The organism is Halolactibacillus halophilus (genome assembly GCF_900115605.1).
GTDB classification, from domain to species: Bacteria; Bacillota; Bacilli; order Bacillales; family Amphibacillaceae; genus Halolactibacillus; species Halolactibacillus halophilus.
In genome coordinates this window covers 57,672-115,342 of the sequence record NZ_FOXC01000002.1, presented here as the reverse complement: position 1 = coordinate 115,342, position 57,671 = coordinate 57,672, and the positions used below count along the sequence as shown (strand labels likewise).

The 57,671-nt window shown below is 38.9% G+C and carries 57 protein-coding genes and 2 pseudogenes (2 of these 59 cut by a window edge); all 59 read left to right on the top strand.

What is annotated here, in order from left to right; all coding sequences use genetic code 11:
• Positions 1–147, top strand: partial view of a flagellar protein export ATPase FliI gene (fliI, locus tag BM098_RS01720; protein ID WP_089829745.1) — the 3' end only. 1,161 nt of this gene lie to the left of the window's left edge; the window shows 147 of its 1,308 coding nt (coding positions 1,162–1,308); its start codon lies off the left edge, out of view; its stop codon occupies positions 145–147.
• A gap of 6 nt (positions 148–153) precedes the next feature.
• Entirely contained in the window at positions 154–600 is a 447-nt protein-coding gene (gene fliJ, locus BM098_RS01715) for a flagellar export protein FliJ (RefSeq protein ID WP_089829743.1), read from the top strand.
• Positions 557–1,180, top strand: a complete 624-nt coding sequence (locus BM098_RS01710) for a MotE family protein (RefSeq protein WP_143423362.1) — start codon at positions 557–559, stop codon at positions 1,178–1,180. Before fliJ ends, BM098_RS01710 begins: the two co-directional genes overlap by 44 nt.
• 42 nt (positions 1,181–1,222) lie before the next feature.
• Positions 1,223–2,479 (top strand): flagellar hook-length control protein FliK, encoded by a 1,257-nt coding sequence (locus tag BM098_RS01705; RefSeq protein WP_089829739.1) that lies wholly within the window; start codon positions 1,223–1,225, stop codon positions 2,477–2,479.
• Positions 2,479–2,928: a flagellar hook assembly protein FlgD gene (gene flgD / locus BM098_RS01700; RefSeq protein ID WP_373863168.1), complete on the top strand. Its 450-nt coding sequence runs from the start codon at positions 2,479–2,481 to the stop codon at positions 2,926–2,928. Before BM098_RS01705 ends, flgD begins: the two co-directional genes overlap by 1 nt.
• A 9-nt stretch (positions 2,929–2,937) precedes the next feature.
• Positions 2,938–3,303 carry a TIGR02530 family flagellar biosynthesis protein gene (locus tag BM098_RS01695; protein ID WP_089829735.1) on the top strand — a complete coding sequence of 122 codons (366 nt, stop codon included), beginning with the start codon at positions 2,938–2,940 and terminating at the stop codon, positions 3,301–3,303.
• A gap of 72 nt (positions 3,304–3,375) precedes the next feature.
• Positions 3,376–4,257, top strand: coding sequence for a flagellar basal body rod protein FlgG (gene flgG, locus BM098_RS01690; RefSeq protein ID WP_089829733.1), 882 nt, complete (start codon positions 3,376–3,378; stop codon positions 4,255–4,257).
• 40 nt (positions 4,258–4,297) lie between these two features.
• Positions 4,298–4,519 (top strand): flagellar FlbD family protein, encoded by a 222-nt coding sequence (locus tag BM098_RS01685; protein WP_089829731.1) that lies wholly within the window; start codon positions 4,298–4,300, stop codon positions 4,517–4,519.
• Positions 4,509–4,925, top strand: coding sequence for a flagellar basal body-associated FliL family protein (gene fliL, locus BM098_RS01680; RefSeq protein ID WP_089829728.1), 417 nt, complete (start codon positions 4,509–4,511; stop codon positions 4,923–4,925). The genes BM098_RS01685 and fliL overlap by 11 nt, the downstream gene beginning before the upstream one ends.
• Positions 4,926–4,952: 27 nt before the next feature.
• Positions 4,953–5,954 carry a flagellar motor switch protein FliM gene (gene fliM, locus BM098_RS01675; RefSeq protein ID WP_089829726.1) on the top strand — a complete coding sequence of 334 codons (1,002 nt, stop codon included), beginning with the start codon at positions 4,953–4,955 and terminating at the stop codon, positions 5,952–5,954.
• On the top strand, positions 5,944–7,128 hold the full coding sequence (fliY, locus tag BM098_RS01670; RefSeq protein ID WP_089829724.1) for a flagellar motor switch phosphatase FliY: 1,185 nt from the start codon (positions 5,944–5,946) through the stop codon (positions 7,126–7,128). The genes fliM and fliY overlap by 11 nt, the downstream gene beginning before the upstream one ends.
• Positions 7,129–7,157: 29 nt before the next feature.
• Entirely contained in the window at positions 7,158–7,520 is a 363-nt protein-coding gene (locus tag BM098_RS01665; RefSeq protein WP_089829722.1) for a response regulator, read from the top strand.
• A 4-nt stretch (positions 7,521–7,524) separates the two neighbouring features.
• Complete coding sequence (locus BM098_RS01660; protein WP_159430081.1) at positions 7,525–8,217, top strand: flagellar biosynthetic protein FliO; 693 nt, start codon at positions 7,525–7,527, stop codon at positions 8,215–8,217.
• A complete protein-coding gene (gene fliP / locus BM098_RS01655; RefSeq protein WP_089829717.1) occupies positions 8,210–8,878 on the top strand; it encodes a flagellar type III secretion system pore protein FliP in 669 nt (222 codons plus the stop codon). The genes BM098_RS01660 and fliP overlap by 8 nt, the downstream gene beginning before the upstream one ends.
• A gap of 14 nt (positions 8,879–8,892) precedes the next feature.
• The gene (gene fliQ / locus BM098_RS01650; RefSeq protein WP_089829716.1) at positions 8,893–9,162 is read left to right on the top strand and encodes a flagellar biosynthesis protein FliQ; all 270 of its coding nucleotides are present in this window, start codon (positions 8,893–8,895) and stop codon (positions 9,160–9,162) included.
• A gap of 2 nt (positions 9,163–9,164) precedes the next feature.
• The gene (fliR, locus tag BM098_RS01645) at positions 9,165–9,941 is read left to right on the top strand and encodes a flagellar biosynthetic protein FliR (RefSeq protein WP_089829714.1); all 777 of its coding nucleotides are present in this window, start codon (positions 9,165–9,167) and stop codon (positions 9,939–9,941) included.
• 5 nt (positions 9,942–9,946) lie between these two features.
• Complete coding sequence (flhB, locus tag BM098_RS01640; protein ID WP_089829928.1) at positions 9,947–11,035, top strand: flagellar biosynthesis protein FlhB; 1,089 nt, start codon at positions 9,947–9,949, stop codon at positions 11,033–11,035.
• Between the two features lie 30 nt (positions 11,036–11,065).
• Positions 11,066–13,099, top strand: a complete 2,034-nt coding sequence (gene flhA / locus BM098_RS01635) for a flagellar biosynthesis protein FlhA (protein WP_089829712.1) — start codon at positions 11,066–11,068, stop codon at positions 13,097–13,099.
• On the top strand, positions 13,096–14,274 hold the full coding sequence (gene flhF / locus BM098_RS01630) for a flagellar biosynthesis GTPase FlhF (protein WP_089829710.1): 1,179 nt from the start codon (positions 13,096–13,098) through the stop codon (positions 14,272–14,274). Before flhA ends, flhF begins: the two co-directional genes overlap by 4 nt.
• Positions 14,267–15,124 carry a MinD/ParA family protein gene (locus tag BM098_RS01625; protein WP_089829708.1) on the top strand — a complete coding sequence of 286 codons (858 nt, stop codon included), beginning with the start codon at positions 14,267–14,269 and terminating at the stop codon, positions 15,122–15,124. The genes flhF and BM098_RS01625 overlap by 8 nt, the downstream gene beginning before the upstream one ends.
• 6 nt (positions 15,125–15,130) lie before the next feature.
• Positions 15,131–16,216 (top strand): protein-glutamate methylesterase/protein-glutamine glutaminase, encoded by a 1,086-nt coding sequence (locus BM098_RS01620; RefSeq protein WP_089829926.1) that lies wholly within the window; start codon positions 15,131–15,133, stop codon positions 16,214–16,216.
• Between the two features lie 16 nt (positions 16,217–16,232).
• The gene (locus BM098_RS01615) at positions 16,233–18,260 is read left to right on the top strand and encodes a chemotaxis protein CheA (RefSeq protein ID WP_089829706.1); all 2,028 of its coding nucleotides are present in this window, start codon (positions 16,233–16,235) and stop codon (positions 18,258–18,260) included.
• Between the two features lie 14 nt (positions 18,261–18,274).
• Positions 18,275–18,733 carry a chemotaxis protein CheW gene (locus tag BM098_RS01610; RefSeq protein WP_089829704.1) on the top strand — a complete coding sequence of 153 codons (459 nt, stop codon included), beginning with the start codon at positions 18,275–18,277 and terminating at the stop codon, positions 18,731–18,733.
• 8 nt (positions 18,734–18,741) lie between these two features.
• Positions 18,742–19,374 carry a chemotaxis protein CheC gene (locus BM098_RS01605; RefSeq protein WP_089829702.1) on the top strand — a complete coding sequence of 211 codons (633 nt, stop codon included), beginning with the start codon at positions 18,742–18,744 and terminating at the stop codon, positions 19,372–19,374.
• On the top strand, positions 19,374–19,874 hold the full coding sequence (locus tag BM098_RS01600; protein WP_089829700.1) for a chemotaxis protein CheD: 501 nt from the start codon (positions 19,374–19,376) through the stop codon (positions 19,872–19,874). The genes BM098_RS01605 and BM098_RS01600 overlap by 1 nt, the downstream gene beginning before the upstream one ends.
• Before the next feature lie 18 nt (positions 19,875–19,892).
• Complete coding sequence (locus BM098_RS01595) at positions 19,893–20,645, top strand: FliA/WhiG family RNA polymerase sigma factor (protein WP_089829698.1); 753 nt, start codon at positions 19,893–19,895, stop codon at positions 20,643–20,645.
• A gap of 32 nt (positions 20,646–20,677) precedes the next feature.
• The gene (locus BM098_RS01590; RefSeq protein ID WP_089829696.1) at positions 20,678–22,060 is read left to right on the top strand and encodes a DUF342 domain-containing protein; all 1,383 of its coding nucleotides are present in this window, start codon (positions 20,678–20,680) and stop codon (positions 22,058–22,060) included.
• A 52-nt stretch (positions 22,061–22,112) separates the two neighbouring features.
• Positions 22,113–22,577, top strand: a complete 465-nt coding sequence (locus BM098_RS01585; RefSeq protein ID WP_234987378.1) for a hypothetical protein — start codon at positions 22,113–22,115, stop codon at positions 22,575–22,577.
• Between the two features lie 162 nt (positions 22,578–22,739).
• Positions 22,740–23,474, top strand: a complete 735-nt coding sequence (rpsB, locus tag BM098_RS01580; protein WP_089829692.1) for a 30S ribosomal protein S2 — start codon at positions 22,740–22,742, stop codon at positions 23,472–23,474.
• A gap of 88 nt (positions 23,475–23,562) precedes the next feature.
• On the top strand, positions 23,563–24,447 hold the full coding sequence (gene tsf / locus BM098_RS01575; protein WP_089829689.1) for a translation elongation factor Ts: 885 nt from the start codon (positions 23,563–23,565) through the stop codon (positions 24,445–24,447).
• 131 nt (positions 24,448–24,578) lie between these two features.
• Positions 24,579–25,301, top strand: coding sequence for a UMP kinase (gene pyrH / locus BM098_RS01570; protein ID WP_089829687.1), 723 nt, complete (start codon positions 24,579–24,581; stop codon positions 25,299–25,301).
• 3 nt (positions 25,302–25,304) lie between these two features.
• The gene (gene frr, locus BM098_RS01565; protein WP_089829685.1) at positions 25,305–25,862 is read left to right on the top strand and encodes a ribosome recycling factor; all 558 of its coding nucleotides are present in this window, start codon (positions 25,305–25,307) and stop codon (positions 25,860–25,862) included.
• A gap of 236 nt (positions 25,863–26,098) precedes the next feature.
• A complete protein-coding gene (locus BM098_RS01560; RefSeq protein WP_089829683.1) occupies positions 26,099–26,908 on the top strand; it encodes an isoprenyl transferase in 810 nt (269 codons plus the stop codon).
• 1 nt (position 26,909) lies between these two features.
• Complete coding sequence (locus tag BM098_RS01555) at positions 26,910–27,695, top strand: phosphatidate cytidylyltransferase (RefSeq protein ID WP_089829681.1); 786 nt, start codon at positions 26,910–26,912, stop codon at positions 27,693–27,695.
• Positions 27,696–27,742: 47 nt separating this feature from the next.
• Positions 27,743–28,999 carry an RIP metalloprotease RseP gene (gene rseP / locus BM098_RS01550; protein WP_089829679.1) on the top strand — a complete coding sequence of 419 codons (1,257 nt, stop codon included), beginning with the start codon at positions 27,743–27,745 and terminating at the stop codon, positions 28,997–28,999.
• Between the two features lie 28 nt (positions 29,000–29,027).
• Positions 29,028–30,722 (top strand): proline--tRNA ligase, encoded by a 1,695-nt coding sequence (locus BM098_RS01545; RefSeq protein ID WP_089829677.1) that lies wholly within the window; start codon positions 29,028–29,030, stop codon positions 30,720–30,722.
• 62 nt (positions 30,723–30,784) lie between these two features.
• The gene (locus tag BM098_RS01540; RefSeq protein ID WP_089829675.1) at positions 30,785–35,080 is read left to right on the top strand and encodes a PolC-type DNA polymerase III; all 4,296 of its coding nucleotides are present in this window, start codon (positions 30,785–30,787) and stop codon (positions 35,078–35,080) included.
• 228 nt (positions 35,081–35,308) lie between these two features.
• Positions 35,309–35,779, top strand: coding sequence for a ribosome maturation factor RimP (gene rimP / locus BM098_RS01535; RefSeq protein ID WP_089829674.1), 471 nt, complete (start codon positions 35,309–35,311; stop codon positions 35,777–35,779).
• A gap of 13 nt (positions 35,780–35,792) precedes the next feature.
• Complete coding sequence (gene nusA / locus BM098_RS01530; RefSeq protein WP_089829672.1) at positions 35,793–36,920, top strand: transcription termination factor NusA; 1,128 nt, start codon at positions 35,793–35,795, stop codon at positions 36,918–36,920.
• A gap of 13 nt (positions 36,921–36,933) precedes the next feature.
• Positions 36,934–37,218 carry an RNase P modulator RnpM gene (gene rnpM / locus BM098_RS01525; RefSeq protein ID WP_089829670.1) on the top strand — a complete coding sequence of 95 codons (285 nt, stop codon included), beginning with the start codon at positions 36,934–36,936 and terminating at the stop codon, positions 37,216–37,218.
• Entirely contained in the window at positions 37,208–37,513 is a 306-nt protein-coding gene (locus BM098_RS01520; protein WP_089829668.1) for a L7Ae/L30e/S12e/Gadd45 family ribosomal protein, read from the top strand. Before rnpM ends, BM098_RS01520 begins: the two co-directional genes overlap by 11 nt.
• Before the next feature lie 19 nt (positions 37,514–37,532).
• A pseudogene (locus tag BM098_RS13950) lies at positions 37,533–37,673 on the top strand (translation initiation factor IF-2 N-terminal domain-containing protein); the annotation flags it as partial.
• Positions 37,674–37,736: 63 nt separating this feature from the next.
• Positions 37,737–39,473: pseudogene (infB, locus tag BM098_RS01515) on the top strand (translation initiation factor IF-2); the annotation flags it as partial.
• Entirely contained in the window at positions 39,473–39,751 is a 279-nt protein-coding gene (locus tag BM098_RS01510; RefSeq protein WP_089829664.1) for a DUF503 domain-containing protein, read from the top strand. The pseudogene infB and the gene BM098_RS01510, both read left to right, overlap by 1 nt.
• Positions 39,752–39,786: 35 nt before the next feature.
• A complete protein-coding gene (rbfA, locus tag BM098_RS01505; protein ID WP_089829663.1) occupies positions 39,787–40,137 on the top strand; it encodes a 30S ribosome-binding factor RbfA in 351 nt (116 codons plus the stop codon).
• Positions 40,138–40,214: 77 nt separating this feature from the next.
• Positions 40,215–41,123 carry a tRNA pseudouridine(55) synthase TruB gene (truB, locus tag BM098_RS01500; RefSeq protein WP_089829661.1) on the top strand — a complete coding sequence of 303 codons (909 nt, stop codon included), beginning with the start codon at positions 40,215–40,217 and terminating at the stop codon, positions 41,121–41,123.
• A gap of 13 nt (positions 41,124–41,136) precedes the next feature.
• Complete coding sequence (locus BM098_RS01495; protein WP_089829659.1) at positions 41,137–42,078, top strand: bifunctional riboflavin kinase/FAD synthetase; 942 nt, start codon at positions 41,137–41,139, stop codon at positions 42,076–42,078.
• 126 nt (positions 42,079–42,204) lie between these two features.
• The gene (rpsO, locus tag BM098_RS01490; RefSeq protein ID WP_089829657.1) at positions 42,205–42,474 is read left to right on the top strand and encodes a 30S ribosomal protein S15; all 270 of its coding nucleotides are present in this window, start codon (positions 42,205–42,207) and stop codon (positions 42,472–42,474) included.
• 217 nt (positions 42,475–42,691) lie between these two features.
• Complete coding sequence (pnp, locus tag BM098_RS01485) at positions 42,692–44,800, top strand: polyribonucleotide nucleotidyltransferase (RefSeq protein ID WP_089829655.1); 2,109 nt, start codon at positions 42,692–42,694, stop codon at positions 44,798–44,800.
• Positions 44,801–45,060: 260 nt separating this feature from the next.
• Positions 45,061–45,300, top strand: coding sequence for a hypothetical protein (locus BM098_RS01480; protein WP_143423361.1), 240 nt, complete (start codon positions 45,061–45,063; stop codon positions 45,298–45,300).
• 309 nt (positions 45,301–45,609) lie between these two features.
• The gene (locus tag BM098_RS01475) at positions 45,610–46,653 is read left to right on the top strand and encodes an aspartate-semialdehyde dehydrogenase (RefSeq protein WP_089829653.1); all 1,044 of its coding nucleotides are present in this window, start codon (positions 45,610–45,612) and stop codon (positions 46,651–46,653) included.
• 14 nt (positions 46,654–46,667) lie between these two features.
• Positions 46,668–47,894, top strand: a complete 1,227-nt coding sequence (gene dapG, locus BM098_RS01470) for an aspartate kinase (protein WP_089829651.1) — start codon at positions 46,668–46,670, stop codon at positions 47,892–47,894.
• A 227-nt stretch (positions 47,895–48,121) separates the two neighbouring features.
• Positions 48,122–50,470: an FtsK/SpoIIIE family DNA translocase gene (locus tag BM098_RS01465; protein ID WP_089829649.1), complete on the top strand. Its 2,349-nt coding sequence runs from the start codon at positions 48,122–48,124 to the stop codon at positions 50,468–50,470.
• A gap of 121 nt (positions 50,471–50,591) precedes the next feature.
• The gene (locus BM098_RS01460) at positions 50,592–51,320 is read left to right on the top strand and encodes a GntR family transcriptional regulator (RefSeq protein ID WP_089829647.1); all 729 of its coding nucleotides are present in this window, start codon (positions 50,592–50,594) and stop codon (positions 51,318–51,320) included.
• Positions 51,321–51,395: 75 nt separating this feature from the next.
• Positions 51,396–52,520, top strand: coding sequence for a BMP family lipoprotein (locus tag BM098_RS01455; RefSeq protein WP_089829645.1), 1,125 nt, complete (start codon positions 51,396–51,398; stop codon positions 52,518–52,520).
• Between the two features lie 145 nt (positions 52,521–52,665).
• Positions 52,666–54,189: an ABC transporter ATP-binding protein gene (locus tag BM098_RS01450; RefSeq protein ID WP_089829923.1), complete on the top strand. Its 1,524-nt coding sequence runs from the start codon at positions 52,666–52,668 to the stop codon at positions 54,187–54,189.
• A gap of 25 nt (positions 54,190–54,214) precedes the next feature.
• On the top strand, positions 54,215–55,282 hold the full coding sequence (locus BM098_RS01445) for an ABC transporter permease (RefSeq protein ID WP_089829921.1): 1,068 nt from the start codon (positions 54,215–54,217) through the stop codon (positions 55,280–55,282).
• A gap of 8 nt (positions 55,283–55,290) precedes the next feature.
• Positions 55,291–56,241, top strand: coding sequence for an ABC transporter permease (locus BM098_RS01440; RefSeq protein WP_327058543.1), 951 nt, complete (start codon positions 55,291–55,293; stop codon positions 56,239–56,241).
• 206 nt (positions 56,242–56,447) lie between these two features.
• Positions 56,448–57,671 carry the 5' portion of an EF-P 5-aminopentanol modification-associated protein YfmF gene (yfmF, locus tag BM098_RS01435; RefSeq protein ID WP_089829641.1) on the top strand. The gene runs 51 nt beyond the window's last position, so the window shows 1,224 of its 1,275 coding nt (coding positions 1–1,224); its start codon is at positions 56,448–56,450; the stop codon falls past the right edge of the window.

Here is a 57,671-nt window from a genome sequence, read left to right as displayed (position 1 = left end):
GCGTATAAGCGGGGGTCCAATCCACAAGTTGACCGTGCGATTCAACTGCATCCGAAAATTATCAATTTCTTAAAACAAGGAATTGAAGATAATTGTCATCGAGAGACGGCGATCGATCAGGTGGAATCCTTACTATATGGGGGGTAATATCAGATGACTAATGTCCAAGCATTCGAAAAAATTTTACATCACCAAGAAAACCTTAAAAACGAAGCTCAGCTTGAATATAAGTCTGCCGTGACCGATTTTGAAACAGTTGCTGAAGAACTGTTTCAACTTTTAAAACAAAAAGAAACAATTGAAGATAAATATCAACAAGCCCTTCATACATCGGGTTCAGTTACAACACTTGTGTCTCATCATACATATTTGCAACAACTTAAAAAGCAGATCTTACATGTTGAAGCTACGGTGAATGAAAAACGCTCAATTATGGAAGATAAGCGCTCATTGTTGACAGATCAGTACGTTGAAGTGAAAAAGTTCGAAAAAATTATTGATCATAAATGGGAAGTAATTAAATTAAAAGAAAAAGAATCAGAGAGCAAAATGTTAGATGAAGCGTCCATTAGACAATATTATAATCATGGGGATCGGTGAAATTATGGCGAAAAAACAAACAGAAAAAAAGAAAAAAAGTTGGCTAAGTTATTTACTTTTAGCTGTGATTCCGCTGATTTTGTCTGTGACAATTATTTATATTGTTCTATCGCTCTTGGGAATGGAACCAGTGAAAAACACTAAGAGTTTTCTTAACCGTGTGCCCGGAGTGGAAAAACTGATTACGACTGAAGATGAAATGAATTTACAATCAATGGAAGCAAAATATTTAGCCCAAATTGGTGATTATCAATCTCAAATTAATCGCTTAATAATGGAGTCATCAGAAAAAGATGATGAAATTGAAGCATTAGAACGAGACATTGTTGACTTAAACAATCAATTAGCTGAATATCAGTCTCAAATTGTAAGTCAAAATGAGCAGCAGGCGCGTTTGGAAGAAATCGTGTCGACCTATACTGATATGGAACCTGAAAGTGCTGCTCGTATTTTGTCTGAGACAACAACGACGATTGCCGTTGATATTCTAAGTGGGGTACCATCAGAAACGCGCAGTGAGATTCTTTCCTTTATGGAAGCTGAAAAAGCAGCAGAATTAACCGAGCTGTTATATGAGTAGTTACTAAAGTGAATGACATAATATGTGAAGGGGGGTGAAACAATGAATACGATGGATATGTTATTTAAACAAGTGACTCAAAGTTTACCTAAGCAATCAAGTAATGCGACAAGTCAAATGAGTAAGCGACAGACGGAAGGTTTTAAACAAACGTTGGCTAAGTCTTCCTCGCCATCATTAACTAATGACCAACCGACGTTATCTCAGAAGATTTCTGGAAATGAAAGTGGATTAAATATTCGATCAGTTGTTCAACAATTGACGCAACAATCAGAAGGTAATGCATCAGTATCATTAATACCGAATATTGATACAACTGAATTAAAAGAAGTAGATATCCAAGCTATGTTGTCTGTGCTAGGGAAATTGAGCGAAGAAATTAAAACATTGTTAAAAGATTTAGGAATAAAATTAGATGAAGGTATCGACTTTGAACAACTATCTGAACAAGATTTGGCTCAACTTAGCGCATTAGTTCAACTTCAACCTGTGCTAGAACAAGTAACGCCACTGTTGAAAGAATTAAGTGCAGGGACATTAGGAAATAAAGATTGGATGACGTTGTTGCAAGATTTCCAAACATTACCGAAAGATTTAAGTCAAGCCTTATCCAGTAAACTCTTAACGGAAGACAATCAATTGTTATTAAAAGAGATGCTGACAAAATTCCAATCTCGTATGGCGCTAAGTGAAAAAGGTTACGCGACCCATAGTAAAGTCACAACTGAAGATATTTCAAAATGGTTATCGCAAGCACTTGAACGCCAATCAGGTAAATCACAACCAACCTTTGGTGAAGCCTTTGCTTCTTCAAAAGGTACGCAATCGTTAGAACAATTGACGATTCACTTAAGTCAATCGGCGGCCTCAAATCAACAAACGCTCAATCAAGAACTAATTCAACAGTTTGAAGCTGTTCTTCAAAAGATGCAAGTCGGAAAAAATCTGTTAGGGCAGCAACAAGTGAAATTGCAGTTAAACCCAAATAATTTGGGGCAGATTTCGGTTGAAATGATGGAGATCGATGGTGAAATGTTTGTAAAACTGATTGCCTCTTCAAGTATGGCAAAAGAAGCGTTAGAAGCAAATATGAAAGAACTTCGACACATGTTCTCACCGCATCAAGTGATTGTGGAACAAGAAGAACAAGTAGCTGCGACGAGCGCGCCTGAACTACTTGATTATCAAGATCAAGAAGATCAATCGCACAATGGAGATGAGCCTGTTTTTTATTCAGAAGATGAAGAGGAAGCTGAGTTAAGTTTTAGTGATATTTTAAATCAGGAAGGGGTGTCATAATGAAAATTGATCCTTCATATTATTTAAGTAATCAAACAAGAGAAGCGCCAAGTGGCGATCTAGGTAAAGATGAGTTTTTAAAATTATTAATGGCTCAAATCAAAAATCAAGACCCACTTGATCCAATGGATGATAAAGAATTCATCTCGCAAATGACGACTTTTTCATCTCTGGAACAAATGATGAACATGAATGATTCCATTCAACAGTTAGTTAGGAATCAATCGGTATCACCTGTCATTCAGTATAGCCATATGATTGGAAAAGAAGTGAGCTATTATAAACTTGATGAAGAATCAGGTGACATTTTAGAACCAAAAGAAATCGTCACAAGTCAAGTGAAAGCAATCTCTGAAAAAGAAGGCTTTGCGGTCATTGAATTAATTAATGATCAAAAAATATATACCGATGAAGTGTTACGAGTAACAACACCGGAGACATCAGAATAGGAGGGTGTTATGGGGATAGAAATTAATCCACTACCTAAACAGGCCATGTTGCCCTCATCAAAACAAACAATCGCAAAACCAATGCAGGCGTTTCAGTCCATTTTAAATCAGAAGAAATCAAATTTGACGCTGACTAAGCATGCAGAGGAACGCATGGTTGAGCGCAACATTGTTATGAACGAATCAAAATGGCAGTCAATCGCCACTCAAGTAGAAAATGCCAAAGCAAAAGGGATTACTGATTCACTTGTCCTTACGGATGAAGCAGCCCTTGTTGTGAGTGCGAAGAATCAAACGGTTATAACGATGATGAACCGTCAAGAAGCAACCGAGAAGATTTTCACAAATATAAACGGAACAATCATAATTGATTAATGCTGGACCCAGACTGGGAGGCATGTGTGTCTACTGACTGATAGAGGTAGATACAAGAAGGAGGAACTAACTATGTTAAGATCAATGTACTCAGGAATCGCAGGTATGCGTGGATTCCAAACCAAACTTGACGTTGTAGGTAACAATATTGCGAACGTTAATACGTCTGGTTATAAAAAAGCACGAACAACTTTCCAAGATATGATGAGTCAAACAACCGCAGGGGCTTCAGCACCAACAGACATTCGTGGTGGTATTAACCCGATGCAAGTTGGTTTAGGTTCACAACTTGGCTCCATTGATAATATTCACACCCAAGGTAACCGCCAAACAACTAATCGAGTACTTGATATGGCGCTCGAAGGTGATGGAATGTTTATTTTCGGAACTGGCATTGAAGCAGATGGTGGTGAGGGTCAAATTACAGAGGTAGATGTTAATAATTTAAACCTTCAGTATTCACGCGCGGGTAATATGTACCTTGATGAAGATGGATATATCGTGAATGCTAATGGGCAATACTTAATTGGTCAGCAGAATGCAGGAGAAACAGATTCACGTTATTTACGCATTCCAGAGGGTGCTGCCAGTTTTAGTATTCAAGGGAATGGTGTTGTTAATTATATAAATGAAGATGGGGGTACAGAAGTTGCAGGGCAAATCGTTCTTGCGAAATTCTCGAATCCAGGTGGTTTAGATAAGGTTGGTGGTAATATGTTCCGATCTTCGGTAAACGATGGTATGATAGTGACTGGTACTGGTGCACCAGTTTTAAACGAACCTGAATCAAATGGTACAGCAGCTGTTGTCTCTGGTGCACTCGAAATGTCAAACGTCGACTTAGCTGAAGAGTTCACTGAAATGATTACGGCACAACGTGGCTTCCAGGCGAATACACGGATTATTACAACATCAGATGAAATCCTACAAGAACTTGTGAATCTAAAACGATAGGAGGAAGGAGTAAGCTCTCGGGCTTACTCCCCACTTAATTATGATTACAGTGACTAATTTTAAAGGTGGCACATTTACACTTAATGCAATGTATATCGAGAAAGTTGAAGCGTTACCTGATACGACGATTACACTCGTAAATGGTAAAAAATATTTTGTCAAAGAAACTGAAGCTGAGGTGAGTAAGCTGTCGCAGAGCTTTTATAAGAAAATTGGTATGTTTCCTTGGCACCAACAGGTAGGTGAAGTAAATGGCAAGTAAAGTTTTTAAAAAAATTATTATTGGACTTGTATTAGTATCTATTATAGGTATGGCTGCCATCATCTATATGCTTATAAATCAAGATGATCCTAATCGTGAGTTAACAATTGATGAACAGATTGAATACTCTTATATGACGGAATCGATTAACATTGATTTAGCTGATAATCGTTATGCGCAACTGCAATTTAGCTTCATCACGAACAGTGAAGATGCTAAAGTGGAAGTGGAAAAACGTATGTTTCAGTTTAAGAACATATTGATTAAACAAACAGTAGAGATGGAGTCATCCGTGTTACAAAATGATTTATCAGGATTTGAGAACCGCTTAAAAGACGAAATGAATGTGTTAATGGAAGAAGGGGAAATTACGGACATCTATTTAATTAGTAAGATTGTTCAGTAGTTGCGACTCCGAACCGGAGGTGAGTTTATGGCAGATGAGGTTTTATCCCAAAATGAGATAGACGCTTTACTATCGGCATTATCCTCAGGGGAAATGGATGCTAACCAATTAAAAGAAGAAGAGAAAGAAAAGAAGATCAGAAGTTATGACTTTAAACGAGCACTTAGATTTTCAAAAGATCAAGTGCGAAGTTTATCGAGAATCCATGAAAATTATGCGCGGATGTTGACAACATATTTTTCAGCACAGTTGCGAAATTATGTGCATATTTCGGTCGCTTCCGTCGATCAAATACCTTACGAAGAATTTATACGTTCAATTCCAACAATGACCGTGTTAAATATCTATAGTATGGAGCCACTTGAAGGTAGAATTATTTTTGAAATTAATCCAAATGTAGCTTATGCGATGTTAGACCGTATCTTGGGTGGTCGGGGAACAAGTTTGAATAAAATAGAGAGCTTAACCGAAATTGAATCAACGATTATGTCTAATTTATTTGAAAAATCACTCGACAACTTGCAAGAAGCTTGGGCAAGTGTTATTGATATTGACCCAATGCTTGAGGAGTTTGAGGTGAATCCGCAATTCTTACAGCTGGTCTCACCAAATGAAACGGTCATTGTCGTCTCATTAAATACAACAATCGGTGAAACAAGCGGCATGATTAATATATGTATTCCGCATGTCGTCTTGGAGCCAATTATTCCGAGGTTATCTGTTCATTACTGGATGCAGAATGAAGCACAAAAAGAACGGAAACCTGGTGAATATGAAAAATTAACAAAAAATATTTCATCAACGGAACTTGAACTCAGTGTGGTGTTAGGTGAAACACTTATTACCATTGATGATTTACTTGAATTAAGTAAGGGCGATGTATTAAAGTTAAATCAATCGATTGAAGAGCCTTTAATTATGCAGTCAAGTGAGGAACCATTGTTTTATGTGCAGCCTGGTAGCCAGAAAAATAACGTTGCTGTGCAGGTGATTGATGAAATTGAAGGAGGGTCTTCCGATGATGAGTGATGGTATGTTATCACAAGACGAAATTGATGCGCTACTAAACGGTACATCAGATGAAGAGGAAATAGTTGAAAATGAAACGATAGAAGAAGAGTCTGAAGATACGTCTAGTATTCTTTCAGATGTTGAAATTGATGCATTAGGTGAAATTGGTAATATTTCATTTGGTAGTTCAGCAACAACACTTGCAACGCTATTAAATCAAAAAGTCGACATCACGACACCCGGGATTTCAATTGTGAAGCGCAATGAATTAGAACAAGAATTTCCACATCCTCATGTCGGCGTAGAGGTTAAGTATACTGAAGGGTTTGAAGGCGACAATTTATTTATATTAAAATCAAGTGATGCGTCAATCATTGCAGATCTAATGCTTGGTGGAGACGGTTCTAATATTGAAGCAGAGCTTAATGAAATTCATATGAGTGCTGTTCAAGAAGCAATGAATCAAATGATGGGAACGGCAGCGACAAGTATGTCAACAATGTTCTCAAAACGGATCGATATTTCCCCACCACAAACCGTCATGTTAGAAGTAGGAACAGAAGAAAGTGATAAATACATTCCTGATGATGAATATATCATTAAAGTGTCCTTTCAATTAAAGATTGGTACGTTGATTGATTCGAAAATTATGCAACTTTTACCGCCATCTTTTGCTAAAGCTATGGTTGGTGAGTTGTTAAATGGTCCAACAGAAGAGCCGCCACAAACGGTACCAACTCAAGAAGCGCCGCAAGCTTCACCTGAACCACAACAACAGGTTCAACAACCGAATATGACTCAACAGGCACCACAACAACAAGTTCAACAACCGCGTCAACCTAGAAATATGGGTGAACCGATGGCTAATCAGCAAAATGTTGAGCAAGCAAGTTTTCAAGCGTTTGAACCAATTCAATTACCGGAACATGAAAAACGCAATCTCGATATGTTATTAGATATTCCGCTTCAAGTGACCGTTGAACTTGGTCGAACAAAACGCGCGGTAAAAGACATTTTAGAATTATCAACAGGGTCGATTTTGGAACTTGATAAACTCGCGGGTGAACCCGTTGATATTCATGTCAACAACAAACTCATTGCTCAAGGTGAAGTTGTCGTTATTGATGAAAACTTTGGTGTGAGGGTAACAGAAATAATCAGTCAAAGTGATCGACTTAAAAAACTAAAATAACAACGGATACATTTTAGGAGGAAACAACCATGGCAAATACAGTATTAATCGTAGACGATGCAGCATTTATGAGAATGATGATTAAAGATATTTTATCAAAAAACGGCTTTGATGTTGTAGGAGAAGCTGAAAATGGTCAAGTCGCTGTTGAAAAATATGCTGAACTAACACCAGATCTTGTGACAATGGATATCACGATGCCAGAAAAAGACGGCATTCAAGCACTAAAAGAAATTAAAGCACAGAACCCAAATGCGACCATCATTATGTGTTCAGCAATGGGGCAGCAGGCAATGGTGATCGATGCGATACAGGCGGGAGCGAAAGACTTTATTGTTAAACCATTTCAAGCAGACCGTGTGTTAGAGGCCATCAATAAAGCATTAGGGTAAAATGATGAAACGTTGGATAAGTCTTAGTTTTATTATGTTTATCTGCTTGTTTCCGCAAACGGTATTGGCAGAGGATGATAACGGATCTGTTCTCGATGCCTATCGTCAGTCATCGACAGATGAGGCTGATATAAGTGAAACAGAACCAAATGTAGAAATCACTGACCAATCGGAACAACCGGTAGAATCAGAGCCGAGTTTATTTGAAGGCGATAACGAAGAAGTGAGCTTTTGGGGTTTAGTGATTCGATTTCTGTTAGCTCTTACCCTTGTCGTTGTACTTATTTACGTCTTACTTAAACTGATGAATAAATTCACTTCAAAGCAAGGACAATTAAACAACCTTGAAAACCTTGGCGGGGTGTCTGTTGGAATGAATAAATCAGTTCAGCTTGTAAAAGTTGGAACAAAAGTGTACTTACTCGGTGTTGGCGATACGGTTGAGTTGTTAACAGAGATAACCGATCAAACCTTTATCGACCAGCTCACAAGTAATAATCAAGTACCCGGGGCTGATCTCTTTTCTAAAGTGACGCAGTCATTTCAACAAAAGCAATCAAAAAGCGATGACAACTCTTCACCAAATATGAATGGAAATGATTCGTTTTCAACTTTATTTAAGGGTGAACTAGAACAGATGAAACAAAAGCAGGCAAAGATTAGACAAGACATTAAGGGGCATGATTTGAATGAATGAATTTATTGACATCTTTAGTTCGAGTGACCCTGAGAATGTCGCAACCTCTGTTCAGTTATTACTATTACTAACGGTATTTTCACTGGCACCTGGAATTTTAATTTTAATGACCAGCTTTACTCGAATCATCATTGTTCTATCATTCACTCGTACGTCACTAGCAACTCAACAAATGCCACCAAACCAATTACTTGTAGGACTTGCGCTGTTTATGACCTTTTTTATTATGGCTCCAACATTTTCTGATATTAACGAACAAGCGTTGACGCCTTTACTAGATGAAGAAATTAATATTGAAGAAGCATATGAGCGGGCAAGTACGCCGATTAAGTTATTTATGGCAGACCATACTCGTGAACGTGACTTGGCATTGTTTTTAAATTATGTTGAGTCACCGGAGTTCGATACCATTGAGGAGATTCCGTTAACTGCGCTAGTGCCAGCCTTTGCGATTAGTGAGTTGAAAACGGCATTTACAATGGGCTTTATGATCTTTATTCCATTCCTCGTCATTGATATGACGGTGGCTAGTGTATTAATGTCCATGGGGATGATGATGTTACCACCGGTTATGATTTCACTACCATTTAAGGTCCTCCTATTTGTCTTAGTGGACGGTTGGTATCTAATTTCAGAAGCGCTATTATCAAGTTTTAATTAGAAAGAGGCGAAAGTATGAGTGGAGAACTAGTTATATCTTTAGCTGAGCGGGGAATTACTACTGTTCTAATGGTCGCAGGCCCTTTGCTTATTTTAGCGCTGGTCGTCGGTCTTCTCGTCAGTATATTTCAAGCAACAACACAAATCCAAGAGCAAACTTTAGCCTTTATTCCAAAGATTGTCGCTGTTTTATTTGGTTTAGTTATTTTTGGGCCATGGATGCTGACACAAGTTGTTCAGTTTACGACAGAAATATTTCAAAATCTTACAACGGTTATTAGATAACAATGCTATCTGTTATTAATCTCGACTATGTGACCGTTTATTTATTAGTCTTTGGACGGCTCGCAGGATTCTTCGTGACGTTGCCGATTTTTTCATATCGTAATATCCCAACCCAATTTAAAATCGGGTTTGCGGCTTTTGTGAGTTTAATGATTATGTTTACATTGGACATACCAGTGATTGCTCTTGATTTAACATTTGTTTTTTTGCTTGTAAAAGAAGTAATTATCGGCTTAATTATTGGGTTTGTAGCGAATATTATTATGACGGCGATTCAAATTGCAGGTAACTTCATTGATTTTCAAATGGGTTTTGCGATTGCGAATGTGATTGACCCACAAACAGGCGCACAAGGACCGGTTATTGGTCAATATTTATATATCTTGGCTCTTATGTTTTTGCTTGCTGTTGACGGTCATCATCTCTTGATCCAAGGTGCTATTCACAGTTTTGATGTCATTGATGTTGACCAACTCATTGATTTAGGGCAAGACTCATTGTTAATTACTGCGATTAATATGTTTAATCAACTCTTCTTAATTGCCTTCCAAATGGCGATACCGATTGTAGGGACGTTATTTTTAGTTGATGTGACCTTAGGTATCATCGCGCGGACAGTACCACAATTAAATGTCTTTGTTGTTGGTATTCCACTAAAGATTGGTGTGTCATTGTTTGTTTTGAGTCTGTTTATGATGGCGTATATTGATTTAGTGAAACGACTCGTCCATTATGTGATTGAAATGATGGAAATGCTCATGCGGATCCTTGGAGGTTAAATATGATGACATACTTACAACTTGATCTCCAATTTTTCTCTGGTGAAAAGACAGAAAAAGCAACACCAAAGAAACGAGAAGACACTAGAAAAAAAGGCCAAGTAGCGAAAAGTCAAGATATTAACACGGCCGTTGCGTTGTTTTTAATCTTTTTAACTTTTATGTTGCTCGGTTCGTTCTGGAAAATGCGATTAACCAATCTCTTAACTAAAGTATTCTCAGAATATACACAGTGGACGCTAACGTTTGATTCGATTCAATTGATTATTGTCGAAGTGTTAGGGTATGTTGGTCTAACAATTGCCCCAGTTTTAGGTGTTGCTATGATAAGTGGCGTGGCCAGTAACTTAGCGCAAATTGGCTTTTTATTCACGACAGAACCACTAAACTTTAAGTTAGATAAAATTAACCCAATTTCGGGATTTAAACGATTATTTTCTCCTCGTGCTTTAGTTGAACTAGTCAAGTCGCTACTAAAGATTAGCTTTGTGGCAGCGGTGACGTTTACCGTTGTTTGGATGAGAAAAGATGAGGTCTTTATGTTAGCTTTTAAAGACTTAGATATTGCACTAGCCTTTTTTGGTGAAACCACGATTTTTATTGGTATTGCCGGGGCTATTAGTTTGTTTATCATTGGTGTATTAGATTATATATATCAACGGTTTGATTATGAGAAAAATATTCGCATGTCTAAACAAGATATTAAAGACGAATATAAAAATATTGAAGGGGACCCGCAAATTAAATCGAAAATTAAAGAGCGGCAGCGTCAGATGGCGATGAGCCGGATGATGAGTGAAGTTCCTGAAGCCGATGTCATTATTACTAACCCAACCCACTATGCGGTAGCCATTAAGTATGATGAAACAAATGGTACTCACGAAGCACCGTTTGTTGTGGCAAAAGGGGTTGATTATGTTGCGCTTAAAATAAGAGAAGTGGCGACACATCATGAGGTAATGATTATTGAAAATCGTCCGTTAGCGCGTGCGCTTTACCGTGACGTCGAGATTGATCAAGACATTGACGAATCGTATTATCAAGCAGTGGCTGAAATATTAGCCTATGTCTATCGTTTAGAGAAAAAAGCTTAGTTTTTTAGAGGGTAAGGAGAGTATACATTTATGCGAGCACGAGATTTTACCGTTGTGTTATTTGTCATCACGATCATCGTGATGTTAATTATCCCACTACCAGATATTCTTTTAAGTATTCTAATTTTAACGAATATTTCGCTTTCCCTCATTGTCATTTTAGTTGCGATGAACACATCAGAACCGCTAGAGTTCTCGATTTTACCATCGCTCTTACTATTACTGACCTTATTTCGGTTAGGTCTTAATGTTTCAACGACACGATCTATTTTAGGTACAGGTTCAGCGGGTAATGTGGTTGAAACATTTGGAACATTTGTTATTGGTGGCAATCCGCTGGTCGGTTTTGTCGTCTTCGTTATTCTCATTATTATTCAATTTTTAGTTATTACTAAAGGTTCTGAGCGTGTTTCCGAAGTAGGAGCACGTTTTACGTTAGATGCGATGCCTGGTAAGCAAATGAGTATTGATGCCGATTTAAATGCGGGTCTAATCAATGAACAACAAGCAAAACAGCGACGTGAAAAGATTGAGCGCGAGGCTGACTTTTATGGTGCCATGGATGGTGCGAGTAAATTCGTAAAAGGAGATGCGATTGCTGGTATTATTATCGTTATGATCAATATTATCTTCGGCCTTATTATTGGGATGTTGCAGCAAGGGCTGAGTTTTAATGAAGCTTTATCCACTTATATGCAATTAACCGTAGGGGATGGTCTGGTGAGTCAGATACCAGCGCTCCTTATTTCAACAGCCACGGGTATTATCGTTACCCGAGCTGTGTCTGAAGGTAACTTGAGTACCGATGTTACCGGTCAATTATTACAATATCCTAAATTACTCTACGTGGCAGGAGGAACGATTTTCTTATTCGGATTTACTCCAATTAATCCTGTGTTAACCACAACAATGGCGTTAATTCTCATTGGTGGTGGCTATTTACTCGAACGCCCAAAACCAGAGCTAGCGGTTGATGAAGCAGAAGTTGAAGAAGAAGAAACAACAGAGGATATGCGCTCACAAGAAAGTGTTGTGGACTTAATTAGTATGGATCCGATTGAATTTGAATTTGGGTATGCTTTGATTCCGCTTGTTGATGCGAATCAAGGCGGGGACCTTATGGATCGAATTGTTATGATTCGCCGTCAGCTTGCGATAGAACTTGGATTAGTTATTCCTGTTGTAAGAATCAGAGATAACATTCAGTTGCAACCGAATGCTTATCAACTGAAAATAAAGGGTAATGAAGTAGCAATAGGCGAATTATTACTAGACCACTTCCTCGCCATGACGGGCGGTTTAGACGGTGATGACTTGGAAGGTGTACAAACGACAGAACCAGCCTTTGGTCTACCGGCGAAATGGATCACAGAAGAAATGAAAGATGATGCCGAACTCAATGGTTACACGGTGGTCGACCCACCATCGGTTGTCGCTACGCATATTACTGAAGTGATTAAAAAGCACGCCCACCAATTACTTGGTCGTCAAGAGACAAAACAATTGATTGACCATTTAAAAGAATCCTATCCTATTTTAGTTGATGAAGTGACACCAGATGTATTATCGGTTGGTGATGTACAGAAAGTATTGGCGAAACTGTTGCGTGAACAAGTTTCGATTCGAAACCTACCGGTTATTTTTGAAACATTGGCTGACTTTGGGAAAATGACAAATGATACAGAACTACTTGGTGAATACGCAAGACAATCACTTGCCTCACAAATTACAAAACAATACGCTCGCGGAAAAGCAGATCTTAAAGTCATAACCGTTGCTGGTGAGGTAGAGCAAACGATTGCTGAACACGTTCAACAAACCGAACACGGCAATTATTTAGCACTAGACCCTGATAAACAACAACGGATTGTCCATGCGGTGAAAAATCAAATTGAGAAAATTTCACTGCATGAAGAGTATCCAATCATCTTATGCTCGCCGACGATTCGTATGTACATGAAGCAACTGTTGGACCGGTTCTTCCCTCAGGTTGTAGTGTTATCGTATAATGAATTGGAACCAAACTTAGATGTCCAAAGTGTAGGGGTGGTGAACATGACATGAAATTAAAAAAGTATGTCGCAAAAACAATGCCTGAAGCGATGCAACAGGTTAGAAAAGAACTTGGTTCAGATGCCGTCATTCTAAATAGTAAAACCGTCGAAACAGGTGGGTTTTTAGGCTTATTTAAAAAGAAAAATATTGAGGTCGTCGCAGCGGTTGATCCTAAACAATCACAAGCACCAGTAAAAAAACATACTGCCGAAAGGTCTAACTTAAACGCGCGCTCTCAATCAGATAGGCAACAACTAGAGGCACAAAAAAAAGCCTCGCTGCAATCATTTATTCATACTGAAACGAAAGCAGAAAAAGAACAACAAGTCGTCCTTGAAGAACTGCGATCACTGCGAAAATGGATGGAGGAGTCGACAGATCAAAAAGGTCAATTCCCACCGATTTATGATATGGTTTATCAAGAATTGTTAGCAGAAGATATCTCAAGCGAGCAAGCAGAGCTATTAATCCAACCTGTATTGGAGAAGAATGAAGGACAATCCCTTGTCTATGATGAGATAAAAAGTCAAGTTAAAGACCGTCTGATGAATTATTTTTATGAAACAGCTTCAGGTGTGATGAATTTTCAAACACGGTTTATTCATCTCGTTGGTCCAACCGGCGTAGGGAAAACAACGACGATTGCCAAACTCGCAGCCAAGAGCTTAATGGAAGACAAACAATCTGTCGCCTTGATAACAACTGACACATATCGAATTGCAGCAATTGAACAGTTAAAAACGTATGCTGAAATTTTAGATATCCCGATTGAAGTATGCTATAACGTAGAAGATTATCAAAAAGCACGATTGAAATTTCAAGATTATGACCGTGTTTTTGTTGATACAGCCGGTCGTAACTTTAAAGATGAAAAATACATTAGAGAGTTAGGTCAGATTGTTGATTTATCAAAAGACATTGAAACTTATCTCGTGCTAAGCTTAACGGCTAAACCGAAAGATATTCTGAGCATCTATCATCAATTTGATAAAATTCCACTAAAAGGATTTATTTTAACAAAAGCTGATGAGACTGACACACTCGGCGCTATTGTTGACTTAGTTAAACTATCATCTCTCGGTATCAGTTATATTACAACAGGTCAAGATGTTCCTGACGATATTATACGCGCAACACCGAGTTACTTATCAACACATATTATGAGGCCACAACACCATGAATGATCAAGCACAACAATTACGAAGACAGATGAATAAAGGAAAGCAACAAGCTAAAACCATCGCGGTCATTAGTGGTAAAGGTGGCGTCGGAAAGTCCAACATCACTCTTAATGTTGCAATTGATTTAGTTAATCGTGGAAAAAAGGTATTAATTTTTGATTTAGATATTGGAATGGGAAACATTGATATTCTTCTTGGCCTTCAAAGTAAGTATTCTATCGTCGATATGTTTGATCAACATTTACCGATTGAAGAGGTTATTGAAACAACAAGTACTGGCTTGTCATATATTACAGCTGGGTCTGGACTCACCGACCTTTTTCAAATGAATGAAGAAAAAATCCACTTCTTTCTAGATCAATTTAAACATGTGCTGGACCGTTATGATTTTATCTTTTTTGATATGGGGGCCGGTGCAACAAAAGAAAGTTTATTTTATATTTTATCAGCTGACGAGTGTTTTGTCGTTACAACGCCAGAGCCTACATCGATGATGGATGCTTATGCGATAATTAAACACGTACATTCACGTAACAATGATCTTCCGTTTTACTTAATTATGAACCGGGTACTGACAAAAAAAGAAGGTAAAATTGCAACAGAACGACTAAAGCGAGTTGTTTATCAATTTTTAAAAAAAGATATGATGTCACTTGGACAGCTATCTTATGATAAAATAGTATCACAAGCGGTATCGAAACAGACACCGTTTGTTATCTCAGATCCAAAATCAACGATAGCAAAAGAAATACACGACTTAATGTCTGATTATTTAACAGATCCTGATGCTAAACCTTCAGTACTACAGTCAGGATTCATTTCAAAATTAAAAAAGTTTATTAAAGAGAGGTAGATCATGATGAAAAAAATAAACGTACTTGTTGTTGATGATTCCGCCTTCATGAGAAAAATGATTTCAAATATCTTAGAAGACCATGCACGCCTCCACGTTATTGATACCGCAAGAAACGGTCAAGATGCTCTAGAGAAGATCAAACAACATCAACCGGATGTGATTACCTTAGATATTGAAATGCCTGTTATGGACGGGATTGCCGCTTTAAAAGAGATTATGGCAAACGAACCAAGACCGGTTGTGATGCTGTCTAGTTTGACGCGAGAAGGAGCAGATAAGACTTTAGAATCAATGGAATTTGGTGCGGTTGATTTTATTCCAAAACCTTCTGGGTCTATTTCTCTAAACATTCAAGACATAGAGGACGAAATAATAAGTAAGGTGTTAGAAGCTGCTGAAGTTGAAGTGAAAACACTCAAACGTGAAATGCCAGCGTTACCGATCAAAAAGCTTGTACCTAGACCTGAAAGAACGAATCTACGACCTGCTAAGCCACTAAGCGACCGACCCGATGCATTTAAGAAGATTGTAGCCATTGGGACATCAACAGGTGGCCCACGAGCCTTGCAGCAGGTGATTACCCAATTACCCGAAGATTTGAAAGCGCCGGTTGTGGTTGTCCAGCATATGCCAGCTGGTTTCACAAAGTCTTTAGCTGATCGCTTGAATCAATTATCAAAAGTGAGGGTGAAAGAGGCAGAGGACGGGGATTTATTGCATCCAGGGGTGTGTTATATTGCGCCGGGCGGCTTCCAAATGCGAGTGAAAAAATCGAATAAAGGTTATCGCGTGAGTATTTCAAAAGAAGAAAACAGAAACGGTCACCAACCAGCGGTTGATGTATTATTTGAATCATTAGCTGAACTTACTGGAGTTGAATTAATAGGTGTGATTATGACCGGGATGGGATCAGATGGTACGAATGGGCTGATACAAATGAAAGAACAGCATCCGTTCACTCAATTGATTTCTGAATCAAAAGAGACATGTGTTGTCTATGGTATGCCTCAAGCAGCTGAAAAAACAAAATTAGTGGATTTTGTTGAACCTTTAACGCTGATCAGTGAGCGTATTGTCAAATTAGTTTAAGTGAGAGGTGAATGTTATGGAGATGAGTGAGTATTTAGATGTTTTTATTGAGGAAAGTAAAGAACATATTCAAGCGTTAAATGATCATCTGTTAACGCTAGAAAAGAATCCGGAAGATGTGTCGATTGTAAATGAAATTTTCCGTTCTGCCCATACATTAAAGGGTATGTCAGCGACTATGGGGTTTCAAGATTTAGCTGATTTAACACATAAAATGGAGAATGTGTTAGATGCCATTCGTAATCATAAGGTCAAACTTAATGAAGCGATGCTAGATGTGATTTTTAAGGCAGTAGACGCACTTGAAGCTATGGTATTAGATATCATTGATGGCGGGGAAGGCAAAAAAGATGTAAAAGGCCTTGTGAATCAACTTGAAGCAATGGAAAAAGGGGAAAACGTAGAAGCTGCTTCATCATTAGTATCAACTGAGGTGACTAATAAATCAGTGAATACGGATGTGACTTTAGATGAATTTGAACTTACTGTGCTGCAACAATCGGCTGAAGGTGGCTTCAATAACTATCAAGTGACAGTGACACTACAAGAAACAACTTTATTAAAAGCTGCTCGTGTTTATATGGTCTTTGAAATCCTTGAAAAACTAGGTGAAGTTATCAAATCAACACCATCTGTGCCCGAATTAGAAGAAGAAAAGTTTGACTACAGCTTTACCGTTGTCTTGGTGACGAAGGATTCAGCTGAAGATGTTTCAGCAAAAATCAATAAAGTATCTGAAATTGACACGGTTGAAGTAGAAGAATTAAAAATTCAGGCGTATGACCGAGATGAAACAACATCCGTTTCTAACGATACAAAAGCGCCAACTGAACAAGACTCATCTGAGGAGGAGCAATCAACCTCAACAGCCAATACCAAGAAAAAATCTCAACTTTCCAGCAAAACAATCCGGGTTAACATTGATCGTTTGGATGCGCTCATGAACTTATTCGAAGAATTAGTTATTGACCGTGGTCGTTTGGAACAAATTTCAGCAACATTGAAAAATAATGAACTACAAGAAACAGTAGAACACATGTCACGTATTTCTGGTGACCTTCAAAACATCATTTTAAAAATGCGTATGGTACCAGTGGATCAGGTATTTAACCGCTTCCCACGCATGGTTCGTCAATTAGCTAAAGACTTGAATAAAGATATAGATTTACAAATTTACGGGGCCGAAACAGAGCTTGATCGTACGGTGATTGATGAAATTGGTGATCCAATGGTTCACTTAATCCGTAATGCTCTAGATCATGGTATTGAAACCCCAAGCGAGCGTGAAGCAAAAGGCAAACCATCTCAAGGAACACTAAAATTAAATGCTTACCATAGTGGTAATCATGTCTTTATTGAAATTGCTGATGATGGTGCTGGAATTGACCGTGAGAGAGTACTTAAAAAAGCGATTGCTAACGGTGTTTTAACGCTTGAAGAGTCGAAGAGTTACTCTGACCAACAGGTCTTCCAACTAATCATGGCATCTGGCTTCTCAACAGCCGATACAATTTCTGATATCTCAGGACGTGGGGTCGGACTTGATGTAGTGAAAAATACGATTGAATCACTTGGTGGTAATATTACCATTGATTCTAAATACAATGAAGGATCAACCTTCGTTATTCAGCTACCACTAACATTGTCAATTATTTCGGTTATGTTAACGGAAGTTAAGAATGAAAAATATGCAATACCATTATCTTCAATCATCGAGACAGCGATTGTAAATAAAAAGGATATCCTCTCCGCTCATCACCAGCCTGTGATTGACTTTAGAGGTCGTGTTGTTCCACTTGTATCACTTTCAGATGTCTTTGGTGTGCCAAGGGAAACAGAAGAAGAGGACTTCCATTCTGTTGTTATTATTAGACAAGGTGAAAAAATGGCTGGTTTGATTGTTGATTCATTTATTGGTCAACAAGAGGTTGTATTAAAATCACTTGGAAACTATTTAACAGACGTCTTTGCCATTTCTGGAGCAACCATCTTAGGTGATGGACAGGTCGCATTAATTGTTGATACGGATGCACTAATTAAGTAAGAGGAGGTATAACAATGGCTTTAGAGTTTTTAAAATCGATTGTCTTTGAATTGAATGATGAAGAATATGCTTTACCAGTAGACTTAGTAGGCGCGATTGAGCGTGTTATGCCAATCACGCGTATTCCTGGGGTCCCACCATTTGTTAAGGGGGTTCTTAACTTACGCGGTGTTGTTACACCGGTAATTGATTTGCGTGAACGTTTTAGTTTTGAACGTCAAGAAGAAACAGAAGCGACTCGCATTATTATTATTCAACACGATGAAAAAGATGTCGGTCTGATTGTCGATGCGTGTTACGATGTGATTGATATCCCAAATGACACCATTGAACCAGCACCAGAAACCATAGGCACGGTAAAGATTGATTACATCAATGGTGTAGCAAAATATGATGAGCGCTTACTTATTTTGCTAAATATAAATGAAATCTTATCAACTGATGTATTAAACGAATTTTATGAAATGAAGTAGGTGAGAATATGGCTTCAATCGAATCGTTAACAGCCTTTCAACTTGATGTTATGAAAGAAATTGGTAACATTGGCTCGGGTAATGCCGCAACCGCTCTATCCAAAATGTTAAATAAAAAAATCGATATGCACGTGCCCTCAGTACGTGTTGTTGATTTTGAAGAAATGATGAATTTAGTTGGTGGGCCTGAAGAAATTATTACTGCCGTGTTTCTTCGCATTGAGGGCGAAGTACCAGGACAAATGTTCTTTATTCTCTCGCCTGAGGAAGCGGAAAGTTTCGTCAAGCAATTAACCGGGATAGATGACTTCTCAGTTATTGATCATCCAGATAATCTAATGGCTTTATCTGCTTTACAAGAAATCGGCAATATTTTGGCTGGTTCATATTTATCAGCCTTATCAGATTTTATTGGCGGAAGTTTACAGCCCTCAATTCCATTAATTACTATAGATATGGCTGGTGCTATTTTAGCAGAAGGGTTACTCGAAATTTCCCAAGTAAGTGATCATGCGATGGTCATTGATACATTAATCGATGATCATGGAGATGAAGGCGATCCTATTAAAGGGCACTTTTTCTTGTTACCGGATCCTGATTCGTTCGATCACTTATTTGACAAGCTTGGAGTTAGTGATTAATGAAAACATTAATAGACCATATTGTTAAGGTCGGGATTGCCGATTTAAAGTTTGCTGAAGCACCTATGCATTTGCGTACATCAGGATTAGGTTCTTGTGTAGGTGTTGTCATTTATGACAACCGACTTAAGATTGCCGGAATGGCACATGTGATGTTGCCTGATTCAACTTCGGCTAAAAAGGATAATATCAATATTTATAAATACGCCGATACCTCATTACCCGCTTTACTGCAAACCTTATTAGATAAAGGCGCAAGACGGCATCAATTAAAGGCAAAAATTGCAGGTGGCGCTCAAATGTTTTCATTTAGTTCGACGAATGATATGTTGAGAGTAGGCGAACGTAATGTGATTGCTGTGAAAGAGTTTTTAGAAAATGAACGCATACCAATTGTAGCTGAAGATCTACGGGGGAAAAGTGGGCGGACGATTGAGTTTTCAACGGAAACGTTAATGCTAAACGTGCGAACTGTGAATCAAGGTACGCAAGATTTATAAGAAAGGAAGGCGATTACTATGACATTAGACAATATCGATCAATTATGGTTACTGTGGCGTGATACGCATAGTCCGGACATAGCTAATCGTCTTGTTGAACATTATCAATACTTAGTCGATTTCCATGCACAGCGGATTGGCGTACATTTACCGAAAACAGTCCAACGCGATGATATTCGAAGTTTGGGTTTTTTTGGCTTATTCGATGCCCTGAATAAATTTGAACCTGAACGCGATTTAAAATTTGATACATATGCATCTTTTCGGATTAGAGGAGCCATTATCGATGGCCTCAGAAAAGAAGACTGGTTGCCACGGTCAGCTCGCGAGAGAACGAAAAAGATTGAACAAGCGTTTCAATCATTAACCCAAAGCTTACAGCGGGAACCTACAGCTGATGAGATAGCTGAATATGTCGGTATTAGTCGTCAAGAGGTTGAAGATACAATTAAAGATCAACTGTTTAGTAATCTTCTATCGATTGAAGAAAAAAGTGGCGAAAATAGTGATGATTTTAAGGAAGGTATCGGTCATTCAATTATTGATAATCAACAACTTACGCCTGAAGAAGCATTAATGCAAGAAGAACATCATGAAGAGCTCAAAGTAGCAATCAAAGGTTTAAATAAAAATGAACAACTTGTCGTTAGTTTATTTTATTATGATGAATTAACGTTTACTGAGATAGGACATGTGCTTAATTTAACCACATCACGAATATCACAAATTCATAAACAAGTTGTTTTTAAATTACGACATGTTTTACAATAGAGGAAAAGCAGTCAATAAAAGGAGCCGATCATGTGGTAGCATTTGATGATTTTTTTGACGTAACCATCACTGAAGATGAACTATCCGTTCAACTGATATTAAATAAAGCGTGGCCTGAAGAAGAAATAGAGATGGATACTATAAAACGTTGGTTGAAATCCCATAAGATTCAAGCGGGATTAAAAGAGGAAACACTTCTATCGATTACTGAAAAAGATCAAGCGTTAGTTTTTCCTGTTTTAATTGCTGAAGGTGAAACAGCTGTCGATGGTCAAGACGGAACCATTCGTTTTTTAACCAAAGATTCTGACACTGTTAATATAGAAGAACGGGAAAGTTTTAAAGACATACATAAAATCCCTACCGTTGAAAAAGATGAAAAAATAGCTGTCATAACACGGCCTACCAAAGAGAAGAATGGCTATAAAGTAACTGGAAAAGTTATTCACGGGAAAAAGGGAAAAGCTGTGAAATTCACAGCAGGAGATAATGTTTATTTTGATGAGGAAACGCTTAGTTTTTACAGTAGTACTATTGGAAAGCCAAGTATTGGCCGTACAAAAATCAGTGTGTTTAATACATATGAAGTCAATGAAGATCTATCAATGAAAACAGGTAATGTAAAGTTTGAAGGTTCGGTCACGGTTCGTGGCAATGTACCTGAAGGCTATGCGGTTGAGGCAGTCGGTGATATCTATATATATGGTTTAGTTGAAGCTAGTCATATTAAGGCTGGGGGCTCTATTCATATATCTGAAGGCGTCGTTGGGATGAAGAAAGGGCACATTGAGGCTGGAGTTGATGTTAACATTGGTTATATTAATCAGGCCACCGTCCATGCTGGACAAAATATTAATGTGAGTAATTCTATTTTGCATAGTGAATGTACCGCACAGTCACATATTTATTGTCAAGCTGGCCACATCATCGGTGGTGTCTGTTCAGCGGGAGAGTCTATTGAAGCAAAAGATATAGGTAATAAAATGGATACAAAGACAACGGTGGCAATAGCTGTTAACCAAAAGTCAATGGAGTTATTAAAGCAACTCGAATTGGCACGTGAGACGCTACTTGAAGACGAGAAAAAATTAAAGAAATTAGGAGCCGGCTTAAAAGCTAAGGCACAAGCCGATGGCCTTAGTTCAAAAGAACGGATTTTGTTACTTAAACAGCGTAACACACTACAACTAACCGAAGATAAATTATCAAAAATTGAAGATAAGAAGGCAAATTTAACGGTGTCAATCGGTAAAGAGAATGAAGCGACTCTTATAGCAAAAGGAACATTGTATCCAAACGTTGAACTGTGCTTTGGTAAATACCAAGAGACCACGAAAAAAGAGTATAAATATTCTTGTGCCCACTTAGAAGAGGGTGAAATATTGATTACACCAATAAAGCGTCACGGAGCATAAGAGAAAGGTTGGTCATGTCATGGAATACCTCCTTATATTTATAAGTTTTTTATTGCATATAGTGACGTTTATTGTTTTAAGGCATTACTATTTAAAGCAACAAGCCTATCACAAAGAACAACAAAAATTTCAAGAAGAAAAAAAAGAACTCGAACAACTGTTGATGTCTTATTTAATTGAAATGAAAGAAGAGAATGATCGTCTACTTCAAGTAGTTCAAAGTAACACCCAACGACCATCGGCACCTAAAGCGAAGGAGCAACCAGCTAGTACTAGCTTTTATCAAGAGAATAAGCAGACAGAAACAATAAACGCCAGTAAGACAGTGACGAAAGAAGAACCTGAATATAGACCACTCGTCGATGCAATTGAAGATGAGCCGGTTGCTTATAAAAAATCTTACCAAGCAGAGATCATTGACCGTTACGCGCGAGGTGAAACACCGGAAATGATTGCTAAGGCAATGGATCGCGGAAAAACGGAAGTTGAATTGATCATAAAATTCCACAAAAAATAAAGACGAATACTTGCCTTCATTCAAGAAGTATGATATATTAGTTCTCGGTGTTAAATACACACGCTAGTTGAAATGTGAAAGGGTGCTTAATTGTTTTTTAAGTCTTTTATGTTGAGGATGTTAGCGGAGGAAAATAAAAAACCTATTAGGAGGAACAAAAACATGGCAGTTATTTCAATGAAACAACTACTTGAAGCCGGTGTACATTTCGGACACCAAACACGCCGTTGGAACCCAAAGATGAAGAAATATATCTTCACAGAGCGTAACGGCATCTACATTATCGATTTACAAAAAACAGTGAAGAAAGTGGAAGAAGCTTATAACTTCATTAAAGAAGTTGCTGAAAACGGTGGTACAGTTCTTTTCGTTGGTACGAAAAAACAGGCACAAGAATCAGTTAAAGATGAAGCAATCCGCTCAGGTCAATACTTCATTAATCAACGTTGGTTAGGTGGTACTTTAACTAACTTTGGTACAATCCGTAAGCGTATCAACCGTCTTAAAGACATTGAGCGCATGGAAGAAGACGGTACATTTGATGTCCTTCCTAAGAAAGAAGTTGTAGGACTTCTTAAAGAAAAAGAGCGTCTTGTAAAATTCTTAGGCGGTATTAAAGAAATGAAAAAAATTCCTGATGCTTTATTTATCGTTGACCCTCGTAAAGAGCGTATTGCGGTAGCTGAAGCTCACAAATTGAATATTCCGATTGTTGGTATCGTTGATACTAACTGTGACCCAGATGAGATTGATTACGTCATTCCAGCAAATGATGATGCAATCCGTGCGGTTAAATTACTTACTGGTAAAATGGCTGATGCTATTTTAGAAGTAAAACAAAGTGAAGAAGAAGCTGTTGAAGAAACAGTAACTGAAGAAGTAGCTTCAGAAGAGTAAACGTTGACGGAGGTGATAAGAGGGTAACCTTTTATCACCTTTTTTAAAGCGACGTCTAAGTAACTTACATTCTAAGGAGGAATTTAACATGGCAGTAACAGCGAGTATGGTAAAAGAATTACGTGAAAAAACAGGCGCAGGTATGATGGACTGTAAAAAAGCACTTCAAGAAACTGAAGGCGATATGGATCAAGCAATTGATTACCTACGTGAAAAAGGTATTTCAAAAGCGGCTAAAAAAGCAGATCGCATCGCAGCTGAGGGTTCAGCATATACATTAACTGAAGGTAATACAGCGGTATTATTTGAAGTAAACTGTGAAACTGACTTCGTAACAAAAAATGATCAATTTAAAGCACTATTAAGTGAGTTAGCTAAGCACTTACTTAGTCAAAAACCAGCAAATGTTGAAGAAGCATTACAACAACCACTACACGGTGATGGAGAAACAGTTGAAACATTTATCAACAACAACATCGCAAAAATTGGTGAAAAACTATCCCTTCGTCGTTTTATCATTGCTGAAAAAACTGATAACGATGCCTTTGGTGCTTACATCCATATGGGTGGTAACATTGGTGTTCTTACGGTATTAGAAGGTACGACAGACGAATCATTCGCAAAAGATATTGCGATGCACATTGCTGCCGTTAACCCACGTTTCGTTTCACGTGATGCAGTAGATGCTGAAACAGTTGAAAAAGAGCGCGAAGTTCTTAAACAACAAGCACTTAACGAAGGCAAGCCAGAAAAAATCGTTGAAAAAATGGTTGAAGGTCGTTTAGGTAAATTTTTCGAAGAAATTTGTTTATTAGAACAAAGCTTTGTTAAAGACCCAGACCAAAAAGTGAAGCAGTTAGTAGCTGATAAAGGCGCAACAATTGCTGACTTTGCCCGTTATGAAGTAGGGGAAGGTATGGAAAAACGCCAAGAAAACTTTGCTGAAGAAGTTATGAACCAAGTTAACAAATAATAATGCAAGCAGTTTGAAGCTAAAGAGGGAGCACATCGTGTTCCCTTTTCTATAGGAAAGATTTAAAAATATTTGTCTAGAAGTTAAAGTTCATGTAAGATAGAATTAAATTCTACATAATGGAGGTTATTATGGTCGCAGCACGTTATAAACGCATTGTATTAAAATTAAGTGGAGAAGCATTAAGTGGTGAGCAAGGATATGGTCTCGAACCGAAAATTGTTCGATCTGTTGCTGAACAAGTAAAAGAAGTCGTAGAGTTAGGTGTAGAAGTCGCGATTGTTGTTGGTGGCGGTAACATTTGGCGTGGAAAAGTTGGTAGTGAGATGGGAATGGACCGTGCAAATGCTGACTACATGGGTATGTTAGCGACGGTTATGAATTCACTTGCCTTACAAGACAGCCTAGAAAACTGCGGTGTAGAAACGCGTGTTCAAACATCCATTGAGATGCGCCAAGTAGCTGAACCATATATTAGACGTCGGGCAATCCGTCATCTCGAGAAAAAACGTGTAGTGATTTTTGCTGCTGGTACAGGTAATCCATACTTTTCAACGGATACAACCGCGGCACTACGCGCTGCTGAAATTGATGCAGAAGTTATTTTAATGGCGAAGAACAATGTGGACGGTGTATATACCGCAGATCCGATGCTTGATTCAACCGCAACAAAATATGATGAACTCACTTACCTGAAGATGTTAAATGATGGTTTAGGTGTGATGGATTCAACGGCATCATCTCTATGTATGGACAACGATATACCTCTATTAGTTTTTAATGTCACAGAAAAAGGTAATATTAAACGGGCCGCTTCCGGTGAGGAAATTGGTACCATTTTAAGGGGGAAATAAATCATGTCAGAACAAATAATTAAAGAGGCAAAAGGTAAAATGGATCAATCAATGGAGTCTTATTCGCGCAATCTAGCAACCGTACGTGCAGGTCGTGCCAATCCAGCAATCTTAAACAGTGTGTATGTGGATTATTACGGTGCACCAACACCACTCAACCAATTGTCAACGATCTCAGTTCCTGAAGCACGTCTTTTAATGATTACGCCATTCGATAAGTCATCGATTGGTGATGTTGAAAAGGCGATTCAAAAAGCTGATTTAGGTCTTGCGCCTTCAAGTGATGGAAATGTTGTTCGTATCGCAATTCCAGCACTGACTGAAGAGCGTCGTAAAGAACTTGTCAAAGTTGTCGGTAAATTCGCTGAAGAAGCGAAAGTACAAGTACGTAATGTCCGTCGTGATGCAAATGATGGTTTGAAAAAAGCTGAGAAAGCTGGGGATCTTACAGAAGATGATTTACGTGGATTCCAAGATGATGTACAAGAACTTACAGACACATACATCGCTAGAATTGATCTCTTAACGAAGGAAAAAGAAGCGGAAATTATGGAAGTATGATAATGTTTTAAAATAAAGAGGTGTAGCACATCTGCTACACCTCTTTTCACTTTTTATGTTTATAGCTACGATTTACATAGGTAACTATAGAAACACATTTTATGAAAAATAGGTACCGTACATAAGAAAATAATTGAAACTAGTGAATATCTCGAGAATACATGATAAACTGTATGAAGAATCGTTAAAGTCTTCTTTTTGTTTTATCAAAAAGAGTGGTTAGGGTGAATGAATGAATGGCATGGTATAATCCGAAAAAGGTGTTAAGTCAATTATTGAATCGACAAGATAACACGAAGGTATCAAAAGATAAAAGAAGTGATGCTTCTTTAGTCATACCAGATCATATCGCTATTATTATGGACGGTAATGGTCGGTGGGCAAAAGAGCGTGGATATCCTAGATTTAAAGGACACCAAGAAGGTATGGATAATGTAAAGCGAATCGTTAAAGTAGCTAACCGAGAAGGCGTTAAGGTGTTAACGATTTATGCTTTCTCAACAGAAAATTGGAAACGTCCAAAGGCAGAAGTTGACTTTTTAATGAAATTACCGACCCAATTTCTTAATCATTACTTACCAGAACTGATTGATGAAAATGTGAAGGTGATGATGATTGGTTCTTTTGAACAATTGCCAAAACATACGAAGAAAGCGATGGAAGAAGCGGTACTAAGAACACAGTCAAATACCGGTCTGATTCTAAATATAGCTTTAAATTATGGTGGTCGGCTTGAAATAACAGAAGCTGTAAAACAGATCGTCAATAAAGTCGAAGCAGGACAGTTATCGGCTGATGCGATTACTGAAGACCTAATTGGGCAACATTTGTATACAAAGGAATTAACTGATCCTGATTTATTAATTAGAACGAGTGGAGAAGTAAGGTTAAGTAATTTCTTACTGTGGCAACTCGCCTATAGTGAATTTTGGTTTAGTCCTGTTCACTGGCCTGCCTTCGATGAAGAAGAATTTTTGAAAGCTTTACGTGTGTATAGTCAACGCAAACGTCGATTTGGTGGACTACACGAGAAAGAAGAGGATTAATATGAAAACACGAATCATTACAGCGATTGTCGCAATTTTGTTGTTTTTCCCATTTGTGATCTTTGGCGGATGGCCTTTTTACGCTATCATGCTTCTTATATCATCATTAGGGTTATATGAATTATTTAATATGCGTAAGATGCATAAATACTTAGTACCGACGATTTTTTCGATGGGGCTTTTATGGGTGTTCTTATTACCTCAAATTGATCCGCTCATGACACTAAAGAATGCGCAACAGGAAGTCTTAATCGGTCTCGTCTTGTTACTGTTAGGCTATACTGTGCTCGTTAAAAATAAGTTTACTTTTGAAGATGCTGGTTTTATGGTTATCACTGCGATTTACATTGGTTTAGGATTTCATTATTTCATTGAAACCCAGCGGAGTGGACTAGAATACATTTTCTTTGCCATCATCGTCATTCTTGCAACGGATACAGGCGCCTATTTTTCAGGACGCTACTTCGGAAAACGTAAATTATGGCCGGAGATTAGTCCAAATAAAACGATTGAAGGTGCTGTGGGCGGGATGCTGTTAGCGACGACGTTAGGTGTTGTGTTTCACTTGATTTTTCCTGTCCACGACTCGTTAGTTTTAGTCGCACTTGTTGCATTACTCTCAAGTGCCGTGGGTCAAGTAGGAGATTTAGTGGAGTCGGCTTTTAAGCGTTATTATCACGTGAAAGATTCGGGCAAGTTATTACCAGGACACGGTGGTATTTTAGATCGATTTGATAGCTGGTTATTTGTATTTCCTTTTTTATACTTGATTCAATTTATCGGGTAAGATACAAATACGTAAATAAATAGATTGAAATGAAGGGAGCAACTTGAATGAATACTGTCATAGCGTTTATCTTAATGTTTGGTCTGCTTGTGTTTGTTCATGAGTTTGGCCACTTTATTGTTGCTAAAAAAACAGGCATGTTAGTTAGAGAATTTGCTATTGGGTTTGGACCGAAAATTTTCTCACTTAAAAAGAATGAAACATTGTATACGATTCGTCTTCTTCCAATGGGTGGCTATGTGCGAGTTGCGGGTGAAGACCCAGAGATTATTGAATTGAAGCCGGGTCAACATATTGGTTTGTTAGTTGACCAAGATGAAAAAGTCACCGATATTATTATTAATCACAAAGAAAACTATCCGCTCGCAGAAGTAATTGAAGTAAGGCAAGCGGATTTGACCCATGATTTATTTATCGAAGGTAGCTTTATCGGTGAAGAAGAGACGGTACGTTACGCGGTTAGTGAAACAGCGGATTATGTCATGAATGAAACGAAAACACAAATTGCCCCGTACAATCGTCAATTTGGTTCTAAATCAAAAACAAAACGAGCGTTGCAATTGTTTGCCGGTCCGTTTATGAACTTTGTCTTAACGGCTGTATTATTTTTCTTTCTTGCCGGTCTTCAAGGAATTCCTATTGAAGAAGCAGAAGTAGGGGAAGTGTTACCTGATACACCAGCGAGTGAGGCAGGTCTAGTCGAAGGAGACGTTATAACTGAGATTGATAAACAATCGATTAGCTCATGGATCGATTTTCAGACCTATGTAGCTAGTCGGCCAAATGAAGCCTTATCACTGACGATTAAACGCGGTGATGAAGCAATTTTACTAGACATGACACCTGAAGCTTATCAAGTAGACGATCAAACTGTCGGTCGTATTGGCGTGATGCGTGGTGTCGAGCGATCGTGGCTAAAGGCGATACCTTATAGTTTGAATGAAACATTTTACTGGTCAAAATTAATTGTTACCAATGTGGCGATGCTTATTAGTGGACAATTTACTGTTGATGCTTTGTCTGGACCTGTTGGTATATATGATGTTACCGATCAAGTTGTTCAGTCTGGTGTTTATAGTTTCTTAACTTGGACAGCGGCACTTAGTGTCAATTTAGGGATTATTAATCTCCTACCGCTTCCTGCTCTTGATGGGGGTCGTTTACTGTTCATTGGTATTGAAGCTGTGCGTGGTAAACCAATCTCCCAAGAAAAAGAAGGATTGGTCCATTTTGTCGGATTTGCGTTACTGATGTTACTTATGATTATTGTTACGTGGAATGATCTGCAACGATTATTCTTCTAAGATTACGTTGAAGAAGGTGGAATAAAGAATGAAACAAAGTCAAACATTGATACCAACATTAAAAGAAACACCAGCTGATGCTGATGTGACGAGTCACCAGTTACTTCTTAGAGCCGGTTTTATTCGTCAAAATTTTTCAGGTGTGTATACGTTTCTCCCACTCGGTAAGAAAGTATTAAACATAGTAGAAAAAGTCATTCGAGAAGAAATGGATGCAATTGGTGGGAATGAAGTGTTGATGCCAGCGCTTCAATCAGCCGAACTATGGCATGAATCTGGCCGCTGGGATAAGATGGGGCCTGAACTTATGCGATTAAATGACCGTCATGATCGTGCGTTTGTACTTGGGCCAACACATGAAGAAGTCGTCACCAGTATTGTACGAGACGAAGTGAGAAGTTATAAACAACTCCCATTAACATTGTATCAAATCCAAACGAAGTTCCGTGATGAGCGTCGTCCACGTTTCGGTCTTTTAAGAGGCCGTGAATTTATTATGAAAGATGCTTACTCGTTTCATCTTACAGATGAAAGTTTAGACGAAAGTTACCAAGCAATGTATGATGCTTATAGCCGGATTTTCACTCGATTAGGCTTAAACTTTAGAGCGGTTATTGCCGATTCTGGAGCGATGGGTGGTAAAGATACCCATGAATTTATGGCACTGTCTGAAGTCGGTGAAGATACGATTGCGTACTCAACCGAATCAGATTATGCTGCGAATATTGAGATGGCAGAAGTATATGATGATTATACGCCAGCAACTGAAACACCTTTAACACTTGAAAAGGTGGCAACACCAAATCAAAAAACAATGCAAGAAGTGGCGGACTTTTTAGCTCATCCACTAGAAAAAGGCTTAAAGACGTTACTGTTTAAAGCAGATGAACAATACGTGCTAGTTGTAACACGTGGTGACCATGATGTGAATGATATCAAGCTTAAACATATCTTACAAGCCGAAACTGTCGAAATGGCTTCTGAAATAGAAGCGCGCGAACAATTAGGGGCTGATTTCGGTTCACTCGGTCCGATTGCTGTCAATGAAGAGATTCAAGTGATTTGTGACTTAGCAGTTAAGAGTGTCGCTAATGTCACGTGTGGTGCAAATGAAGACGGTTATCATTATGTGAATGTTAATCCAGCCCGTGATTTTGGAACGTTTACGTATGAGGATATTCGTTTTATCCAAGTAGGTGACAAATCACCAGATGGTAAAGGTGTGATTGCTTTCGCAGAGGGAATCGAAATTGGTCAGGTATTTAAGTTAGGTCAATTTTATGCGAAAGAATTAGGAGCAGAAGTCTTAAATGACCAAGGACGCAGTGAAACACTAACAATGGGTTGCTACGGTATTGGCGTCTCTCGTACGCTTGCGGCTATTGTTGAACAGCATCATGATGATGCGGGAATTGTTTGGCCAAAACAAGTGGCGCCATTCACTGCTCACCTCGTTGTGGTTAACAGTAAGAATGCGGAACAATCAGCGCTTGGTGATACTTTATATCAACAATTACGTGATGCGGGTGTAGCTGTTTTATACGATGACCGTAAGGAACGAGCAGGTGTTAAGTTTGCTGAGAGTGATTTAATCGGTTTACCCGTTCGTATTACTGTTGGTAAGAAAGCGACTGAGGGCATTGTGGAAGTGAAAGAACGCACAGATGATGAAAAACAAGAGATGTCATTAGAACAATTGATGGCATATGTTAAGACAATATAAGTAGTGGAAAACCCTTGTTAATTAACAAGGGTTTTCCGTTACTAACAGTGAGGAGGGCTGTCATGAAAACGTCACCAATTGAAAAGATGACGATTTTACTCGACCAACTACAGTTTGAAGAAGCTGATCGATTTGCTTATTTTCAAGGGGCACAGCTTTTGAAATTAGATGTCTACAAAAAACAAAAGCAGTGGGTCTTTCATTTTGAATTGCCCCAAGTATTACCGATTCAAATATTTAAACAATTGCGAATGAAACTACAGCAAACGTTTCAATCGGTCGCGACGATAGATTTTACAATTCAATCCCAGGAACAATCAGTTGATGGAGAGTTGATGCAATATTATTGGCGTGACTTTTTGGAATCAAGTGCAGTACTCTCGCCGGCTTATCGTGATTGGATTGAACAACAATTGCCACTGGTAAAAGATCAAAAATTATATTTAAAAGCACGCAATGAAACGGAAAGTGTTGTGCTTAAAAATCGTTTTAACGAATCCTTTCGTCGTTACTGCTTAAAATATGGCTTACCCACTTGGAAAGTCGAATGTGAAACAGAAGTGAAAACGGAAGATATTCAAAAGTTTCAGGAACAAAAAGCCTTAGAAGATAAATTGATGGTAAAAAAAGCGATTGAAGACCAACAAAAACAACAAAAAGTAAAAATGGATGATCCAAATAAAAATGAAACGCTTGTGATCGGTTACCCTATCAAAGAAGAAGCGGTATCGATGGATTCAATCACCGAAGAAAACCGGCGTATAATCTTTGAAGGTTATGTGTTTGATGCAGAAATTAGAGAACTTAAATCCGGCCGCCATTTATTGATTGCTAAAATTACGGATTATACCGACTCCTTTAGTGTCAAGATGTTCTCTCGTGATGACCGGGATAAAGAACGACTTGCTCGTGTCAAAAAAGGGATGTGGGTGAAAGTACGTGGAACGATTCAAACAGATACATTTAGTAATGAGTTAACTATGATGATGAACGATCTAAATGAAATAAAAGTAGCAACACGAGAAGATTCCTACCCAGAAAATGAGAAGCGAATTGAACTCCACGCACACACAACGATGTCGCAAATGGATGCGGTTCTCACGCCGGCCGAGCTTGTGGAGCAAGCGGCAAAATGGGGACATAAGGCAGTAGCTATAACCGATCACGCCGGTGCCCAAGGTTTTCCGGATGCTCACGGCAAAGCCCAACAATTAGGCATTAAAATGATGTATGGGGTTGAAATCAACTTAGTTGATGACGGGGTGCCGATTGCTTATAACCCGGAAGACATTGTTTTGGAGAATGCTACTTATGTCGTATTTGATGTGGAGACGACCGGGTTATCTGCTGTTTATGATACGATTATCGAACTTGCTGCGGTGAAAGTAAGAGATGGCGAAATCATTGAACGATTTGAACGATTCAGTAATCCTCATCAGCCATTGTCTGAGACAATTATCAATTTGACGGGTATTACCGATGATATGTTAGTTGATGCTCCTGAAGTAGAAGAGGTATTAAAAGAATTTAAAGACTTTATGGGTAACGACATTTTAGTTGCTCATAACGCCAGTTTTGATATGGGGTTCATTAACCAAGGATATAAGAAAGCGGGGCTTCCAGAAGCAACGAATCCTGTGATTGACACCCTTGAGCTGGGTCGATTTATTTTACCGCAACTCAAAAGTCATCGATTAAATGTCTTATGTAAATATTATAATATTGAACTCACCCAACATCACCGAGCAATTTATGACACAGAAGCAACAGCATATTTGTTATGGAAACTAATTAAAGAGTCGGAAGAACGCGAAATCTTTAACCATAATCAGTTTAACGATCATATGGGTGAAGGCAACAGTTATCAGCGCGCAAGACCACATCATGCGATTTTGCTAGCTAAAAATCAAGTCGGATTAAAAAATATGTTTAAAATCATTTCCATGGCCCACATTGACTATTTCCATTATGTCCCGCGGGTCCCGCGTTCAAAGCTGACGCAATTACGTGAAGGTATTTTAATTGGTTCTGCCTGTGACAAAGGCGAAGTCTTTGAAACAATGATGCAAAAATCAAAAGACGAGGCCCTTCGAGTAGCAGAATTTTATGATTATATTGAAGTGCACCCGCCAGCTAATTATTATCCGCTCATTACACGAGAACTGATTCAAAATGAAGCTCAGCTCTATGATATAATCCGAAATATTACGGAGTTAGCTGATGAGTTAGGTAAACCATGTGTAGCAACGGGAAATGTTCACCATATTGAAGAGCGAGATAAAATTTATCGTCAAATTCTTATTAAGTCACAAAATGCTAATCCACTGAGCCGCCAGCCCTTACCGGATGCGCATTTTAGAACAACAGATGAGATGATGGAAGCTTTTCAGTTTTTAGGTGAGGATAAAGCTAAAGAAATTGTTGTGACCAACACGCATAAGATCAGTGATCTGATTGAATACGTGACGCCTGTTAAAGATGAGCTTTATACACCAAAGATTGACGGAGCCGATCAAGAGATTCGTGATATGAGTTATAGTTTTGCACATAATTTATATGGAAATGAGTTGCCAGATCTTGTCGTAAACCGGATGGAGAAAGAGTTAAAGAGTATCATCGGACACGGGTTTGCAGTTATTTATTTGATTTCGCATAAACTCGTAAAAAAATCTCTCGATGATGGTTATCTTGTTGGGTCACGGGGGTCAGTTGGATCGTCACTGATTGCGACATTCACTGAAATCACTGAGGTTAACCCATTACCACCACATTATGTGTGTCCAAAGTGTCGTCATCATCATTTCTTTACAAGTGGTGAGTACGGCAGTGGGTTTGATTTGCCGGATAAGGACTGTACCGAATGTGGGACGCCTTATAAAAAAGACGGTCAAGATATTCCATTTGAAACGTTTTTAGGATTCAAAGGAGATAAGGTTCCGGATATTGATTTAAATTTTTCCGGCGCCTATCAGCCTGTTGCGCACAACTACACGAAAGTGTTGTTTGGAGAAGATAACGTTTACCGAGCGGGAACCATTGGGACGGTTGCCGAAAAAACAGCTTATGGTTATGTGAAAGGTTATGCGTCTGATAATGGGATGTTTATTAAAAATGCGGAAGTTGACCGACTTGTTCAAGGATGTACCGGTGTTAAGCGGACAACAGGTCAGCACCCTGGCGGGATTATTGTTGTCCCTGACTACATGGATATTTATGATTTTTCACCGATTCAATTTCCGGCCGATGACCGGACGTCGGAATGGAAAACGACACACTTTGATTTCCACTCCATCCATGATAACTTATTGAAACTTGATATACTTGGACACGATGATCCGACAATGATTCGGATGCTACAAGATTTATCGGGGATGGACCCGCAAGAGATTCCAACCGATGATGATGCGGTGATGAAAATTTTTGGTTCACCTGATGTCTTAGGTGTTACCGCCGAGGAAATCATGTGCGAAACGGGTACATTAGGTGTGCCTGAATTTGGAACAAAATTCGTTCGTCAAATGTTAGAGGACACCAAACCAAGCACCTTTGCTGAGTTAGTTATTATATCTGGCCTTTCACACGGAACCGATGTATGGCTAGGCAATGCCCAAGAGCTCATTAATAAAGGAATCTGTCAATTGCCTGAAGTGATTGGTTGTCGTGATGACATTATGGTGTATTTGATGCACAAAGGACTTGATGCATCCTTGGCCTTTACTATTATGGAATCAGTCCGTAAAGGTAAAGGGGTCAAAGATGAATGGGTCGTTGAAATGAAAAAAAATGATGTGCCTGATTGGTATATTGATTCTTGTCGTAAGATTAAATATATGTTTCCAAAAGCGCACGCCTCAGCTTATGTTTTGATGGCCATCCGCATCGCTTACTTTAAAGTCCATCACCCGATATTATTTTATGCCGCATACTTTACTGTGCGGGCAAGTGATTTTGAAATTGATACGATGATTAAAGGTGAAACAGCGATTCGCAATCGTATTAAAGAAATCTATCAAAAAGGAAACGATGCTCAACCAAAAGAGAAGAGTTTGGTTGTTGTCTTAGAGCTCGCGCTTGAGATGAACATGCGTGGTTTCCACTTTAAGAAAGTAGATTTATATAAATCGAGTGCCACAGACTTTATCGTTGATGGAGACGGACTGCTCCCACCATTTAATTCAATTGATGGTTTGGGAACTAATGCAGCCCTTAATATCGTGAAAGCACGCGAGGACGGGGAATTTTTATCTAAAGAAGACCTACGTGAGCGAAGCCGCATCTCAAAAACGGTACTTGAATATTTAGATCAACAAGGCTGCCTGAATGGAATGGAAGAAAAAAATCAATTATCACTTTTCTAACCCTTCCCTTTCTTTATACTTCTCAACTTGAATTTAACTGAAAGTTGTGCTATGATTGTTGTAGATTTTAATGGTCGTGAACGAAGAGTGTGTGGCACTTTTTACTGCTTTATGGTCATGTAGCTAAATGTTGTACACGTCGATCCCTTGTCTTACGGCAAGGGATTTAACATTGTAAAAAACTGCGTTTAAACTGACAGCTGTACCATTTTGAAGGAGGCGAAATAAGTGAGTGTAACAGAAACAACGAAGAACTTAGTAGAACCCATTTTGGCTGATTTAGGTTTAGAACTTGTGGACATTGAATACGTTAAAGAAGGCAAAAGCTTTTACCTGCGCGTGTTCATTGACAAAGAGGGTGGCGTCGATATTGAGGAATGTGGTCTTGTATCTGAGCGATTAAGTGAAGCGCTTGATGAAGATGATCCAGTTAAAGACCCTTATTATTTAGAAGTATCATCACCAGGTGCTGAACGTCCACTAAAAAAACGGGAAGACTTCCAAAAGTTCATGAACCACCACGTCTATTTAAAGTTTTACGAACTCATTGGTGGTTTTAAAGCGATTGAAGGCGATCTTGTTGGTTTATCTGATGAGGATATCGTAACGATTGAATATAAAGATAAAACCCGTAAAAAAACATTAGACGTACCGTATAAGAAAATAGCAAAAGCTCGATTAGCGGTATCATTTAACTAAAGGAGGAAACAACGTGAGTAAAGAGCTATTTGATGCCCTAAATTATTTAAGCAAAGAAAAAGGCATTGATAAAGAGTTATTAATGGAGGCACTTGAAGCGGCCCTCATCTCTGCATATAAAAAGAATTTTAAATCAGCAAGTAATGTCCGGGTGGCATTGGAAGAAGAAACAGGAAAGATGCAAGTCTTTTCTCGTAAGGAAATTGTAGAAGAAGTTTTTGACCCACAAGAAGAGATTTCAATTGATCAAGCGAAAGAAATTGATCCGTCTTATGAGGTTGAAGATGTGGTCGAAGTTGAAGTGACACCACGTGATTTTGGTCGAATTGCGGCACAAGCAGCTAAGCAAGTCGTGACTCAACGGGTACGTGAAGCTGAACGTAGTGTGATTTTCAGTGAATACCAAGAGCGTGAAGACGATATTATGAACGGAATCATTCAACGTGTCGATCCTCGGTTTGTATATATTGACTTGGGTAAGGTAGAGGCAAAATTAGCTGAATCTGAACGCATGACAACAGAAACATACCGTGTTCATGACCGAATTAAAGTCTATGTCACAAAAGTTGAAAATACGAATAAGGGACCGCAAGTATATGTGTCACGGACACATCCAGGCTTGTTAAAGCGTTTGTTTGAAACGGAAGTGCCCGAAATTTATGATGGTACGGTTGAAATTAAATCTGTTGCGCGTGAAGCAGGGGATCGTTCAAAGATTTCTGTCTACGCAACTGATGAAGAGGTTGACCCGGTCGGTTCATGTGTTGGACAACGTGGACAACGTGTGCAGACAGTTGTTGATGAGTTAAAAGGTGAAAAGATTGATATCGTTGAATATTCAGATGATCCTATTGTTTATGTATCCAACGCCCTTAGCCCATCAAAAGTGACTAAAGTCATTGTCGATGAGGAAAATAAAGCAACGACCGTGATTGTTCCTGATAATCAATTATCCCTAGCGATTGGTAAACGCGGACAAAACGCACGTCTTGCGGCAAAGTTAACGGGATGGAAAATTGATATTAAGAGCGAATCAGATGCTAAAGAACAAGGAATTGTTTCTGATGAAGATTTAGCAGTGATTGAAACAAATGAAGAGCATAGCCCTTTATTTGAAGATATGGACGATTTGTTTAACTAGGAGGTGTTTTTAGATGCCAAAGAAAAACAGAAAAACGCCACTAAGAAAATGTCTTGTCTCACAAGAGATGTTTGAAAAAGATCAATTAATTCGCATTGTTAAAACAAAAAACGGCGATACCTTTGTTGATCCGTCTGGAAAGAAAAATGGTCGGGGGTATTATGTCGCAAGTGATTTAGCCATTATCGAAAAGGCAGAAAAAAATCATGTTCTTGAGCGTCATTTACAAACAAATGACCTTCAATCTATATATAATGCACTAAAGAAAGTAGTAAAAGGTGAACCCATTGAGCAATGATCAGAAAATCTTAAATTTATTAGGTCTAGCTACACGTGCACGCGCGGTTGTTTTTGGTGAAGACCAAATTTTAAAAGCGATTCGATTAAAAGAAGCGAAACTCGTTTTGCTTGCTTTAGATATCGGTGTAAATACAAAAAAGAGTTTGACAGATAAGTCAGCTCACTACGGTGTGCCGTGTGTTACATTTGTTGAAGAAGCTTTGCTTTCTCAAGCAGTAGGCAAATCACGGCGAGTGGCTGTAGCAATAACCGATCAAGGTTTTGCGAAAAAGATGTTATCATTGCTCGATTAGAAAACTCGGAGGTGACTGTATGGCTAAAGTAAGAGTCTATGAATATGCCAAAATGCACGATTTATCAAGTAAAGATGTTGTTAATACACTTAAAGAATTAGGAAGTGATGTCACAAATCATATGTCAACCATGACAGATGATGAAGTGGAATTACTGAATACTCATTACACAGTAGCAGGTGACGTAGCTGAAGCTGTTGAAGAAGATGAAAATGCTGTTATGTACACAGGTACGCTAAATGTGACAGAATTAGGTGACTTACTCGGTAAGCCAGCTACTGATATTATTAAAAAGTTAATGTCTGCAGGTGTGATGGCAAATAAAAACCAAGATCTAGATGAAAATACGGTTGAACGTATTGCAGGTGAGTATGGTGTAACTGTTAAGAAAGAAGCGGAAGTTGAAAAATCTGATTTAATTCAGTACATTGAAGCAGATGATGAGAAAAAACTCAAAGAACGCCCACCGGTTGTGACAATCATGGGACACGTTGACCACGGTAAAACAACGCTGCTCGATTCAATCCGCAACACACGTGTAACCGAAGGTGAAGCGGGTGGGATTACCCAACATATTGGGGCCTACCAAATTCGTACGGATGCAGGTAAGAAAATTACTTTCCTTGATACACCAGGACACGCAGCTTTCACTAGTATGCGTTCACGCGGGGCACAAGTCACTGATATTGCGATTTTAGTTGTTGCAGCTGATGATGGCGTTATGCCGCAAACTGTAGAAGCCATTAATCATGCCAAAGCAGCAGAAGTACCAATCATTATTGCAGTCAACAAGATGGATAAAGAAGGGGCTAACCCCGACCGTGTGATGCAAGAACTAACAGAATATGAACTTATTTCTGAGGACTGGGGTGGCGATACGATTTTTGTACCGATGTCAGCTCTTCAAGGTGAAGGTATTGAAGAATTGTTAGAAATGATTCTTCTCGTCGCAGAAGTTGAAGAACTAAAAGCCAATGCTAATCGCCGGGCTGATGGAACGGTGATCGAAGCAGAACTCGATAAAGGTCGCGGTGCAGTCGCTTCTCTACTTGTTCAAAACGGTACGTTAAAAGTCGGTGACCCAATTGTTGTCGGTAATACGTTTGGTCGTGTGAGAGCAATGGTAAGTGATTTAGGTAAGCGGATTAAGAAAGCGGGACCTTCAACGCCTGTTGAAATCACTGGTTTAAATCATGTTCCGCAAGCGGGTGATCGTTTTGTTGTGTTTGAAGACGAGAAAACAGCGCGTCAAATCGGTGAATTACGTCAACAAAAACAATTGGAAGAACGTCGCGGTGAACAGTCTAAAGTAAGTTTAGAAGACTTATTTGAAAAGATTAAGCAAGGTGACATTAAAGACTTAAACATCATTCTTAAAGCGGATGTTCAAGGTTCAGCTGAGGCATTAGCTGCTTCACTGATGAAGATTGACGTTGAAGGTGTGAAAATCAACATCATTCACACAGGTGCTGGTGCCATTACAGAATCAGATATCATTCTAGCGTCAGCTTCCAATGCAATTGTGATTGGTTTTAATGTCCGTCCTGACAATAATGCGAAAAAAGCGGCAGAAACAGAAAACGTTGATGTTCGTTTACACCGTATTATCTACAAAGCGATTGAAGAAATTGAACAAGCGATGCAAGGGATGCTTGATCCTGAATTTGAAGAAAAAGTAATTGGTCAAGCGGAAGTTCGTGAAACGTTCAAAGTATCTAAAATCGGTACTATTGCCGGAAGTTATGTGACAGAAGGTAAAATCACACGTGATGCCGGTGTCCGCGTTATTCGTGATGGTGTCGTCGTATTTGAAGGTGAAATTGATACCCTTAAGCGCTTTAAAGACGATGTTAAAGAAGTAGCGACCAACTACGAGTGTGGGGTAACGCTTAAAAACTTCCACGATATTAAAGAAGGCGACGTATTTGAATGCTTCGTTATGCAAGAAATTAAGCGCTAATGTTACTTTATGTTGAAGTGGATTGTAAAATCTATGACGCGCATTCATTAAAAGAAAAGCGTCATATATTAAAACGACTGCTTCACCAACTAAAGAGACTCAATATCAGTGTCAGTGAATTAGATCATCAAGACCTTTGGCAGCGAACGTTGCTCGGTCTTGTCACTGTCGCTAATTCACACGTACCGTGCGAACGGGTGATTGATCAAGCGATTCAATTACTAGACAGAGACCCACGCGTTGAATGTTTAAATATTGACCGTGAGTGGTATGAATAAAGAGAAAGAAACTTGAATATAAGAGGTGACTTTATATGAGTCAACTGCGAGCAAATCGTGTAGCAGAACAAATGAAAAAAGAATTAGGTGATATTCTTAATCGCAAGCTTAAAGACCCGCGTGTCGGCTTTGTTACCATCACCGATGTTGAAGTGACGGGTGACTTACAGCAAGCGACGATCTATCTAACGATTCTTGGTAGTGAAGATGAGAAAGAAGCGACCCTTAAGGGACTAACGAAAGCCAAGGGCTTTATACGTTCAGAAATTGGTCACCGAATTCGGTTAAGAAAAACGCCAGAGCTATTCTTTGAAATTGACCATACGATTGAAACAGGTAATCGGATTGAAAAACTCATTCGCGACTTACACGAATCGGATGATTAAGATAGCGAAAACTAAAACCCTTGTGCTACAATAGACAAGGGTTTTAGTTTGTTTTTTATCCTAAGGAGTTGGAATTAATGACAGATGGTATCGTAAATTTAAATAAACCAATTGGTTATACAAGCCATGATTGTGTGATGATATTGCGTCGGATTTTTAATACAAAAAAAGTCGGACACACAGGAACACTTGACCCAGCAGTACATGGTGTGTTACCGATTTGTATTGGAGAGGCAACTAAGGTTGTGCCTTATTTAACAGACACAGATAAAACATATCAAGCTGAGATCACGTTAGGTATTTCGACAGAAACTGAAGACCAAACGGGTGAGGTATTAGAAAGCATACCCTTACAAAACATAATCGACGAAAGAGAAATCGAGCGTGTGTTACAGCAGTTTTTAGGTGAAAGTACACAAAAAACACCACTTTATTCAGCGGTAAAAGTGAACGGAAAAAAGTTATACGAGTATGCAAGACAAAAGATCCCAGTTGAGCGGCCTGAACGTCAAATCAACGTTAAACAACTAAAATTAACACCAGGCACTTTGAGAAAAGAAGCAGACGTTGTCAAGTTCTCATTTGAGGCGACAGTTTCTAAAGGGACATATATCCGAACGCTATGTGTCGACCTTGGTAAAGCGCTAGGGTACCCCGCTCATATGTCACATCTTATTCGCACCCGGACAGCCGCGTTTGCCTTAGCTGAAGCGGTAACTCTAGAAGAACTCGAGCAATTAAAAGACCAACAGGCATTACATACGATTTTACACCCATTACAAACGGGACTGTTACATTTACCGGTATGGGAAGTAGATGAAGAATTGAAAAAACGGATAGGCTTTGGTCAAAAGCTTTCGCGTCCGGAGGGGTTTTTAATTGATACCCCTTATCGAATGGAACGTGACGGAGAGCTATTGGCCATTTACCAAACGCATCCGGAAGATGAGACAATTATTAAGTCTTTGCGAGGTTTTAATCTGTAGAGGAGAGTTTTTTATGGAAGTGATACGATTATCAACAGCAACACAAGATAAACCACAGACACCTACCGTTTTAGCCATTGGTTTTTTTGATGGTGTGCATTTAGGACATCAACGCGTGATTGAAGAAGCAAAACGAATTGCCGATGATCAAGCCTTAGCTTTAGCGGTGATGACCTTTACTCCCCACCCAAAAGAAATTTTAGCGAAACAACCAGGTGCTGTAGAGTATTTAACCACAATGGAACAAAAGATTGCGATTTTTGACGGCTTAGGCGTTGATTTCTTGTATGTGGTTGAGTTTACTAAAGACCTAGCTAAGCTCAAGCCAAAAGCATTTATCAATCAGTTTATTATTGATTTAAATATTAAACACCTCGTCAGTGGGTTTGATTTCAGTTATGGTCATAAAGGGAAAGGGAATGTTCATACCCTTGTCGATGATGCCGAAGGGCATTTTTCTGTCACCATTGTTGATAAATTTACCGATCAGACAGAGAAGGTCTCCTCGACACGGATTCGCGAATTACTAAAGGAGGGTCGTGTTGATGAGGCGAAACACTTATTGACTCGACCGCTTAAAACAAGTGGAACGGTGGTACACGGCCATAAACGTGGCCGGACAATTGGTTATCCGACGGCGAATTTAGCTGTCTATGAATCACAAGCACTACCTAAAACGGGTGTTTATTATGTTACTGCCGTGATCAATGGCCAAAAAATTGACGGGATGGCAAACCTTGGCTATAACCCAACGTTTCAAGATTCAAAAGAACAGGTTAAGCTGGAAGTGCATTTCTTAAACTTTTCCGATGACTTATACGGCAAAGGCATTGAAGTTGAATGGCAACAGTACGTAAGAGAAGAATTAAAGTTTGACAGTATTGAGCCTCTTATTGCCCAAATTGAGCAAGATGAACGAACAATTCGACAAATAATTTTAAAAAATAAGGGCTAACACTTGCAATTTCCATTGAAAAAGGTTAATCTAGTTAACGGAAACCATCCACTTGGCAACACGATAACTCCAACGTTTGCTAGGGGATTGGGGTTTTTAAATAAGAAGTAATAGGAGGTGAACAGGATGGCAATCACACAAGAACGTAAAAATGAACTAATTAATGAGTTCAAAACACACGAAAACGATACGGGATCTCCAGAGGTCCAAATCGCTGTCCTAACTGCAGACATCAATAGCTTAAACGATCACTTACGTACACACAAAAAGGATCACCACTCACGTCGTGGACTATTGAAAATGGTTGGGAAACGTCGTAACTTATTAACTTATCTACGTAACAAAGACGTTACACGTTACCGTCAACTAATTGAAAAATTAGGTTTACGTCGATAAAAGTAAAAAAGCGGGAATTTTTCCCGCTTTTTCTATATGTATAAAAAGATTGATCACGACCCAGTTTAATACATAACAAACCTTGCGCTCGATTCTGATCAAAGGTTATAGGTTACTGTAATTTTTGATCAGGATGGAGCAAGATGAAAACCAGATGCAATAGGATTGTTTTAAACCCCGGTGAGTGGTCATACTTAAGAAAAGAGAGGGTTTTTATATGACAAACAAACAAGTATTCAAAACAGAAATCGCAGGCAAACCTTTTGTTGTTGAAGTCGGCGAACTAGCTAAGCAAGCCAATGGTGCTTGTATGGTACACTACGGTGACACTTCTGTGTTAGCGACAGCAACAGGTTCAAGTGAACCAAAAGACTTACCATTTTTCCCGCTAACGGTAAACTATGAAGAGCGTTTATACGCAGTAGGTAAAATCCCAGGTGGTTTCATTAAACGTGAAGGTCGTCCGAGTGAACGGGCTATTTTAACATCACGTCTGATTGACCGTCCGATTCGTCCGCTATTCCCAGATGGTTATCGTAATGATGTGCAAGTCATCAGTATGGTGATGAGTGTAGACCAAGATGCGCCTTCAGATATTGCAGCGATGATTGGTTCATCAATTGCTTTAGGTGTGTCGGACATTCCGTTTGCTGGACCGATTGCTGGCGTGATTGTTGGTCGTGTTGATGGCGAATTTGTCATCAATCCTACAGTTGAACAGCGCGAAAAAAGTGACATTGATTTAACCGTTGCTGGTACGAAAGATGCCATTAATATGGTTGAAGCTGGTGCGGATGAAGTACCAGAAGAAGTAATGCTAGAAGCAATCATGTTTGGTCATGAAGAAATCAAACGCCTTGTTGCTTTCCAAGAGGAAATATATGAGGCAATGGGTAAAGAAAAGATGGATGTTAAATTATTTAATTTAGATGAAGTACTGCTTGCTGAATTAAATGAAACGGCACGTCCAAAATTAAATGAAGCAATTCAAGTGATGGAAAAACATGCGCGTGAAGAAGCAATCCAAGCGGTGAAAACTGCGATTGTTGAATCTTTTGAAGCAAATGAAGCTGATGACGAAACAATTAAAAAAGTAAAAGCTATTTTAGATAAAATGGTTAAAGACGAAGTACGTCGACTTATTACACAAGAAAAAATCCGTCCAGATGGTCGTCGCCCAGAAGAAATCCGCCCGTTATCATCTCGTGTGAAGCTCTTACCACGTACACATGGTTCAGGACTATTTACTCGTGGTCAAACACAAGCGTTGAGTGTTTGTACACTAGGCGCATTGGGAGATGTACAAATTCTTGATGGCTTAGACTTAGAGGAATCTAAACGCTTTATGCACCACTATAATTTCCCGTTATTTAGTGTTGGGGAAACGGGTCCAATCCGTGGACCTGGTCGTCGTGAAATTGGTCACGGAGCGTTAGGTGAACGTGCTTTAGAAAAAGTTATTCCTGGTGAAGAAGACTTCCCGTACACGATTCGACTAGTATCAGAAGTACTTGAATCAAATGGTTCAACATCACAAGCATCAATTTGTGCTTCAACGCTTGCGATGATGGATGCAGGTGTTCCGATTAAAGCACCTGTTGCTGGTATTGCGATGGGCCTTGTGAAACAAGGAGACGATTACACCGTCCTTAGTGATATTCAGGGAATGGAAGATTTCCTAGGCGATATGGACTTTAAAGTAGCGGGTACAGCTAAAGGCGTGACCGCACTTCAAATGGATATTAAGATTGATGGCCTAAGCCGTGATATCTTAAAAGAAGCTCTAGAACAAGCTAAAATTGGCCGGATGCATATCCTGTCACACATGTTAGAAGTTATTAATGAGCCAAAATCAGAGCTATCTGAGTATGCGCCTAAAATTATGACGATGCACATTAAACCTGAGAAAATTCGTGACGTCATTGGGCCAAGTGGTAAGCAAATCAACCAAATCATCGATGAAACAGGCGTGAAGATTGATATCGAACAAGATGGTAAAGTCTTTATTGCTTCAACAGATCAAGCGATGAATGAAAAAGCTAAAAAACTTATTGAAGATATTGTACGTGAAGTTGAAGTGGGTGAAATGTACCTTGCGACCGTTAAACGTATTGAGAAATTCGGTGCTTTTGCTGAAATTTTCAAAGGTAAAGATGGTCTGATTCACATTTCTGAACTGCAAATTGAACGGACAAACAATGTAGAAGATGTTGTAAAAGAGGGCGATCAAATTATGGTTAAGGTTAAAGAAATCGATCGTCAAGGCCGTGTGAACTTATCACGCAAAGCCGTGCTTTTAGAAGAACAAGAAAAAAACAATAAATAAACTGAGTTGATCAGTCAATTTAGAACAGAAGTCTAATGACTTCTGTTCTTTTGGGTTATATAATAGGTTGTATAATATTTAGTGTTGCTTCTGTCTGAATGTAGAAACCAGCATTAGTTACATATATACATCATCATACAATTAATGGCGTGAGCGAGGGGTTTTCGAGTACAGTTAATAACCGTTTCCCGTGTTCGGGCAACGGTTATTAAAGTTCTTTGTAAAGATCACGTTGGATTATGAAATGGAGGTTGAAGTTGATGATTGTTAATTTCTTAAAAAAATTCGGTTTAATTTTTTTAGCCTTCTTAATTGTATTTTTACTATTTTTGGATTATAAAAAAGAATATACTGGGGATTATGCAGAGTGGGGAGAGTTATTAAAAGAAAGTAATGCTACAGAGTTGTTAGAAGATAATAACATACCTTATAAAATTAAAGATGGGATTATATATATTCCAGAAGATGCTTTTGATAAGGCTATTTATTGTTGTGCATAACGCTGACATTATATTTTTAAATAGTCAATTACCCGCCACTTAAATGCTAACGGGTTTCAAGGAACCTTCTTGCCTAAGTTTTATAAACAGGTGTAACTGCTAAATAGAATATGGTGGTAGGTGAGATTTTCTTAAACGACCGCCAACATTAGCGTAGGCATGAACGAATATATAATTTCTGGCTATCTTTCGTTAAGATTAGTAAAAGATTTAATTTTCACAAATATCAAAAATCTATATGATTCACTAAAGGATGTATGTTAAAATAGAGATTAAAATTGAACTAGCTTGCAAGGGAGAGAGTGAATTATGTCAAATCAACAAACGTATAATGTCGCTATCGTTGGTGCAACGGGCGCCGTTGGTCAAAAGATGTTAGAAACTTTAGCAAAACGCAAATTCCCCATCAATGAATTAAAACTGTTATCGTCAAAGCGCTCGGCTGGTAAGACGTTAACGTATAATAATCAAACGTATACGGTTGAAGAAGCAACACCAGAATCATTTGAAGATATTGATATTGCGTTATTTTCAGCTGGGGGCGGCGTTTCAAAAAAGTTTGCCCCAGAAGCAGTTAAACGTGGTGCAGTTGTTGTTGATAACACAAGCGCCTTTAGAATGGATGAAGGGGTACCACTAGTCGTACCTGAAGTCAATGAAACAGACATTAAAGAACATCAAGGTATCATTGCGAACCCGAACTGTTCGACAATTCAAATGGTAGCAGCACTGCAGCCGCTTAAAGCAAAGTATGGCTTAAAGCGTATCATTGTATCAACGTATCAAGCTGTATCAGGCTCAGGGGCAGAAGCGATTGAAGAACTCAAAACTCAAGCTGAAGACTTTTTAAACGGTGATGATATGAAAGCTGAATTATTGCCGGTAAAAGGCGAAGATAAACATTATCCGATTGCTTTTAATGCCTTACCACAAATTGATGTCTTTACAGAGAATGGCTATACATTTGAAGAAATGAAAATGATCAATGAAACGAAAAAAATCATGCATGACGATACCATTAATGTCGCTGCGACATGTGTCAGATTGCCGGTATTTACTTCACACGCTGAGAGTGTCTATGTGGAGCTAGATGCAACACCTTCAGTTGAAGAGGTTAAAACATTGCTTGCCTCAAGTGATGGACTGACACTACAGGATCAGCCAGAAGAGCAGCTTTACCCAACGCCGCTTTCAGCCGCGGGTTTACCGGATGTATTTGTTGGAAGAATCAGAAAAGATTTAAATCAAGAAAATGGCTATCATATGTGGATTGTTTCTGATAACCTATTAAAAGGAGCGGCGTGGAATTCTGTTCAAATTGCAGAATCACTCGTCAAAAATAATTGGTTATAAATTAGAGGTGTCCTATGAAAATCGTTGTTCAAAAATTTGGTGGAACATCTGTTAGAGATGAATCAACCCGAATACAAGCAATTAAGCATATTCAAGCAGCTAAAGAGGATGGATACAAAGTTGTTGTCGTTGTTTCGGCGATGGGGCGACTTCCTGACCCTTATGCGACGGATGCATTATTAACATTGGTTGATTACCCTAACCATGCAATTTCAAATCGAGAGTATGATTTACTACTATCATGCGGAGAAGTACTATCAGCGGTCGTCTTCTCTAATCAGTTGAAAAAATCAGGCCTAACAGCGACAACCTTAACGGGCGTGCAAGCAGGCTTCATTACAACCGATGACTTTACACAAGCTAAAATTGTCGAAATGGATACAACTCGCTTAGTAGAGGAGTTAGAATCTGTTGATGTTGTTGTCGTGACTGGTTTTCAAGGTCAGACGAGAGAGGGAGATATAACAACACTTGGCCGAGGTGGCAGTGATACGTCAGCTGCCGCGCTTGGGGCAAGTTTAAATGCTGACTATGTCGATATCTTTACCGATGTAGACGGCATTAAAACAGCCGATCCCCGCCTCGTACCGGGTGCACGAACACTTGATGTTGTGACTTATAACGAAATTGTCAACTTAGCCTATCAAGGGGCGAAGGTTGTCCACCCTCGCGCGGTGGAAATTGCGATGCAAGGGAAAGTGCCGTTACGCGTGCGTTCGACACAAACGACAAATGTCGGTACCCTTGTTACCGGTGCGATTAATCAGACGCTCGGGCGTGATATTACTGACCGGCTTATCACCGGTATTGCACAGATCACTGGTATTGCACAAATTAAAATAGAAACCAACTCGGATTTTGAAATGCTTCATGCGGATGTTTTTGGCGCTTTGGCTGATGCCGGTATTTCGGTCGACTTTATTAATATGTTTCCGGGTGGGCTAAGGTTTACTGTACCTGATATCCTTAGTGATAAAGCGATTGATATTATTCAAACACTTGGTTATCATCCCGTAAAAACACTAAACTGCGCAAAAGTTAGCGTCGTTGGAGCGGGTATGACGGGTGTACCAGGTGTAACAGCGCGGATTGTTCGGAGTTTAAGAGAGAAAGAAATTGAAATCTTACAATCAGCTGATAGTCATACGACAATCTGGGTTCTTGTAAAAGAAGATGATGTGAGAGAAGCAGTCAATGCCTTACATGAAGCATTTGAATTAACGGATAAATCTTGGTTATAACATTAAAGCGAATCAATCGATTCGCTTTTTTGCTGGTTTAATTGCAATCATCGTATATAGTAAAGGTAACAGATTTATTGTTTTAGAGCGAGAAGACACCTTACTCAAAGATTCATGAGAATGCTAGGTAGAGATAGTTTAATCTCAGTAGTCATTAACTGCGCATTATTTGTTGCACAATCGCCGAGATTAATTATGGTATAATAGACAAGATGGGAGGGATTAGCATGACAAATAAAAAAACAAAATCAAAACGCAAATCAAAAACATCCAAAAAAACAATATCCGAAACATTTAAATATGAATTGTATGGTTTGGGTTTCATCCTGTTAGCTGTCTTTGGTAGTGGAGCCTGGTCGCTCAGCGAAGGGATTATTCCTTTATTTTTAGTGACGAGTTTTCGCTTTTTATTCGGCTTTTGGTATAGCCTTATCCCGTTAAGCTTACTTGCTTTAGGGTTATATATGATGATTAAACAACGTTTTCCAGATTTTTTTTCAAGACGCTTTTTAGGTTTGTTTATCTTTTTAGTGTCGCTCATGTTATTGACGCACGCTTTAGTATATCGTGAATGGATGCTAACGCATGATCTATCGATTATTGGGCATTCGTTTGACCAATTTAATGCCTACAGACAAGGAGAAATGACAAGCCAAAACTTAGGTGGTGGTATGGTAGGTGCCATTTTACTTAGCCTCACCTACAAATTATTATCGCTAGCAGGTTCGGTCTTTTTAGCGGTCTTTTTGATGATTATTTCGTTTGTGTTTATGTTTGATTTTTCACTTAAATCTTTTTTTGAATATATCATTAATAAAGCTTCTAACGCTATTCAGTTTCTAAAAGAAAAAAAACAGATCCTTACCCGTAAATCAAAAGAGCGCGAGCAAACATCAGCAACACAAAAGTCGAAACAAAAGCAACAATCTGAAGCAAAAGTGGAAATAAAGGAACCGGTTATTGAAGATTTTACTGATGTTCACTATCATGATGATGCTTCTGAGGCCCAAGGTGTGTTTCCATTTTCAGATATAGAAGAAAAACAACTAAAAAACACTAATCATGACAATGATAAAGCATCTATAAAAACAGACGGTGTGACATCTGATATAGAAAAAGAAGCCCAAGTCGAACCGATGACAGAAAAAGAAAACATGGCTTATGTCTTGCCACCCGTCACTTTACTTGAAGCGCCTGCGCAAAAGAAAAAGTCTCAGGAAAAAGGCAAGATTCAAGAAATTGTAAGAAAATTAGAAACAACGTTTGAATCATTTGGAGTAAAGGCTAAAGTGACCCGGGTACATGTCGGTCCAGCTGTCACGAAGTATGAAGTCTATCCTGAAGCAGGGGTGAAGGTAAGTAAAATCGTGAACCTGCATGACGACCTGGCGCTAGCCTTGGCCGCAAAAGATATCCGTATTGAAGCACCGATTCCGGGTAAATCAGCAGTTGGTATCGAAGTGCCAAATCAAGAAGTATCCATGGTAACGATGCGTGAGGTATTTGAAGCGAAAAAACTATCTGATGAGGCGGTCTTATCGTTTATCTTGGGACGCGACATCTCAGGGGAAGCTGTTGTCCATGAGTTGAATAAAATGCCGCACTTACTCGTCGCTGGAGCTACTGGAAGTGGGAAGAGTGTTTGTATTAATGGGATTATTATTAGTATTTTGATGCGCGCAAAACCACATCAAGTAAAGTTAATGATGATCGACCCGAAAAAAGTCGAATTGAATGTCTATAACGGAATTCCGCACTTACTGACGCCTGTAGTCACTGACCCTAAAAAAGCGGCACAAGCGCTTAAAAAAGTTGTCAATGAAATGGAACGACGCTATGACTTATTCTCAGATACGGGCAATCGAAATATTGAAGGTTATAATAACTATATTAAAAAATACAATCAAACCGTTGATACAGAGGAAGAGGAACAACCACTTCTACCTTATATTGTTGTCTTAGTTGATGAATTGGCAGATTTGATGATGGTCGCCTCTAATGAAGTAGAAGACGCGATTACAAGACTCGCTCAAATGGCACGTGCAGCTGGGATTCACTTAATTATCGCCACGCAACGACCAAGTGTCGATGTCATTACAGGCGTCATTAAAGCGAACATTCCGTCACGAATTGCCTTTAGTGTGTCATCGCAAACAGATTCTCGCACGATTCTTGATAGCGGCGGGGCAGAAAAGTTACTCGGACGAGGTGATATGTTATTTATGCCAGTCGGTGCATCAAAACCTACCCGAATTCAAGGCGCTTTTCTATCAGATGAAGAAGTCGAAGCGGTTGTCGATTATTGTATTGAGCAACAAAAAGCCAATTATCAAGCCGAGATGATTCCTGATGAAGTAGATGAATCAAAAGCGTCAAGTGAAGATGTGCTCTATCCAGAAGCTGTTCAGTTAGTTGTTGAGATGCAGACAGCAAGTGTGTCAATGTTACAACGTCGATTCCGCATTGGCTATAATCGTGCAGCACGTTTAATTGATGAAATGGAAGCAAATAATATTGTCGGTCCACATGAAGGATCGAAGCCTAGAATTGTCCTTATGCAGGAGTTGTCAGACTAATCGTATAATTTAGATTAGTAGAAAAGACATCTTTTTCGTATTTTTGTGTTTATTTCTTATGGCTAAAGTGGTATATTGTTAGTGACCAATCATTTTGTTTTATGTTACTGGGGGATGAAACATGTCGAAAGATTATTTAGACAGTAAGGAATATGGTGAAACGCTTTCAAAAATGCGGGAAGATATCGAGAACGGTGTCTACCCACCAAACGAAAGGTTACATCCTCTGTATGAATTAGCAACAAACTATCATGTGTCACGAACAACAATGGAAGCCGTTATTGAAGAATTAGTTGATGAAAATATGGTCACACGTCGCTTAGGGAATGGCATTTTTGTTAATCCTAAACCAATCTATTCTTCAGGTATTGAAGAACTAGGGAGTGTGTCCGACATGATTAAACGTGCAGGTAAGTTGCCGGGTACACAATTTGTCGCAGCTGAGGTCGTTAAGCCGTCAGCGAGCGATTTAGCTCAATTTAACTCGTTGGACGTCCAAGCATTAGCAAGGGTCGAACGAGTGAGAACAGCAGATGGTGAGCCGGTGGTGTATTGCATCGATAAAATTGATCACGAACTTGTACCGATTGGATTAATTCACTCGCAAGATTCGATTTTCAAACTTATCGAGGAACATACAGGTAAGCGCATACATTATGCTGAAACCTTCATTGAACCGATTGGTTTTCATGAAAAAATTTCAGCCATACTCAATTGCCGACCTGATCAAGCACTCCTCTTACTAAGGCAAATGCACTATACAGAAGATCATGAACCGATACTTTATTCAGTTAACTATTTCAAAAGCGATGCTTTCCAGTTTCATGTTGTGAGAAAACGCACCGATTAAGTTGCCATACTCAAATCTTAGTAACAAACAAAATTAAATGGTCAAAAAAATTAACCAGAAAATGGGGGTAACAAAATGAAGAACAAATTATTGTTAATCTTGTCAGTCTTATTCGCAGCTGTATTAGTACTTGGTGCTTGTGGCTCAACTGATGATGAGTCAACTGACGATCAAACAGATCAAGACACAGAGCAAAATGAAGATGCTACAGGTGACGAAGGCACTGATGATGAAGATTCAAGTGACGAAGGCGCATCAACTGAGTTTAAAATCGCAATGGTTACAGATGAAGGCGGTGTAGATGACCGTTCATTCAACCAATCAGCTTGGGAAGGTATGCAAACTTGGGGTGAAGAAGTTGGTGCTGGAGATGACCAATACGCTTACTACCAATCAAATGACTCTGCAGACTTTATTCCTAACTTCAACCAAGCATTAGCTGAAGGTTATGATATCATTTACGGTATTGGTTACTTACTTCAAGAAGCTGTTGAAGATGTAGCAAAACTTAATCCAGATCAACACTTTGGTTTAGTTGACTCTGTATCAGATGTTGAAAATGTTATCTCTTTAACTTTCCGTGATAACGAAGCAGCATTCTTAGCAGGTGTTGCAGCCGCTCATACAACTGAGTCAGGTAAAGTTGGATTTGTCGGTGGTCAAAAAGGTGCGGTTATTGACCGTTTCCAAACTGGTTTTGAAGCTGGTGTTGCTCACGTTGATGACAGCATTGAAGTAGACGTTCAGTATGCTAACTCATTTGCAGACGCTGGTATTGGTCAACAAATTGCAGCTGCAATGTATACTAATGGCGCTGACGTTGTTTACCACGCAGCTGGTGCTGTAGGTAACGGTGTATTCACTGAAGCAAGAAACCGTTTAGAGTCAGATCCAGATAACCAAATTTGGGTTATTGGTGTTGACCGTGACCAAGAAGCTGAAGGTGATTGGGAAGGCGGAAACTTCACGTTAACATCTACAATTAAAGGTGTTGGTGACGCGATTGTTAACGCAACGAACCTTACAATTGAAGAAGGATTCCCTGGCGGTGAAAACATCGCTTACGGATTAGCTGAAGATGGTGTTGATGTTGTTCGTGGTAACATGTCAGACGAAGCATGGGAAGCTGTTGAAACAGCGCGTGCTGAAGTTGTTGACGGAACAATTGAAGTACCTGAGTTTACTTACACTGAACAATAAGATTTGATTTCAGTGAGCGCTAATCATCAGGTTAGCGCTCACTTATATAATCACACCCCATTAATGGTAATGATGATGAATAATGAAAGACTGATAGAAAGATTGGGAGGGATTTCAAGTGGTACAATCAGAAAAAGTTATTGAAATGATCGGCATCACAAAGAAATTTGGTGAATTTAAAGCGAATGACAATATTCACTTAGATGTAAAAAAAGGTGAAATACATGCTTTATTAGGCGAAAACGGTGCAGGAAAATCGACACTAATGAATATGCTCTCAGGTTTGTTAACACCAACATCAGGGCAGATACGGGTAAATGGTCAAGATGTTTCCATCTCTTCTCCTAACGTTGCGAATGACTTAGGAATCGGAATGGTTCACCAACACTTTATGTTAGTGGAAAAGTTTTCTGTAACAGAAAACATCGTTCTTGGTAAAGAAGAACATCGTTTTGGCTTTATGGATAAAGACACTGCTAATAAACAAGTACAAGAATTATCAGATCGATACGGGTTAAGTGTTGATCCGAAGAAACTTGTGGAAAATATTACAGTTGGTATGCAACAACGCGTGGAAATTTTAAAAACACTTTATCGTGGAGCAGATATTCTAATTTTTGATGAACCTACCGGTGTGTTAACTCCACAAGAAATTCAAGAATTAATGAGTATTATGCGTAAACTTGTAAGTGAAGGTAAGTCTATTATTCTTATTACACACAAACTAGATGAAATTAAACAAGTAGCGGATCGTTGTACGGTTATTCGTCGTGGTAAAAGTATTGACACCGTGAATGTAAGGGAAACGTCGCAACAAGAACTTGCGGATATGATGGTTGGACGTTCAGTCTCTTTTACAGTAGACAAAAAACCCGCGGAACCGAAAGAAGCTGTACTTAAAGTTGAAAACTTAACGGTCAAAGAATCGCGAGGGTATGACGCCGTTAAAAACGTTAGTTTTGAAGTAAAAGCTGGTGAGGTATTAGGTATAGCTGGTGTTGATGGTAACGGTCAATCACAACTTATTTCGGCGATAACTGGGTTAATGAAATCAGCATCTGGTAAGATTACTCTAAACGGTAAAAATATTACGAATAAAAAGCCGAGAATGATCACTGAATCAGGCCTTGGACATATTCCGGAAGATCGTCACAAATTTGGTCTTGTTTTACCGATGACATTAGAAGAGAACATTGCCTTGCAGACTTATTATCAAAAACCATTCAGTAATCATGGCTTCTTAAATTATAAAGAAATTAAATCGTATGCGAAAAAACTGATCGAAGAGTTTGATGTTAGAACGCCGAGTGAAGTGCACTCAGCCTCATCATTGTCTGGTGGTAATCAACAAAAAGCGATTATTGCACGTGAAATTGCTCGTGATCCAGATTTCCTTATTGCTGCACAACCAACACGTGGTTTAGACGTTGGTGCGATTGAATATATTCACAAGCGTTTAGTAGAACAACGCGATAAAGGTCGGGCTGTTTTATTAATGAGCTATGAATTAGATGAAATCATGAATGTATCAGACCGTATTGCGGTTATGTATGATGGTCGTATTATTGCCGTCGTTGATGCAAAAGAAACAACTGAGCAAGAACTCGGTCTATTAATGGCTGGTGTTGATAAAAATAGAGCAAGTGCTGAAACAGTAACGGCAGAATGAAAGGAGAGGGAGACAATTGTTAACAATGAATAAAGATCGTTTAAATAATTTACTTGTTCCGATTTTTTCGATTTTTCTCGGATTAATCTTTGGGGCATTATTAATGTTAGCGTTTGGATTCAATCCAATCACAGCGTATAATGCCATGATTTCAGGCGTATTTGGCAGCCCTTATTTCTTAGGTGAAGCTTTACGGGCAGCAACAATTTTAACTTTCACTGGTTTAGGTTTTTCGATTGCCTTTAAAGCGGGCTTCTTTAATATCGGGGTGGCTGGTCAACTACTCGTTGGTTGGACAGCATCGATTTGGGTCGCTTTAGCGTTTCCAGATTTACCGCGTTTAATGCTGGTCACAATGAGTATTGCAGCAGCCATTTTTGCCGGTGCTGTTTGGGCTGGTGTTGCGGGTGCTTTAAGAGCTTACTTTGGTACAAGTGAAGTAATCGTGACAATTATGTTAAATTATACAGCGCTTCACTTAACAAATTATCTAATTTTAAATGTATTAGGTACTGGTAATACAACGGAACGTGTGAGTGAAAATGCTAACCTGTCTATTGGCTGGTTAACTGAACTGACAGCTGGTTCGCGTTTAAATGTTGGTATTTTTATCGCAATGGTTGTGGTATTTCTTTATTGGATCTTTATGACAAAAACAACCGCAGGTTTTGAAGTGCGTGCCGTTGGTCTCAATCCACATGCATCAACATATGCTGGTATGAGTGCGACTAAAAATATTATTTTATCAATGCTCATCAGTGGTGGTTTAGCTGGTCTTGGTGGTGCGATTCACGGTTTAGGAACTTTTGGTAACTTATTTACGCAAAGTGGGCTTCCTACTGCTGGTTTTAATGGTATTGCTGTTGCCTTACTTGGACTTGGTAACCCTATCGGAATCTTCTTCTCATCAATTCTATTTGGTGTATTAGAAATCGGTGCAGGCTTCTTACCGAATGGTGCAGGCGTCCCTGATGAAATGGCATCTATTGTAACCGCTGCCATAATTTTCTTTGTAGGTGCCAATTATATTATTCGCTTCTTTATGAATAAACTAAATAATAAGAAGACACAAGCTGTCCAGGAAGGAGAATAGGCATGGATATTTTAGTCTTACTACAATTAATTGTTTCTAGTTCATTAATGTATGCCGCTCCGCTCATTTTCACTGCCTTAGGCGGTACATTCTCAGAACGAAGTGGTGTTGTCAATATTGGTCTTGAAGGTATTATGGTTATGGGTGCCTTTATGTCGGCGGTCTTTAACTTACTTATGTTTGATACTTTTGGTGGTTTGACACCGTGGTTAGGTCTTTTAGCGGGTGGTTTAATCGGGGTTCTCTTTTCACTCATTCACGCTGTTGCGACAATTAATCTACGTGCTGATCATATCGTATCTGGTACGGTTATTAACTTAGCAGCACCTGCCTTAGCGGTGTTTTTAACAAAAATTATTTTTGATGCGGCACAAACTGGTCCATTAGCGCGTTCGTTTGGTCGTTCAAACATTTTGGGGTTACAAAATATTCCGGTCATTGGCCCGATCTTCTTTGAAAATACGTCAGGTCCAGCCTACTTAGGGATTCTTGTAGCTGGTATTGCTTGGGTTGTCTTATTTAAAACACGCTTTGGCTTAAGATTGCGCTCTGTCGGTGAACACCCTCAAGCAGCCGAAACATTAGGAATTAACGTTCTTCGTTTTAAATATTACGGTGTAATGATCTCAGGTTTACTTGGTGGTATTGGTGGTGCGATTCAAGCACAAGCGATTCACAATGAATTTGGTATTTTAACTGTAGCTGGTCAAGGTTTCATTGCGATGGCAGCGATGATCTTTGGTAAGTGGAATCCACTTGGAGCAATGGGTGCAGCCGTATTCTTCGGTTTTGCACAAAGTTTATCTCGTGTGGGTAGTTATATTCCGGTTATCCAAGATATCCCGAATATCTGGTTACAAGTATTGCCGTACTTACTAACGATCTTGATCTTAGTTGGTTTAATCGGACGCTCTGAAGCGCCTAAGAAACTCGGTATTACTTATATCAAGGGTAATTAATATTAATACATGTCAATTTAAACCTTCACTGGATCAGATTATTTCTGTCCTGGTGAAGGTTTTTTTATTTTTGGTGGGCAGACGAATTAAACCCTTGTTATATTGCCTTATGATTGCTAGGAAATGATGGGTAGTGTAAAATGAATAACGTTATGATTTTACATTTATAATATAAACGGACAGTGAATACACTAGGAGGTACGAATATGTTACAAACACAAGAAACGATTATTAATCGACAAGGGTATCGGCTACATATGATTCAATCGAATAAATTTAAAACGTTACATTTTGTGGCAAAGTTTATTTCCCCCCTTTCACGAGAGCATGTCACCAAACGTGCATTGTTGCCGTTTGTGATGCAACAAGCGACAAAGAATTATCCAACCGCTAACGCTTTTCGTCAAAAGTTAGATGATCTATACGGTTCAACTTTTTCAATGGATGGGAGTAAAAAGGGAGAGATGCACATTATTACGGCGCGGATGTCGGTAGTCAATCCTTCTTACTTATCAACGGATGAACCGATTTTAGCAGAAGCTGTACAATTTTTTAATGAAGCACTCTTTGCTCCAAAAGTGTTGGACAACGGTTTTGACCCGAAAATTATTGCTAGGGAAAAACAATCACTCGGTCAAAAAATTGAAAGTATTAAAGACAATAAAATGCAACTGGCAAACATGCGTCTCATCGAAGAAATGTGTGAGGGAGAAGTCTATAAAACACATGTGCATGGTTATCCAGAAGACTTTGATGCGATTACCTCTGAAAGCTTGTATAATTATTATGAACAAGTGATTAAAAAGGAACCATTAGATATTTATGTAATTGGGGACTTATCTGAACTTAATGTCGAAGCATTGTTTGACCAATACATTGAGCGAGCAACCAATGGACCGATTGCTAGCATGCAAGCAGAAGAGAAAACAGTGACAAAACCGAAAGAAATTATTGAAGAAGAATCGCTTCAACAGGGGAAGCTGCATTTTGGATTTAGAACCCATACACATTATAGTGATGATGATTATCCAGCACTACATGTCTTTAATGCGATTTTTGGTGGTTTTCCAAGTTCAAAACTGTTTATTAATGTGCGGGAGAAAAATAGTTTAGCTTATTATGCAGCTTCTCGGTTTGAAAGTCATAAGGGGTTATTATTTGTATTCAGTGGGATTGCGCCAGCAGACTTTAAAAAGGCGAAAAAAATTATTTTAGAACAGCTTGAAGCGATGCGCGCCGGTGACTTCACTGATGAACAAATCGCAGAAGCAAAGTTATTAATTACAAATCAATACAAAGAAAACTTAGATGAAGCTTACGGCATGGTTGAAATGTTATATAATCAACAATTCAGCACGAAAGATAGTATGGATGATTTTGTCGCACGTATTAATGCTGTTACAAAGAGCGCAATTGAGCGTGTAGCCAAC

Bases quoted from the DNA above. Each gene is read 5' to 3' on its own strand.
- BM098_RS01625 (WP_089829708.1), top strand. From the start codon at position 14,267: ATGAATGATCAAGCACAACAATTACGAAGACAGATGAATAAAGGAAAG.
- rpsB (WP_089829692.1), top strand. From the start codon at position 22,740: ATGGCAGTTATTTCAATGAAACAACTACTTGAAGCCGGTGTACATTTC.
- fliL (WP_089829728.1), top strand. From the start codon at position 4,509: ATGGCAAGTAAAGTTTTTAAAAAAATTATTATTGGACTTGTATTAGTA.
- BM098_RS01615 (WP_089829706.1), top strand. From the start codon at position 16,233: ATGGAGATGAGTGAGTATTTAGATGTTTTTATTGAGGAAAGTAAAGAA.
- flgD (WP_373863168.1), top strand. From the start codon at position 2,479: ATGAAAATTGATCCTTCATATTATTTAAGTAATCAAACAAGAGAAGCG.
- BM098_RS01560 (WP_089829683.1), top strand. From the start codon at position 26,099: ATGGCATGGTATAATCCGAAAAAGGTGTTAAGTCAATTATTGAATCGA.
- tsf (WP_089829689.1), top strand. From the start codon at position 23,563: ATGGCAGTAACAGCGAGTATGGTAAAAGAATTACGTGAAAAAACAGGC.
- rseP (WP_089829679.1), top strand. From the start codon at position 27,743: ATGAATACTGTCATAGCGTTTATCTTAATGTTTGGTCTGCTTGTGTTT.
- rnpM (WP_089829670.1), top strand. From the start codon at position 36,934: ATGCCAAAGAAAAACAGAAAAACGCCACTAAGAAAATGTCTTGTCTCA.
- BM098_RS01450 (WP_089829923.1), top strand. From the start codon at position 52,666: ATGATCGGCATCACAAAGAAATTTGGTGAATTTAAAGCGAATGACAAT.
- BM098_RS01545 (WP_089829677.1), top strand. From the start codon at position 29,028: ATGAAACAAAGTCAAACATTGATACCAACATTAAAAGAAACACCAGCT.
- fliQ (WP_089829716.1), top strand. From the start codon at position 8,893: ATGAGTGGAGAACTAGTTATATCTTTAGCTGAGCGGGGAATTACTACT.
- truB (WP_089829661.1), top strand. From the start codon at position 40,215: ATGACAGATGGTATCGTAAATTTAAATAAACCAATTGGTTATACAAGC.
- flhA (WP_089829712.1), top strand. From the start codon at position 11,066: ATGCGAGCACGAGATTTTACCGTTGTGTTATTTGTCATCACGATCATC.
- BM098_RS01455 (WP_089829645.1), top strand. From the start codon at position 51,396: ATGAAGAACAAATTATTGTTAATCTTGTCAGTCTTATTCGCAGCTGTA.
- pyrH (WP_089829687.1), top strand. From the start codon at position 24,579: ATGGTCGCAGCACGTTATAAACGCATTGTATTAAAATTAAGTGGAGAA.
- BM098_RS01665 (WP_089829722.1), top strand. From the start codon at position 7,158: ATGGCAAATACAGTATTAATCGTAGACGATGCAGCATTTATGAGAATG.
- BM098_RS01510 (WP_089829664.1), top strand. From the start codon at position 39,473: ATGTTACTTTATGTTGAAGTGGATTGTAAAATCTATGACGCGCATTCA.
- BM098_RS01475 (WP_089829653.1), top strand. From the start codon at position 45,610: ATGTCAAATCAACAAACGTATAATGTCGCTATCGTTGGTGCAACGGGC.
- fliP (WP_089829717.1), top strand. From the start codon at position 8,210: ATGAATGAATTTATTGACATCTTTAGTTCGAGTGACCCTGAGAATGTC.
- fliJ (WP_089829743.1), top strand. From the start codon at position 154: ATGACTAATGTCCAAGCATTCGAAAAAATTTTACATCACCAAGAAAAC.
- BM098_RS01495 (WP_089829659.1), top strand. From the start codon at position 41,137: ATGGAAGTGATACGATTATCAACAGCAACACAAGATAAACCACAGACA.
- BM098_RS01610 (WP_089829704.1), top strand. From the start codon at position 18,275: ATGGCTTTAGAGTTTTTAAAATCGATTGTCTTTGAATTGAATGATGAA.
- BM098_RS01540 (WP_089829675.1), top strand. From the start codon at position 30,785: ATGAAAACGTCACCAATTGAAAAGATGACGATTTTACTCGACCAACTA.
- BM098_RS01480 (WP_143423361.1), top strand. From the start codon at position 45,061: ATGATTGTTAATTTCTTAAAAAAATTCGGTTTAATTTTTTTAGCCTTC.
- BM098_RS01555 (WP_089829681.1), top strand. From the start codon at position 26,910: ATGAAAACACGAATCATTACAGCGATTGTCGCAATTTTGTTGTTTTTC.
- rpsO (WP_089829657.1), top strand. From the start codon at position 42,205: ATGGCAATCACACAAGAACGTAAAAATGAACTAATTAATGAGTTCAAA.
- BM098_RS01695 (WP_089829735.1), top strand. From the start codon at position 2,938: ATGGGGATAGAAATTAATCCACTACCTAAACAGGCCATGTTGCCCTCA.
- BM098_RS01660 (WP_159430081.1), top strand. From the start codon at position 7,525: ATGAAACGTTGGATAAGTCTTAGTTTTATTATGTTTATCTGCTTGTTT.
- BM098_RS01620 (WP_089829926.1), top strand. From the start codon at position 15,131: ATGAAAAAAATAAACGTACTTGTTGTTGATGATTCCGCCTTCATGAGA.
- flhF (WP_089829710.1), top strand. From the start codon at position 13,096: ATGAAATTAAAAAAGTATGTCGCAAAAACAATGCCTGAAGCGATGCAA.
- fliR (WP_089829714.1), top strand. From the start codon at position 9,165: ATGCTATCTGTTATTAATCTCGACTATGTGACCGTTTATTTATTAGTC.
- BM098_RS01595 (WP_089829698.1), top strand. From the start codon at position 19,893: ATGACATTAGACAATATCGATCAATTATGGTTACTGTGGCGTGATACG.
- BM098_RS01605 (WP_089829702.1), top strand. From the start codon at position 18,742: ATGGCTTCAATCGAATCGTTAACAGCCTTTCAACTTGATGTTATGAAA.
- dapG (WP_089829651.1), top strand. From the start codon at position 46,668: ATGAAAATCGTTGTTCAAAAATTTGGTGGAACATCTGTTAGAGATGAA.
- BM098_RS01705 (WP_089829739.1), top strand. From the start codon at position 1,223: ATGAATACGATGGATATGTTATTTAAACAAGTGACTCAAAGTTTACCT.
- BM098_RS01445 (WP_089829921.1), top strand. From the start codon at position 54,215: ATGAATAAAGATCGTTTAAATAATTTACTTGTTCCGATTTTTTCGATT.
- BM098_RS01685 (WP_089829731.1), top strand. From the start codon at position 4,298: ATGATTACAGTGACTAATTTTAAAGGTGGCACATTTACACTTAATGCA.
- fliY (WP_089829724.1), top strand. From the start codon at position 5,944: ATGATGAGTGATGGTATGTTATCACAAGACGAAATTGATGCGCTACTA.
- flhB (WP_089829928.1), top strand. From the start codon at position 9,947: ATGACATACTTACAACTTGATCTCCAATTTTTCTCTGGTGAAAAGACA.
- pnp (WP_089829655.1), top strand. From the start codon at position 42,692: ATGACAAACAAACAAGTATTCAAAACAGAAATCGCAGGCAAACCTTTT.
- flgG (WP_089829733.1), top strand. From the start codon at position 3,376: ATGTTAAGATCAATGTACTCAGGAATCGCAGGTATGCGTGGATTCCAA.
- BM098_RS01465 (WP_089829649.1), top strand. From the start codon at position 48,122: ATGACAAATAAAAAAACAAAATCAAAACGCAAATCAAAAACATCCAAA.
- rbfA (WP_089829663.1), top strand. From the start codon at position 39,787: ATGAGTCAACTGCGAGCAAATCGTGTAGCAGAACAAATGAAAAAAGAA.
- fliM (WP_089829726.1), top strand. From the start codon at position 4,953: ATGGCAGATGAGGTTTTATCCCAAAATGAGATAGACGCTTTACTATCG.
- BM098_RS01710 (WP_143423362.1), top strand. From the start codon at position 557: ATGAAGCGTCCATTAGACAATATTATAATCATGGGGATCGGTGAAATT.
- BM098_RS01460 (WP_089829647.1), top strand. From the start codon at position 50,592: ATGTCGAAAGATTATTTAGACAGTAAGGAATATGGTGAAACGCTTTCA.
- frr (WP_089829685.1), top strand. From the start codon at position 25,305: ATGTCAGAACAAATAATTAAAGAGGCAAAAGGTAAAATGGATCAATCA.
- BM098_RS01600 (WP_089829700.1), top strand. From the start codon at position 19,374: ATGAAAACATTAATAGACCATATTGTTAAGGTCGGGATTGCCGATTTA.